Here is a 57671-nt window from a genome sequence, read left to right as displayed (position 1 = left end):
ATGCCATTGGGTAATAACAATGCAAACACGTCAGAATGTAACCGAGCAATTAGCACGTCCTCACCGTAAGAAGATATTAAATGGCTAGAAATACGTTTTAGGATTTTGTTACCAAACTCATATCCTAAACTTTCTATAATATTATGGAAGTAGTCTACATCCAGTAAATATAGACAAATATTGTCCCCATGCAGCTGATGAAAAGCTTTTGCGTGATCAATAAACCCTGCACGACTATATAATCCAGTCACTTCATCTAAGTATGCGGCTTTATTTAAATAGTTAAAAAATTTGGCATTTTCTAATCCTACTGCGACATTCATGCAAAAAACTTGCAGTAATTCTTGGTCGACATCTTTTAGTTTTTCAGCTTTTTCTGCCACAATCACACCTTCCCAAAGTGAAGGCGTTGATAAATAGAGGCAACTGAATTCATCGTTAAATAAATGGGATTTTTGTTCAAGTACCTGATAAACCGATTGAATAGCACGGTCTGTTTTATCAAGCTTAGTTAGCCCTTTACCAAACAAAGGTTGATATTTATGGCTGGCTGCAACCACAATATAATCATCGCTTTGACTGCTGATAATGGCTGATGGACCATTTTGTGGTCGCTGAGAGACGCAAAAAATACTTTCGGCCTCAATGTCGAACAGTGCACCAATTTGATTCAACACTCCGCTAGAAAAATCGAAAACAGAACGTTCTTGCAGTAAATTTGAAGAGGCATCAATAACCGCACGCAAGCCTTGTCGACTTTTTTCTAATGCGGTGATTTGTCGATAACTGCGAATACCTGCCGCTAATACAGTAAATAGCTTTGCTCTAGTGAGTTCACTTTTAGTCTTATAAGCGTTTATTTCATAGTCAATAATGACTTTTTCTTCGGGGCAAAACCCCGGCTGCCCAGTGCGAAGAATGATTTGCAAGAACTTATTTTTAAGTTCTTGCCGAATACGCTTTACTAATTTTAAACCTGCGTCTTCGGTTTCCATCACTACATCGAGTAATACTAGCGCCATGTTAGGATGGTTTCTGATAAGTTCGTAACCTTCATCAGCACTAAAAGCGCTCACAAAAGTCAGCGGGCGACCGAGTATTTCTACCCGAGATAACGCTAATTTAGTGACTTCATGCATTGATGGTTCATCATCAATAATACCAATAATCCAAGGCTCAACATTTGCAGCTGAGGTGTTGGTTTTTTCCATGCCATTGGAGGGCGAATCACTGGATTTTAAAGATTTATCATTGATGATTTTCAAGAAAAAATCAGACATCACTTACTCTCCTTGTGTGGTAATTCCTTCGGCGCAACAATAGGTATCGTAATTGTAAACGTCGTTCCATTTCGACTATGCACACTAATATCACCGCCTAAAATAGTATTAACGATGTTATAAACAATGTTCATTCCAAGTCCTGACCCTCCCTGGCCTAATTTTGTGGTGAAGAAGGGATCAAATATTTTATCAATGTTAGCGATTGGAATACCGACACCGTTATCACTAAATTTAATTTTTACCTTATTGTTTTCTTCATGGGTCACTTTAACGTTAATCTCACCGGTATCGGCACCATTAAATCCATGCAAAATAGCATTATTAAATAAGTTAGTGATAACTTGCCCAAAAGGTCCTGGAAAACTATTCAACAGTATATCTGGCGGGCAATCAATACGGATATTGTACGGCGAACGTTTTATTTGATGCTTTAAAGTATTAAACACTTCATCTAGCATTTCATCGAGTAAAAATTCACGCCGTTTTTCACTTGATTGATCTATGGCCACCTGCTTAAAGCTATGAATTAATTCTGCAGCCCTATCCAATGCTCGTTGCATAATACTTAGGCCTTCTAGGCTTTCCTGCTCAAAGACCTCTAAATCAGACAGGTTAAGTAGCCCAGTTTTTGCTTGATTAACAAATTCCCTTACACGTGAATCAAAGGTAGAACTGATGGTGACGGCTATACCTATTGGAGTATTTATCTCATGGGCTATCCCGGCGACAAGTGCACCAAGCGAAGCCATTTTTTCACTATTAATCAGTTTTTTTTGCGCTTGCGTCAAGTGTTCAATAGCTTGCTGAAGTTTGTCTCTTTCAAGCTCTAACTGTCGCTTATAAGCAGTTTTATTCTGTTGTAGTACATCAAGCTGGCGTAAATCATGTTGGAATTTGGCCACATTGGTAAACACATCTCCCAGTTCATCATCATTATGTTTAAATTGAATATTCCGCTCACCAAGACGTAATGCATCAACAGATTGAGCTAAATTAGCAATCGGCAAGTAGATAGTTTTTTTTGCATAAAAGCTTAATGAAATGAGCAGTATGATGGTTATGGCAGCGAAAATAGCCAATAGAATAATACTATTCATATTAGTATTTTTTAAGTCTTCTAACTGGCGAATAACCTGGTTTGAAGTCGTTTTTATTAATACAGCCATTTGCTGTTCAATTTCTACGATTTGGTTACTTTTCATATTATGAAAAGCATCTGTAGCAGAAGCTAAAACCTGAGGGTTATAGAGTTGGAATAAACGATGCCCGTCATTGACTAGCTGTTGGAATAACTGTTTGATGTAAATAATGTCTTTTAATTCATCTTCATCTTGTTCTAATGGCTCCAATAATTGCAGCCATTGTAAAAAATTAGCTGCTTTATCATCAAACTCTTGTTTAGCATATTGATCATTTAATAGATATCTTGCAAATGCGCTCTGCATATCACCCGCTTCATCGACCATTTGCAAATAATATTGAATAGCGGGAATGTCATCATAGCGTAACTCATCTTCATCAGAGTTTTCTTGAGAACCTTTGATTTCATCATTGGCCCGCATGCGGATAATCTTCTCAAGTGGGGTCGCGGTATTAATCAATAAATTAGTCGCGATACTCTTTGCGTTATTTTCATCCGCGGGTAGGTAGGCATTAAATATCAGCGTTAAATATTGCTGGTTTAACGTATTGCTAAGGTGGTATATGCGATTAAATGTAGCGATTTGTTCTGTGGAGCTAAGTAAATTTTTTTCAGTAATTTGCTGTTGAATGTTTTGTAGTGCGTTAAAGTTTTGCTGATACTGTATTTTTTGATCTTCATACCCTAACAAATACAGTGCAGCATTGGTCTGCATTGCTTTTAGCGTAGTATTCATTGACTCAACAGCTAATTCTAACGGCAAGTCAGCGTCCAAAATAGCGTCACTGGTGATATGCATTTTTTGACTGGTGTAAGCAAAAATACTGGCAATAAGAATGACCAGTATTGTTATTGAGGCAAACACTTTATTCAGCCGGGTTAAAATAGATTTGCGAGCCATAATCACATTTCTTGTAGATTTAATGACTTAAGTGTAGCAAAAGATAATTAAATGCGAATAAAAAAACAATCAAAAAAAGGGTATAAGCAGCATTGCTGTTATACCCAAAGTGGAGCATGGAAGTGGGTGCTAAATAATGAGCTTATTCAACTAAACTGGCTGCCATTAAAATAAGTTCAGGCGCTGCACGGACTTTATAATTAGGGTTTGCATACATAAATTGAATCAAACCTGTTTTATCGCTTAGATAGATGGCAGGCACTGGTAACACTAAACGCGCTTCACCCGCAGGAGTTTTATGAAGTGTGTTCGATACGCCCAGTTTTGCTTGGTACAACTTGGTGACTTTATCGCTGGTGTAAAACGCTAAGCCAAACGCCTGTGCAGCTGCCATTTTTTCATCTGACAGTAATAAGTAATTAAGTTTGTTTTTTGTCATTGAAGCTTGCAGTTTTTCAGGCGAGTCGGGTGATATTCCTACTAGCTGAATACCCATTTCAATTAACTTAGGCTCAATAGCTTGTAGCTGCCCCATTTGTACATTACAAAATGGACACCATCCACCGCGGTAGAAAAAGAACATGGTATTTTTTTGACTAACCAGTTCTTTTAAATTAATGGCTTTGCCTTCAACAGTTGTTAATGTGACATCAGGTATTTCATGGCCATTAAGCAGTGGGCTAATATTGTTTTCATCTAGCGCGATTGGTTTTGCTACAGCGGTTAAACTGGCAATTGCCAATGTCGCAGCGAGTGCGAGTTTATTGATCATAAAGGTTCCTAAGTAGGTAAAATAGCATTCAGTTGACCAACTAGACCCGAGTATCTGCTAGTTTATTTCAGTAGATGTAAAATAAATATTAGGAGTAGTTAATGCGGCACACATTAAGAGAAATCATTGCGGCTGTTTGCCTTAAAAAAATTGACCAAAAAGGCACTAATGTCGGGTTATCTTTTTATGCATTCTTTGCCAATAAAAATGATAATCCTGAATTATTAATGGAAGCGGCGACCTGGTGGATCCAAACCCATCAACTAGATCATTTTGAAAAGGCGGTAAAGATTTTGGCTATGGTTCAGGCGGGTGAATAATTTAGCTGTGTTAAAAACTTTTTATCAGAGGTAGCTATGCAACAATCATTTACAGGTCAGAGTGTTACCGAACAAGAATTGATCACTATTGCGCTCATTGACCAGCAACTGCAAGCGTATAACGCCAGAGATATTGCCGCATTTGCTGCAACCTATCATGATGATATCGAAATATTTACTTTGTCGGGCGGACGACAATACCAAGGTAAAGCAAAGTTAATTGAACAATACGGTGCTAAATTTGCCAGTTTAAAATACCTTTGTGCCACCTCTATAAAACGCATTGTCCAAGGACAGTATTTAGTTGATCACGAGTTGGCAGAGTCGGCTAGTGAAGATGTCAATTGCATTGATAGAAGTGTGAAAGTGATTGCGGCTTATGAAGTTGAAGCCGGACTGATTAGACGTGTGACATTTATGGGCTAATGATTTAACTTGTTAATTATGAATGCCTTTATTAATTCATTTATTGCGGTCACAAAAAAGCGCAGGTTAATTACCTACGCTTTGTGATATTAGGTGATTTCTCAGCCAATGGTTGAATGGTTACTTAATCTTTTTATACTTTACAGCATCTTTAGATTGACCAACGGATACACGGCGGCCTTGCATGCTTTTTTCGGCAATCATTTGCGCGCTTGCACCATCATCACGTTGTTTACTTTTACCAAAACTGCGACGCTTTTGAATTTGTTTAAGTAGCAGTTCACGATTACTGACTTCATAGCCAGGTACTGTAATACGGCGAATTTTTTGGCCAATTAACTTTTCAATATCATTAAGTGTACGTTCTTCTTCGCGGCTAACAAACGAGATAGCTACCCCGGACTTACCCGCACGACCAGTACGACCAATACGATGCACATAATCTTCAGGCAAGAAAGGCAGGTCATAATTGACCACATACTGTAAGTCAGGAATGTCTAAACCACGCGCGGCGACTTCTGTCGACACTAATACACGTATTTTACCTTCCATAAACTCACGTAAAGCACGACGACGTGTACCTTGAGATTTCTCACCATGAACCACAGCGGTCGGAATACCATCAAGGTTTAACTCTTTCACTAATTGCTCGGTATCTGCGCGCGTCGCACTAAATACTAATACTTTATGCCAGTTTTTCGTGCCAATTAATTCAGACAATAATTCGCGTTTACGGCGCTGTTCAACCGGATAAACCACTTGGCTAATGGTATCCGCAGTACTATTTTGATCGTTAGCAGAAATAATGACAGGCTTGTTTAGCATGTCATTTGCTAGTTTTTTTACTGCGTTAGAGAAGGTTGCAGAAAACAGTAAATTCTGGCGATTCTTATTTACCGCTTGCAAGATTTTTTCAATATCAGCACTAAAGCCCATATCTAGCATACGGTCAGCTTCATCTAACACTAAAAAATCCACGTGAGATAAGCTTAAGTTACACGACAAAATGTGCTCGAGTAATCGACCTGGCGTGGCGACGATAACATCGGTGCCGCGCTTCAGTTTTGCAGCTTGGCTTTCCATCTTGACGCCACCATAAATGGTTAATACATTTATGTTCATGTGTTTACCGTAAGCGGCAACATTGTCGGCAACCTGTGCTGCTAATTCGCGTGTTGGGGTTAATATCAGCACGCGAGTATTAGAGGCTATCGCAGCTCTAGGCTTTTCCATCATTTTTTGCAAAATAGGTAAGGCGAATGCAGCTGTTTTACCTGTACCCGTTTGGGCACTGGCTAAGACGTCTGAACCACGGCGAATAGCGGGAATGGCTTGGCGCTGAACAGGTGTCATTGTCTGATAACCGCATTCAGCGATCGCGCGTAAAATTTCAGGTGCGAAGCTAAAAGATTCAAATTTCATGGTTTCAGTTCCTAATTAAGCATCAAGCCGACAGTTTATTCGGCGGAGTTTTACAATATTTGTATATTACAGCGTATGTTTTTGGATAAGTTACGCACAATTAATGCCTGATATTATCAGTAATGTTAGGCATGTTGGCGTATCAAACGTACGTGTTTTGACGGGCGCGGATTATAACAAACTTTTCGACAGAGTTTGTATAGTTCTTACACTTTATCCAATATAAACGGCGATCTGTTGATGATCGCCGTTTATAGATTGTAGCAATAAGCGCTTAAATAGCCTCGGTAACTTTATTTAACCAAATTAAATCATCACCTTGCATAAGAGGTGTCAGTGTTTTACGTACTTTGGCGTGATATTGATTAAACCAATTAATTTCACTTGTTGAGAGTAGTGATTTATCAATCAAACGTGCATCCATAGGAATAAGCGTGATGGCATCAAATTCATACATTTCACGCTCACTGCCTTTTAGTGCTTCACAGTGTTGCACTACCACTAAGTTTTCTATACGAATACCAAAGCCGTTTGTACGGTAATAGCCCGGTTCATTGGATAACACCATTCCCGGTAATAACGCCACGCCGTTGACGTTTTTGCCAATGCGTTGTGGGCCCTCATGAACACTTAAAAAGTGACCCACACCATGGCCTGTACCGTGATCATAATCAAAACCATGTTGCCATAAATACTGGCGTGCAAATGCATCGAGTTGCACACCTGAAGTGCCTTTAGGAAAACGTGCCGTGTCTAAGGCGATATGGCCTTTTAATACTAAAGTGACCATTTTTCGCTGTTCATCGGTTACATTACCAATGGCTATTGTACGGGTGACATCTGTGGTGCCGTCTAAGTATTGTGCGCCAGAATCCACTAAGTAAATACTATTCATTGCCATGGTGCTTGGCGTGCCATTATTGTGGTTGTAGTGGCACATAGCCGCGTTAGCACCCGTTGCCGAAATGGTATCGAAACTAGGCTCGCGATATTGTGGGTCTTGTAATCGATAGCTTTCTAATTGCTCAGCAAGAGCCGCTTCATCATGCATAATACCTTGTTCAACTTGACTGTCTAACCAGGCTAGAAAGCGCGATACGGCAACCCCATCACGAATATGGCAGGCTTTTATACCAGCAAGTTCTGCGGAATTTTTTTGTGCTTTAGGCAGAGCTACAGGATCAAGTCCGGCAATTAATTTTGCGCCAGCCGCTTGAGCTTGAAGCTGTGAAAATGCGTTAGCTGAGTTAGGATCAGCTAATAATTTAACCCCAGTTAACGCAGCTAATGCTTTAGCTAATTCAGCTTCATCTTTCACGGTAACACCTGTGCCCACATGCTCTGCAAAACCAGCAGGCACTTTAGCTAAGTCAGTGAACAAGGTCATGTCACCATTGGTCGCTAATAGGGCGCAGCCTAAAATAACCGGCAAGCGTGGCACATCGTTACCTCGAATATTCAGCAACCAACAAAATGAATCTAGTGCGGCGATTAATGCGACATCCGCACCTTGTTTTTTCACTAACGCGCCTATTTGTTGGCGTTTGTCTAAGCTATTGCGACCTGCACCTTCATGGCTGAACAAGGTAAAAGGTGACGTTGGCAGCTGAGGGCGATTATGCCAATGCACATCAATCGGATTTTGCTGCACATCGATTAATTCAATATCGGCTTTATTAAATTCAGACTTAGCATTTTGGTACCAGGCTAAGGTATGCAAACGGCTATCGATGCCGACTTTGCTGCCTGCACCAAGCGTGTCGATTAACCAGTCAATTTGTGGATCGTCAGTTAAACTTAAATACTGAAACAGTGCGCCATCCACTTGCTGAGGCACTTGCACTGTATAACGGCCATCAGTAAAAATGGCTGCGGTGTCTTTTAGCACTATGGCCATGCCGGCAGATCCGGTAAAGCCTGTCGCCCAATGTAGTCGCTCATTTCTGGCTGGAACGTATTCACCTAAATATTCATCTGCGCGAGGAATAATAAAAGCATCAATATTTTCGATAATAAGCTGCTGACGAATGGCGCTAACACGCTCTGCAATAACAGATGATTGAGACATAAAAAGGCGACTCCAAAAAAAGGGTTGGCGAGTGAGGAACTTGGCCTGATTATCTCAAGCTCGGATGATAAGTTGCAAGTGAACTGTACTTTAACTTGACCTAGTCAATTGTAACTTTATATTGTATACAATTTCAACGCGCGTTATCGGCTATTCTTTTTGCTGAAGCAATCAAGCATAACCCACTAATTTGGAGTTTTACATGACAATCGGTATCGGTGGCGTTAGTCCACAGCAAGCCCTTGAAGGCTTAAAAAATATGACTCAGGATGTTGAGCCAATAGCCTTAGCTGAATTTGAAGCGCGTATCACCAAAGCGCAGCAATTGATGCAGCAACAAGGCATCGATGCGGTTTATCTTAATGCTGGTACCAACCTTTATTACTTTACCGGTATGCGCTGGTTTGCCAGTGAGCGAATGGTGGGCGCTATTTTACCCGCTAAAGGTGAGGTGCAGTATATTGCTCCTGCGTTTGAACTTGATACCATCAAAGGCTATATGCTGGTTGACGGGACTGTGAATACTTGGCACGAAGATGAAAGTCCATATGTGTTGCTCGTTGGCACTCTAGTAGCAATGGGAATAGAGGCCAGTCATGCCAAACTCGCTATTGATGAGTCGACTTCCTATTTTATCAGTAATGGTATTGCGAAAGCCGCACCACAGTTAACTTTAGTTGATGCTAAATCAGTTACTGCAGGGTGTCGTATGATTAAGTCTCCGGCCGAATTAGCGCTTATTCAACAAGCCATGAACATGACGATTGAAGTACATAAAGCCGCCGCGAGTATGTTATATGAAGGTATCACCACAGACGAAGTGAGCGCCTTTATTGATAGCGCGCATCGTAAAGTGGGAGCCAAGCGCGGGTCATATTTTTGTATTGTGTTATTTGGTGAAGATACCGCTTACCCGCACGGGGTTAAGTCGCCTAAATCGCTAGACAAAAATGATACTGTGCTGATTGATACCGGTTGCCAATTAGAAGGTTATAACTCAGATATCACCCGCACTTATGTGTATGGTGAGCCAAGCACGCGCCAACGTGAATTATGGCAATTGGAACAACAAGCGCAGTTAGCGGCGTTTAATATCGCTAAAATTGATTTACCCTGTGGTGATGTGGATACTGCAGCGAGACAAATATTAGAGCAAGCAGGTTTTGGACCGGGTTATGCCGTTCCAGGTCTACCGCATCGCACTGGTCATGGGATTGGTTTAGATATTCATGAATGGCCATATTTAGTTAAAAGCGATCGCACACCATTAGTTGAAGGTATGTGTTTTAGTAACGAGCCTATGCTATGTGTGCCGGGTGAGTTTGGCGTGCGTCATGAAGACCATTTTTATATGACAACAGCAGGGGCAAAGTGGTTTACCCTGCCAGCAAAATCAATAGATGATCCTTTTTATCTTGGTAAAGATTAGCTTAAACATGTTTTTTGAGTTCATTAGCTTTGTAAGCATCATCGAATAACCTTAACAGCGCTTGCGTATAGCTTGTATGTAGGTATACGCAAGCGCTATTGAGTTAACGGATTAATTACGTCTGATAAAAGACTCAATATAAGCCGGTGTGCGGGCGTTTAAAATAGGATCGTTCGAAGGCGCAATACCTTTTGGCAGTAATAGCGGGTTAAAAATCCCTTTAGCACAATCCAAGGTAGCGTTAGCACTGTCATTACTGCCATTGATAATCACTTGGCCGACCAGCAGTCGTTGACGTGATTGTGGCCATACAATGGTTGGGTCATTAATTTTATCGTTTGCTTCTGCAAGTTGAATAAATAAGTCCCATTTTGCCGGTTTATTTTCAACGCGATTTTTTAACTCGTCCTGTAAAAAATCATCACTCAGCTTAGCCAGCTGTGTTGTTGATGCGCCAATTACCCCTTCAACTGGTTCGAAAATCCAACGACCTGGAATTGATTGGCCATCTTTTGATGTAAATAGAAAACTATTAACCCCAAAATAGCGATTATTAGCATAGCTTGCGGTTGGGGTAAGTTGCTTTACATAATCAAAAAAAGCTTTAGCGTGAGGTTTATTATCAATAAGCCATTGCTTACCTTCTGGTCCCTGTTTGACTTTGGTTTGGAAGGTAAAAAAATCATCTAGATTACTGGCGAAAAACACTTCAGCATTAGAGGTGACAAAGTTTAAGCTTTCTTTATCACCATCAATTTTAAGTGACATAAAGCGCCCCGCAGTTTTATCTGTAGCATGGGCGTTAGTGCCACCTAAGGAGAAGCGTGCAATGATGTCTATTTCAGCTTGATTTAAAAATGGAATAGTTAAAGTGTCATTGATTGCTGGGTTGGGCTCAAATACACCTGAGGTACAAAATCCCTTTGCATGGTTACGCAACTTCACTTTTTTACCCGCATCACGACTTACCGTATCAGGCGTACCATTTACAGCATCTACCAGTTCAGCAATGGTTTTTTCTGAGGCTGTTGCTGGTGAGGTAATTAATGGAAGAGAAATAATTAAGCTGGCTTTAATCAGTAGGGGGATTTTATTCAGTAACATTGAGGACCTCGATAAGTTTGTGTTGCTCATGACAATAAATAAGTGCTTTAAACCTAAGCGGAAAAAGCGAGTTTTGTGAACCTAAGGTGCAGATAAATACTAAAGACAGGATAAAGGAGCGATTTCTTTCACCTATTGGGTGAAATATTATTTTAGATAACCACTATAGCTGTATTTACAATGTTAATGCTCAAATGCAGTGTCACAGTGAGGTGAAACAGCTTAATTATTTGGGTTCAGTTTATCAGAACAAAAACGCCTCAAAAAATGAGGCGTTTAGGTAAAGTAACAAAGTGAACTAAATTAATTTATTTCAAATAACTCAACATCAAAAATCAACACTGACCCGCCAACAATTTTGCCGCTAGTACGATTGCCATAAGCCAATTGACTTGGAATATAGAAGCGGAATTTATCACCAATAGTCATTAGCTGAACGCCTTCGGTCCAACCTTTAATGACCTGATTCAGTGGGAAGGCAATTGTTTGTCCGCGCTCAACTGAGCTGTCGAAAACCGTACCATCAATCAAGGTGCCATGGTAATGCACTGTTACATTGCTTTTGGCGGTTGGGTGTTCGGTGTTGTCACTTTTAGTGATCACTTCATACTGTAAGCCTGATAAAGTTTGTATTACGCCCTCACGCTTGGCATTTTCAGCTAAAAAGGTACTGCCTTTAGCAATGTTTTCTTTAGCAGCTTTTTGGTTAGTCATTTGGTTAAAAAAGTAAAAAATAACTAAAGCGATTACGGCTACGGCAATGATCATGCGCATGAAAAATTCTCTTTATTATCAATAATGGAATGTATTGTTATAGTGTAACCTAGTTTATATTGAGGTCACAATGAAGGCTTTTTGCGCCAAGTTAAATAAACCCAATGACATTAAATAATGTATAGCATGTACAAGTAACTGATGCCGATAGTGAGCAAAATATTGGCAATAATCGACAACCAAAATCGATATTTGAAAGCATTCTTTTGAGTTTTATGACGAAAGTGCTGTTGGGCTATTATTGCCGCAGGCCAGCCACCGAGTAGGGCATAAATGTATAAGGTTTTTTCACTTATTCGACTGCGTTGATTTAATGAAGAGGATTGCTGTTGATTATGTGTGGCAATACGTTTGTCGTACCAGGTGATAATAAAACTCAGTAGATTTAAGCCCATAAACGCGCCAATAACCCATGGCGATAGGGCATAAAAACTATATCCCACAGCCAATAACGCTGTCCATATTCCTAGCATGATAACGGCAAATATCATCATTTTAAAAACTCCGCATAAATTTCTAATTGAATTTCATCGCCCACAATGGGGATGTAACTGCTCATGCCAAAGTCAGAGCGCTTAATTGTGCCTATCGCACTAAAACCTAGGGTGTATTTTCCTGTCATCCAGTTATCGGCGCCACCATGAAAAGTAGCGTTAAATGTAACCGGTTTAGTCACACCGTGTAGGGTTAACAGGCCATGGAACTCAAACTGATTGTTGATGTTAGGATCGGTATTTATTACATCAATAGGGGTGACTTTTTGGCTTTTAAAATAAGCTTGTGGAAACTGTTCACTATCAAACCAGCTGCTATTTTGCAGTGTTTTTTCAAGTTTCTGATTATTAATATCTAATGAATCAATTTGCACTGTAGCTTCTAATTGTGCAGCTGGCATGTTGTTAGGATCAAAACTCAGTCGGGCATCAAATTGATTAAAACGTCCCACATAGGTAGACAGGCCTAAGTGCTGAATTTTAAACAGTAGCGCAGCATGATTGGGGTCTAAAGTGTATTCACCCGCTTGTAACTCAGTTAACTGAGGTGTTACCGCTGGGGTGACCCAGCTAATACATCCTGAAAGCCCTATTAGGCTTACGCTAATCAATATCATACGAATATACTGAAAATAATGGGTTAAATGCTTCAAAATTACTCCTAAGTCTTTTGCTTATCTGGGGGGCATTACGCGATGTGTTGAAGCGACATTATTGACCGCGCCGAGTTAACTTCGTCATTAAATACTCTAGCGGCCCCTGGGAGAAAAAACGTAAATACACAGCGGCTAAAAATAGTTGTAATAGACCTAATACTATTGCTAGAAGCATGTAGTCGATACGATCAAACTCCATTTGCCATTGTGGCATCCAATGTCGTAATAGCAATACGCCTAAAAGAGATTGTAGAATATAAAAACTTAACGACAGTCGGCCAATATTTTGTAATAGGGTTAATTTTAACGGATTGTTTTGACAAACTTTTACAATGATATGCCAGTAAATTAGTGCTGTTGGAATGGCGCCAAGCATCATAAATATACCAGAAACCTCTTTTAGCACAGCAGAGTCTGATAGGCTTAATAGACTGTCAATGCTAGCAAAAGCGATGCCTATACAGGCAAATAGCCCAAGTTGCTTATGACTGAATCCGCGCTCAAAATAACCTTGCTTCATTAAGGTCATCCCTATTAGCATTAAACTTGCGCCGTACCAGAGAATCGAAATGGGAATAATCAGTAACATATAACCGATCATGTAAGCTTGCATCACGACTTGGTCCGCATAGCTGCCAGTCCATAGCGCGAGTTGTTCAATAAAATAGTCTGAACCACGATAGAATTGTTCATCTTCAAGGGTAATCGAAATAAGTGCGATGACCGCCATGGCAATCAACATGAATTTCGCCGACTTGGCTAATAATTGTTTTGGCCCAAGGGTGAAGTATCGACAGACCACTAAGCCACATAAACCATAGCTTAGTAAAATATCACCGGAAAATAAAAATACCCCGTGAATAGCCCCGAGTCCGATTAATAAGTAAAGTCGGCGTGTTATGCGATTTTTACCGTGCTCACTTTCACTTTCGCTATCACTTTTACTATCAAGGCTAGTCGTTTTTTGATATTGCAACCACAGGCCTGCGCCAAACAACATCGAAAACAAGCTGATAAAGCGGCCTTCTAATAGAAAATTACTGACAATCTCTATCGTTAAGTCGGATGCTATTTCTGGTAGATGTGGGGCATAACCGTAAAAGTTATTCGCCATAAAATAGATGTTGAGGAACAAAATACCTAGTAAGGCAAAACCCCTTATGGCATCTAAATTGGCGATCCGCCCATGTGTTAGAAGAGTTTGGTGTCGGGAAAAGCCATTATCATTTGAAGGTGCTAAAGATTGGTCGATTTTACGGTTTATAAGCATGTATCATCCATAATTGATGATAAAACCATTATTAAAGTGTAATGGTTTTATCATTCTAAAGATTTAGTCCATTGGTGAACTTAGCTTATACTTTCTGCGGCTTTTCTGAAATCCATAATTTAATATGGCCTTGAACAACCACCACACCATTAGTGTCGTAAGCTTTTACATCTACTAACATATCGCCAACTTGCCATTGCTCTGGTTGAACTTCTGCCACACATAAAATGTCAGTGCCAGCTTTGGCGGTATACTCTACCGACATACCTTTAGGGATCCAGCGTAAGTGGTTAGGGATAGAGGCTTCAGCCATAGTGCCCATCGCCATTTCCATACCGTTACAAATCGCGATAACGTGAACCGTACCAATATGGTTTTGGACACTTTTACGCTTTTTGATCAAACACTCACATCTATGCTCTTTTAAGGATGTAATGTATGGATGGATGGTGCCGAAATACGGTGCCATACGGGACACCATTTTAGAAAATAGAGCGTGACCAAAAGGGTAGCTGGTTACCTTTTGATATAATGCCATGACTTTGTTAGGTTTGTTGTTATTCATAATCCATTTCGTGTGATTATTTGTCTGGTCCGATGAGGTTAGCATTAATGTTCATACTCTGCTAGTAGTTTGCCTCATCGCAAGTGGGTATAATCGCCAGCAATATTATTCAGTTTAGATCATGGGTTAGGGTTAATTTTGAAGTTATTTATAACGTATTTAAAAGGCATGGCAATGGGCGCTGCTGATGTCGTTCCTGGTGTTTCAGGCGGAACCATAGCCTTTATCACAGGTATTTTAGACCCTTTGCTTGATGGCATTAGGAAAATTAACCCTACATTATTTGGAATTGTGCGCCAACAGGGGCTTAAAGCAGCCTTTTTACATATCAATGGCCCATTTTTGGCGTGTGTGTTTGGTGGTATTTTGACCAGCATTTTTGCCTTTGCAAAGTTAATCTCATGGTTAATTGTGGCTCATCCTATTCCGGTTTGGTCATTCTTTTTTGGGCTGATATTGTTTTCTGTTTTTCATATGCTTAAACAAGTTAGTCAGTTTAATCTACAGCGGATAGCGTTATTTGCGCTGGGTGTGTTGTTTGCCTGGGGGATTACAGTATTAAATCCTGTTGCGATAGAAGCTAGCTATATCAGCTTCTTTTTTGCTGGCGCTATTGCGATTTGTGCAATGATTTTACCGGGCATCTCAGGTAGTTTTATTTTGCTTCTTATCGGCATCTATCCTGCGGTATTAGCCGCAGTAAAAGGGTTTGATATTGCTTATTTAGCCTGTTTTGCCATGGGATGTGTGCTAGGTCTGTTAAGCTTCAGTCATGTGCTTTCTGCTTTACTGCGCAAGTTTCATGATGCCACTTTGATGTTTCTTATCGGACTCATGTTAGGTACATTAGGTAAAATTTGGCCTTGGAAAGAGGTGGTTACTTGGCGAGAAAATTCTAGCGGACAACAAGTACCGTTACTTGAGCAAAACCTCACTCCATTTGATTTCCAAGCTATTACAGGCGATGCTCATCAGTTAGGCCTAGCGATTGTCGCTGCTTTATTTGGCATTGGATTAGTATGGTCGCTAGAGTTTTTTGGCGCCAAACATACTAAAGATTAACGCTATAAAATGCTATGTATGCAGTAAATGTAGCGCTAGTATTGATATAAACTTAATTAAACAGGACCTTAGTTCTGTTTTTTTTTGTTAAAAATGAACTACTTTTAACTAAGATTCGTAAAAGCTGCTAAATTACACAGCACTACTTTTATTTTAACCGCCACAGGAGTGCGTTCTCATGGATAAATCAGAGACATTTATGCCAGAAAAAATTCAAATTGGTATCAGCAGTTGTTTGCTCGGTAATGAAGTTCGATTCGACGGTGGCCATAAAAATTCTTATTACTGCGCAAAAGAAATTGAACCCTTTTTTGAATACACCAGCATTTGCCCTGAAATGGCGATTGGTATGGGTGCACCAAGAAAAAGTATTCGCCAAGTACTTGATGGCGATCTTCTGTATATTCAAAGTGCAGACGGTAGCCTTGATGTCACTGCTAAATTAACTGAGTTTAGTCAAAATAAAGTGGCTGAGTTAGGTTACTTAGGTGGATATGTCTTATGTGCTAAGTCACCGACTTGCGGTATGGAGCGTGTTTTAGAGTATAAAATTGGCACCAATAACAGCACTAAAAGTGGCGTAGGGGTGTTTGCTAAAGCATTAATGGATAAATACCCATTGTTGCCTGTTGAAGAAGAAGGCCGTTTAAATGACATGATCATTCGCGAAAACTTCTTTACCCGGGTATATGCCTATGATGATTGGCGTAAAATGTTAGCCTCGGGCTTAACAAAGCATAAGTTAATTCAGTTTCATTCCCGTTACAAATACCTGCTTATGGCTCACAGCCCTAAATGGTACCGTGAGTTAGGCCCTGTCTTAGCCGATATTAAAGATTTAGAACAAACCGCTGATACCTATTTTACTGGTTTTATGACCGCTTTAAAGGTCAAGGCTACCCGTAAAAATCACACCAGCACCTTGCAACATATTCAGGGTTATTTTAAAAAGCATTTAAATGCGCGCCAAAAAGAAGAGTTAACTGAATCTATAATGAAATATCGTGAGGGTTTATTGCCTTTACTGGTACCTATTACGTTAATTAATCACTATTTGAAAGAGTTTGAAGTGCCTTACATTGCGGAGCAAATATATCTAAATCCGCATCCTGAAACGTTAAAGCTACGTTATGCCTATTAAGACATTCACTTTTAACGAGATGACAAACAAGTAAGGTAGCCAATGCCATTAGCAGTAAACAGTCTTGTGTGGTTTAGACAAGATTTACGTATTCATGATCATCCTGCACTGAGTCAAGCGTGTGAGTTTGCCCTACAGCAAAATTCACACGTTAAGGCTGTGTACTTTGTCACACCTGTCCAGTGGGCTGAACATGATGTCGCAGCCATTCAAATAGACTTTATTGAACGACATGTTAACTTGCTTAGGCAAAGTTTAGCCAGTATTGGTATTGCTTTAGATGTTGTTCATTTGAGCTGTTTTGACGATATATTGCCATGGTTACAACAATATTGTGCCGAGCATCAAATTGGTAAAATATTTGCTGCTAATGAACCTGAATATAATGAACGTCAGCGCGATATAAAATTAATCGCAGCGGGTATTCCTTTAGCATTAATTGAGCAGGATTGTTTGCTTACAGCCGGAACCGTAACGACTCTGTCTGGCACCATGTATAAGGTTTTTACCCCATTTTCAAAAGCGTGGAAAAAAATAGCCGCGGGTAAGTTAATTAAACCTCTGCCAGCAGCAATTTTTAATGCGCCTATTGGCACATCAGATGCCATCAAGTTCAATATTCAATCGCAGTACCCCAATCCTGTTAGTAGTCAGCAGTGGGCCGCAGGAGAAGATAGTGCAAGAGAGTTGTTGCAGCAGTTTATTGCGCAAAATATTAGCGATTACCAACAACAGCGCGACTTTCCTGCCATAGAGGGAACCAGTCGTTTATCGCCTTATTTAGCCATTGGCGTGATTAGCGCTCGGCAATGTATTACGGCGATTTTGTTTCATTATCCTGATGCACTGATAAATGATGCAAGCCCTGCAAAAACCTGGCTTAACGAACTTATTTGGCGTGAGTTTTATCGCCATTTGCTGGTGGCATTTCCTAAATTATCTCGCGGCCAAAACTTCAACGATTTAGGTAAACACATACAATGGCGTAACGATAAGACCGAGTTTGATGCTTGGTGCAAAGGACAAACAGGTTATCCCATTGTTGATGCAGCAATGCGTCAGTTAAATCAAACTGGTTGGATGCATAATCGATTACGCATGGTCGTTGCCAGCTTTCTAACTAAGCATTTATTAATTGATTGGCGCTGGGGTGAGCAGTATTTCAGACAGCAATTAATAGACGGTGATTTAGCCGCTAACAATGGTGGTTGGCAATGGTCTGCTGGTACAGGTTGTGATGCACAACCCTATTTTAGGGTGTTTAATCCTATGACCCAAAGCAGTAAATTTGACCCCGATGCTAGCTTTATAAAACAGTTTGTGCCCGAAATAGCTGGTTGGAGTTTGAAACACATACACGAGCCACACCTTAAAGCACAGCAGGCCAATTTGATGGCAGATTTGTTCTCTGATCGCGCAAAGCAAGATAAGGTTTATCCTATGCCAATTGTTGAACATAGCTCTGCCAGAAAACGGGCAATTGAAGTGTTAGCAGCACTAAAGCGAGGATAGTTGATACGAGGATAGTTGGGCTCGGGGATAATTGAAGCGCAGATAAATGCAAATGTATGGCATCACGCTTACCTTAAATTAAACGTCGGCATAGTTTAGGCTATGCCGATTTTTTTATCTAAAAATAAGCTTGTCACATCTAACTACTCAGTTCAGTCCCATTAAAGTCATACTTGAGCTTAAGCTTAAATATCCCAAAGATTATTAGGAGATTAGCGATGCAAGTTTTCTTGTGATGGCAGCGTATGTGTGATGATTCGTCTGATACTAAAGAAAACATTTTACTGAAGCTAAATTATCGTATCTAACTGGGCTAAATCAGTAATCGTTTGGGTGGGCGATATTCCCCAGGGATCAAATATCATTTGTGGTGAACGTTTCACCCAAGCGGTTTTAAAGCCTGATGCCGCCGCGCCAAGAATATCAAAAGAGTTACTGGATATAAGCCAAACTTCATTCTGCATTGAGTTTGTGGTTTGAATGAAATATTCATACACCGCAGGATTAGGCTTAAAGGTCATAATTGCTTCACAGCTCACAATACCTTCAAAATACGCTAAAATATTTGCGTTTTTCAATAGAGACTCGACCGCAGAGTATTCACCATTAGAGAACGCAAACAGGCTAATGCCTTTTTCTTTTAGGGTTTGTAAAACTGGCGCGACGTCATCAAAAGCTGGCAAAGTCAGATAGCTTTCTAACAGTTGGCATTTTTGACTGTTAGTGAGCGGGATCGTATGAAACTGGCAAGTGTATTCCAGTGCATCTCGAGTGCAAATCGAGAACTCTTTATATTGCTGCATTAAACCGCGTCTAAAAGAATACTCAAGTTGCTTATCTCGCCATGTTTGGCTAAATGCATAAGCTTGTTTAATTACCGACTCAGTTTCGCGCTCTAATGTTTTTTGTTTGAACATTTTGATCAATAAAGCCACTACACCATGAGTGTCGATCAAAGTCCCATAGACATCAAATGCGAGTGTTTTTGTCATTTTGAATATCCCTGGTTCAATGTTTGTCACCCACAACTTCTATGTGAGTGGTCTTTATTTTTAAGTATATTTTCACAACGTTAATTAAACTGTTGTTGAAGCGTGGTGTACTAACACTGGTTCAGTGAGCATTTCTGGACGGCTATGCACTAGAATTGATTGAGCGCGTTAACTAAATAAAGTTCATATTAACATTATCTGCGTTATCGGGTACACAGTCGTCATAGCAATCTATCTAATTATTCATTTGTTATTCATCGCTAATTTTACCGTATTGAATGAGTGGTTAAATCACTTATCTAAATAACAGGCTTATCTATTCAGATCACCAACCAGATCACACTTTTAAAGGCTTTATGGTAATGAGTCACTATTGTTATTGAACAAACACGTTAATGAGCATAAAATTCATTTAAAGATTTATATTTTATACATGTTATGTTTTGCACACACCTTAAGGCGACAATAAATGTTAAATATTGATGACCCAGCAGACACTGATAACACTCCTGCAATTTGGCGTTTAGGTTTTAGGCCATTTTTTTTAGGTGGTGCTGTGGTCGCTGCCTTATATATTCCAATCTGGCTGATGGGTTGGTTTACACCGCAGTACAGCTTATTTAATGGTGAGTTTTGGGCCAATGTTGTGCCTTTATGGTGGCATCCACATGAGATGTTATTTGGCTTTGCTATGGCAATTGTGTGTGGTTTTTTATTAACCGCAGCACAAGCCTGGACCAACCAACCTACGATGAAAGGAGGTGTGCTGGCACTCACATTTGGTTGTTGGTTGGCAGCAAGATTACTCTTCTTATTGCCATTCAATATTCCGCTTTGGCTGCCAGCATTGTTTGACAGCTTGTTTTTAGGGATCAGCGCAGCAACTTTATGGCGTTGTATTTATACTGCTAAACAATGGCGTAATATCGGCTTCCCTCTTATGTTGGTTGTAGCATTAGTGGTTAATCTGGTTACCTATTATGCTTTATACGAGCGTAACTTTTCTCTATCGACTCAACTTTGGCAGGCAATGATTTGGTGGCTTGCGATGGTAATAACTATTGTTGGCGGTCGAGTTATTCCTTTTTTTACCGCAATGAAATTACAACATTCAAAGCCAGATCCCATTCAAGCACTTGAGATAACGTTATTACTCGTGATGGGATTGTTATTCGTTCAATCTGTGTTCCATTTATTCCCCCGTGAAATTGAACAGGGCATTTTACTCAGTGCAGGCATATTGCAATTGGTAAGAGTGTCTCGCTGGAAAGGACATAAAACATTTCAAGAGCCTATGTTGTGGTCTTTACATGTTTCATATTGGGCATTGCCGGCAACTTTGTTGGCTATGGCATGGCAAATTAATAATGAGTTTGCGTATCGCACTTTATTGCATCTATTTGCGGTTGGCGGTATTGCATCATTATGTTTGTCGATGATATCTCGAGTGTCACTAGGGCACACTAGTCGCAATATTTATCAAGGTCCAAATATGGTGCTTGCCTTTATTGGCATTCCTTTAGCAGCAATTTTTCGTGCGGTAATGCCATTGTGGCTCCCTCAATATAGTTCGACTTGGTTATGGTTGGCGGGAGCATGTTGGTTTATTAGTTTTGGGATGTTTGTTTGGCATTATGCCCCGATTCTTACCAAGCCTAGATTAGACGGACGTCCAGGTTAATCTCACAAATGAAAGAGTGAATTATGTCATTTAAGATTATTAATAAAAAAGGTACCAAAATCGCGATAACTACTTTAATAACGGTTTTATTTAGCTTAACAGCCTTGGCTGATATCAGTGTTGACGAGCAGAATAAAACTCGATTTCCTAGTCAATATCAAACTTGGTTAGCCACATCTGAGCAAACAGAAAAACAAGATATGTTGGCTACTTATCCGGCCAATATTATTCTTTGGGCCGGTTCATCTTTTGCTAAAGAATATAATAGCCCCCGTGGGCACCAGTTTGCGGTAGCGGATGTAGCGCATATATTACGCACTGGTGTGTCAGTAGAAGAAGGCCAGAAAGGGCTTTCAGCCAGTTGCTGGACTTGTAAAACACCCGACGCCCCCAGATTAATGGAAGAGATGGGTATTGAAGGTTTTTCTGGCGCTAATTTTACTGATTTAGGTACTGAGATAAAGTCAGTCGTTTATTGCAGTGACTGTCATGAGGATGGAAGCGCTAAGTTGGCATTGCCAAGGCCACACGCGCAGGATGCGATGGCTAAAATTAAACTGCCTTTTGATAAGCAAAATACCAGTATGAAAGGTGCTCAGGTGTGTGGCCAATGTCATGTCACTTACTACTTTCAGCCTGAGCGTAGTAATAAGGTTAATATTCCGTGGATTTTCGGTAGCACCGCCGATGACATTGAAAAATATTATGACACACGTCGCTTCTATGAATGGATCCACCCCATTTCAAAAACGCCTATGCTCAAAGCACGCCATCCTGAGTTTGAACATTGGAGCCGAAGTAAACATGCTGAAGCAGGGGTGACATGTATAACCTGCCATATGCCACCGACAATCGATGATAAAGGCAATGACTTTACCGATCATAAAGTAGGTAATGCCCTGAATAATTTTGATCGTACCTGTAAAACTTGTCACAGTAGCCAGAAAGCCATCACACAAACCCTGTTAAAAAATAAACAACTGATTAATGCCAAGGCACGTGAAGTTGAAGGCTTGCTAGTGAAAGCCCATTTTGAGGCAAAAGCTGCGTGGGATGCGGGAGCTACGTGGGATCTAATGAATGATCCTATAATGAATATTCGTCATGGCCAGTGGCGCTGGGACTTTGCCATGGCATCCCATGGTTTGTATGCTCACAACCCTGAAGAGGGGAATGCATTGCTTGATAAGGCGATTGAACAAGTCACTTTATCCCGCACGTTATTAGCAGTAGTGTTACAAAAATTTGGCATTAATAAAGTGGATTACCCTGATATTAGCACCAAAGAAAAAGCCCATGCCGCTATCGGATTTAATAAAGATGAGGCGCAAAAAGCCAAAGATAGTTTTATCAAACAACAAGTGGATAAACATTGGCAACCGGTCGCTCTTCATGGATATGAGTAGTTACTTCGCTAATTCTATATATACTGAGTTTGACTATAAAAGCGCTTAAGGAGACTTAAGTGCTTTTTTACTGATCTATTATCCGCTCCCAAACGTAACATTCACTGTCTAAATCATCTTTTTACTGCAACTTTTTTTACAGTAAATCCCCGCTAACTGATTGTCACTAAAGTCATTGTGCTTTTATTCAGTAGGCTTTATGGTAAGTATGTTAGTTATACAAACGGAGTGTTATATGTCAGAAGCGTCCACAGTGAATGAATTGCCAGTGTCGGCTACTCAGTCACCTGCGATTATTAAGCACTTTATTGAGCTTTATCAGGTGTTGAATAAAAATAATTTGCAACGCTTATCTGAAATTTATGCAGCCGAAATACAATTTCAAGACCCTTTGCATCAAGTTAATGGATTAAAGCAACTCACCAAGTACTTTGCCAATTTATACGAAAATGTAAGCCATATACATTTTGACATAACCCACATAATAGTCAGTGATTGCCAGCAGCAAGCATCTTTGTTTTGGACTATGAGCTATGCTCACCCTAAATTGAATAAAGGGCAAACCATTAAAGTGGATGGTATGAGTCTATTAAAATTTAACGACACTATTTTTTATCATAGAGATTACTTTGATGCTGGTCAGATGCTCTATCAGCATGTGCCAATGCTTGGCGGTGTTATTCGCATATTAAACAATAGAATGGGGTAATAATATGAGCCATCATCAATCCTCATCATCAGCGGTTCTGATAACTGGAGCAACATCGGGCATTGGTTTAGCAAGTGCTAAGTTTTACGCAGCTAAAGGTTTCCATGTCATCGCATGTGGTAGAAATGAAACCGTATTAGCGGGCTTAAATGTGGGTCATTTTTTAACATTTGATATTACACAACCTGAACAAGTTAATCAGGCAGGTATTGCGCTGAAACAGTACCTGGCAGATAAGCAGCTTCAGCTTACCCAAGTTATCTTAAATGCTGGAACCTGTGAGTATATTGACGATGTTATTGAGTTTGATGCCATGCTTTTTAGTCGAGTCATAACTACCAATCTGATTGCGGTTGGACATTGTATTAGCGCATTTTTACCTCAGCTCACAAAAGGCGGCCAATTAGGATTAATGAGCTCCAGTGCAACTTATTTACCTTTTCCAAGGGCAGAGGCATACGGTGCTTCTAAAGCCGCAATAAGTTATTTAGGCCGCAGTTTAAGGTTAGATTTGGCCGCTAAACCCAGTGTTGATATTGGAGTAAGTGTAATTTGTCCTGGTTTTGTTGACACACCGCTTACCGCCAAAAATGATTTTGCTATGCCGATGCAAATCAGTAGCGAGCAAGCAGCAGAACGGATTTTTAAGGGGATGGCACAGCGCAAGTTCGAAATCCATTTTCCTAAGCGGTTTACCTTTATACTCAAGTGTTTATCTTTGCTTCCTGAGAAAGCACTTATCAAGTTACTTGCAGATAAAGCCGTTAAATAAAAGTCACTTTTGAATACATACCCAAATTAACAGTAAAGCGTCAAGTTTGTACATATAGGAATAAGAATGAAAAAAATTGCGGTGATAGGAACCGGCATATCGGGTTTAACCTGTGCACATTTACTCAGCAGTAAGCACAAGGTAACTGTTTTTGAAGCCAATGATTATATTGGCGGACACACAGCTACGGTTGATGTCGAGGTAGACAAAAAGAGCTACGCTATTGACACTGGTTTTATTGTTTTTAATGATCGCACCTACCCAAGATTTGAAAAGTTAATGGCAAAGCTTGGGGTTGAGTCATTACCGACACAGATGAGCTTTAGTGTACACAATGCTTTCACTGGGCTTGAATACAATGGTCATACCCTATGGAGTATGTTTGCCCAAAGACGTAACATTTTCAAAGCTGATTTTTATCGTTTTCTAGCTGAAATAGTACGTTTTAATAACGATTGCAAAGCCATTTATGAGTCAGATACCTATCCTGTAATGAGTTTAGGTGAATATCTCGATAAACATAATTTTAGCCCATTTTTCTGTGAACATTATATTCTACCAATGGGTGCAGCCATTTGGTCTGCCAGTATTAATGATATGCGCGCCTTTGCGTTACGATTTTTTATTCGTTTCTTCCAGCACCATGGCTTGCTTAATATCAGTGACCGTCCGCAATGGTCGGTATTGAAAGGTGGTTCGCGTAGCTATATTCCTAAGCTTATTGAACCTTTTAAGAATAATATTCTGTTAAATAGCCCAGTAACGGCTGTTTGTCGAAATGATGAAGGCGTAAAAGTTCAAGTATTGAATGGCGAGTGGCTGCAATTTGATGACGTTATATTGGCGTGTCACAGCGACCAGGCATTAGCTATGCTCAGTGATGCAAGCAAAGATGAGCATGAAGTGTTGTCTGCCATGGAATACCAAAATAATGAAGTGGTGCTACATACTGATATTACTTTGCTACCCAAACGTAAAGCGGCTTGGGCAAGTTGGAACTATCGTTTAGACGGTGATGATAAAGTGCCTATGGGCGACAGACCCGCCAGTGTTACCTACAATATGAATATTTTACAATGCTTGCCCAAGGGAGCACCGACTTTTTGTGTGACCTTGAATCAAACTGGCTTGATTGATGAAAGTAAAATATTGCGTAAATTTAATTACGCTCACCCAGTTTTCAATGAAGCCAGTATGCAAGCGCAATCAAAGCGTGAGCTTATATCAGGTAAACGACATACTTACTTTGCGGGTGCCTATTGGTATAACGGTTTCCATGAGGATGGCGTGAGAAGTGCAGTTGATGTGTGCAATCAATTTGAGATCAGTTTATGACCGCAATGATAACTGACGATATGGCGTTAAACAGTGGCATTTACTATGGCAATATCAGCCATAGACGCCATGTGCCTAAACGCCATAGCTTTGGTTATAACATAGCTATGATGGCATTAGATTTAGACGAGTTACCAACATTGGTGAACACCAGTAAGTTGTTTGCTGAAAAAAATGCATTACTCACCTTTAAAGCCGATGACTATCTTAAAAGCCTTGGTCAACAATTTGGTGAGGACTTTATCTCAGGTTTAAACATTGATAAGCTCAGTGCAATAGGGGCATTAAAGCAGCGTACATTGGTCACAATACAAAAGCTAGGTGCTCAACAAAGCTGTAACCGAGTGGTGTTTTGTGGCCAAATTCGTCATTTTGGCTTTTACTTCAGTCCAGTTAATTTTTTCTTTTGTTATCAAGATGAGACTCCACTATATATGCTGGCTGAAGTCAGCAACACCCCGTGGAATGAGCGTCATTGCTATCTAATTGATTTAGTGAACACCACTCACACTGATAAAGTTTTCCATGTGTCACCTTTTATGACCTTAGATATGCACTATTTATGGCGTATTTTACCGCCGCAGAAACGCCTTAAAGTGACCATCGAGAATCGTAATAGTGCTAATGAAAAGCTATTTGATGCCACAATAGCCTTAAAAAGAATGTCATTTACTGCGCCAAATATTAAGCGCTTTATGTTGGGGTACCCAGCCATGACAGCTAAAATTGTCTTGGGTATTTATTGGCAAGCTTTAAAACTATTTATTAAACGGATTCCTTTTGTGGGCAAGCAAACCAAACAAGTGCCCACATAAAAACAATCAGCAGTTCAAGTAAACCAAATGTGTAGTCAGTACGTATTAGCCCTTAATATTATAAATTTGAAGCTAATTTTTTAATTAGAATGGAGTGCCAGCATGGATAATGCCGCAACCGGTACAAGTATTGCTCAAGCGAGTTTATCAGACAGTTTGGCTAAAAAGATTTTATTACGAGCACTGGCTCATCTAGCTGAAGGGCAATTAACGATTGTTGATGCGTCACAATCGCATGTATTTGGTCATCCAGAAAGCGACATTCACGCTACCATGCAAGTGTTACACCCAGGTTTTTATCGTCAGGTAGTATTTGGTGGCTCAATTGGTGCAGGTGAAGCTTATATTCAAGGTCATTGGTCTAGCCCTGATTTAACGAAAGTAGTGCAAATTTTTGCCAGAAATTTAGCCTTGCTTGATAATATTGAACGTTACTTCTCTTGGTTAAGTAATGGCCTAAACCGGGTTAAGCATATATTTAATCGAAATTCGCAAGCCGGTTCAAAACGCAATATCTTAGCCCATTATGATTTGGGTAATGATATGTATCAGCAGTTTTTAGACCCAGAAATGATGTATTCCAGCGCAATTTATCCAGCAAATGATGCCAGTCTAGCTGAGGCGCAATTGCACAAGCTAGATACCATATGTCAGCGTTTAGATTTAAAACCAGGGCAAACCTTATTAGAGGTAGGCACTGGATGGGGCGCACTGGCAATTTACGCAGCTAAGCATTATGGCGTGTTAGTGACCACAACAACGATTTCAGATGCGCAATATGATTACGCTTTATCTCGGGTAAAAAGTGAAGGCTTATTAGACAAGGTCACCTTGTTAAAACAGGACTATCGTGAACTCACCGGGGTGTATGATCGCGTGGTGTCAATTGAAATGATTGAGGCTGTGGGGCATGAGTATTTACCGGGCTTTTTTGAAAAGCTACAGCATATGCTTAAACCTGAAGGGCGTTTATTAATTCAAGCCATTACCATTGCCGACCAGCGCTACAATAGCTATCGCAAAAGTGTTGATTTTATCCAGCGTTATATTTTCCCTGGTGGCTGTTTACCCTCGATCAGTGAAATGTCACGTCATATAGCCAATAAAACCGACATGGTTATTTGGTCACTAGATGACATCGGCCTTGATTATGCGCGTACCCTAAAACATTGGCATGATAATTTTGATATGGCCAAAAGTACTATTACCAAACTTGGATACGGTGATGATTTTATTAGAATGTGGAAGTTTTACTTAAGCTACTGTGAAGGTGGTTTCTTAGAGCGCGCCACCAGTACAGTACATTTAACCGCGGTAAGACCTGGCTATCGAAAAAGCTAATATTTTTGTTGTTAGCTAACTTGTTCAGATTACGTATTATATAAATGAGGGTGTCATGAAAAAATCTGTTTCATCCTCTTCACGGCTCAGTTTAGCTGACCCCGTTGTAGCTAATAAAACAACGGCTTTTAAAAAAATACTGCGGAACGCAGTTAGCTTTCAAGCGATATGGTGGCTGGGAGTCTTATATCAAAACCAGTTCATCTTAGTATCATTAATGCTGATTGGATTACATTTTCTATTATCAGATCAAAAACGCGCCGATGTACTTATCCTACTAGTTATTACAGCACTTGGCGCAGCTGTCGATGTTGGGTTAACTTATTTTGGTGTATTTGTTTTTGCATCAACGCCATGGTGGTTATTACTGCTTTGGGGATATTTTTCACTGACATTAAATGTAAGCTTAGGTTTTGCACATAAATTCAACCTGCCTGTTCAAGTTATTATTGGTGGTGTCTCTGGCTGTTTAAGTTACCTTGCTGGGGCAAAGTTTGATGCCGTAATATTGCCTTTGGGGATGACTCATTCAGCTATTATTCTTGCGGTGATCTGGTCAGTACTATTTCCCGTATCACTTCATATAGCGGCGCGGTTATCACGATAACTGTGCTATGTACGCGTACAGGGTAGGTAAATATGTCAAGTATAAGTAAGCTTGCAAATTATGTATTGATACTGAGCGCAGCGAATATGGTTCATGCTGAAGATGTCAATAATGTTACAGATTTGGCAGTTAAGGCATTAGGCGACGCTAACATTAGTCAGGCTAGTTTAAGTCACACGGCGGCATCAGATTTAATTCAAACCACTCAATTGCTTAAATCACAATCTGCTGACAAACATTTTATTTTGCCGCCTCTTGTCCAAGTTGGCGAGGCTGATTTAGATGTTTTGTGGTTTGATGTTTACTTAGCCAAACTATACTCAGTTGATGGCACTTATCAGCCCCAGCAATTTCCAATTAAATTAGCCATTCAATATCACCGCGATATAAGTGCAGCAGAACTCATTGAGGCAACTACTGAGCAGTGGCAAGCTAATGGGTTAACAGCGTCTGAGATTAACCGTATAAAAAAGCATTTAACCCTTTCCTGGCCTGATGTTAAAAAGAACGACACCCTTAGCTTTATTGTCCACAATGATAAACAAGCCGAGTTTCTGTTTAATGATAAATCTTTCTATCAGCTAGAGGATGCTGAGTTTAGTGCCGCTTTTATTGGTATTTGGTTGTCTGAAACCACAACTGAGCCTGAATTACGTCAACAATTAATTGGAGCAACTCAATGATTAACCTTTCATTTTTGAATACGTTTTGGGGTAAAGCTCAATCATCTGTTAAAGCCTTAACCGTTATTACTGTTTGTTTTAGTTTGTTTTCTTGTTCGTCCGCTTCAATTGAAGATTATGAAGGTACAACACCTGAGTTAAATTTGGTTGATTTTTTTGACGGTGAATTAACCGCTTCAGGCATAGTGCAAGATTTTTCCGGTAAAGTGACACGAAAGTTCACCGTGACAATGGAAGGCAGCTGGCAAGATAGTCCACAAGGCAAGCAAGGCGAACTTAAAGAATGGTTTATTTATGATGACGGTGAAAAGCAAACACGGATTTGGTATTTAACCGATTTAGGTAATGGTCAGTTCGAAGGCCGTGCAGATGATATTTTAGGTGTGGCTACAGGCGAGGCTAATGGCAGCGCACTTAGATGGCGCTATGATATGAAGCTCATGGTGGATGGTAGTGAATATCAAGTTGAATTTGATGATTGGATGTTCTTAGTGGATAAAAATACCATTATTAACAAAAGCGATATCATTAAATTTGGTATTACAGTCGGCACAGTCACATTAGTGATTCAAAAGCAGTAATTGGGATTATTCAAGCTATGGTTCTGTTACAACACTGACACTGAGTGTCACTTTTCTAAACTCAGTATCACTTTCCTAAAATAGTGAATTTTAATCATTTAGACAACAATGTTTGCTTATTCACTATTCTAGGTTGTGTCATCTGCTTAGCCTTTTAACTTACTGTTATCAACCTGTTTGCGGTCATAGTATTCAAAGGGAAAGACATTGCGAATTTGCTGGGTGAGATCATCACCTATGTTGGCAGAGACATGCAGCCTTACTTGATTATCTCTTTCTGCTCTTATTGTACAGGTCAGCTTATGCTCTTTGGCAAAGGAGCGACATTCTCGCTCAAATTTTTCTGGGATTTTACCTTTATGTCGATTTAATCGACCTTGCTTAAAGTGCATTTCAAATAGTGTTAACCCTTTCTTGCTTGAAAAAATCAGCTTGTAGGCAATGAAAAAAAACACGCCAATAAATAAAATCTTTAATAACGTTTCTACCATATCGTGCGTCCTTTAATCTTTGTTATTTATATATTAAAGATACGCCCGATTTGTTTCGGTGCAATCTTTTTTTATCAAAACGTGAGTCGTAGCAAAATTATTCCATGGGGTGAGTCGTATGGTTGAAAAAAACTCATGTTACAGTTTGGTTACGGTTGATGTATTTTTAGTCTACACTCTGTAATGCAACTTATTAGTGGCAGATGTAAGTTGAATTCAAACTAGCTAAATGGATTGTTATTTTATTAAGGATAATGTCATGTCGATATCAAATGCTAAGCGTTGGAACGAGTTATGTGAATTGCAAATTACTATAATGGGTAATCTTGCTAATCGGTTCCCTGAACGTCGTGAAAACCTCGAGTCAGTAGCGAGTGGCTGGAAAAGTATTCAACAACAGTTACAACAAAATAAAACCCCTGTGTTATGAGTTGTACTGTGTGGGTATTGCATTAAGTCGATGCTTACATCGACTTTTTTATTGATTTTAATGGTCAACCACCTCAAGAGGTAATCATGAAATACTTGCCTGACTGAGCTCCTGGTAAGTGATATATAGCCAAATACCTAAAAAGCACAGCATCATCAGTAGTGCGACGATACGAATTGCTTGGGCGTATTCGGTAACATAAGTGAAGTAACGTTGCTGAATCGCATTTGTCAAAAAAGTCCCCACTAAAGAAAACACACACAAATACATGGCAGCATATTGAGTTGAGCTTGAGCCATTAATTTTTTCATAGAGCAATAGTAGTGCAACTGAAGTCAATACTATTATGCGAAAACGACGCTCCGCTTTATTTGATAAATTCCATCTAGGCAGTCCCATTGCCATCGCTCCTTGTATTAAAGTCCATTTACATCAGTACACAACCCATCAAGTTATTAAGTCGCTAACGCTAAGTTAGCCTTACTGATATATAGTTATAGTAATATTTGGTCATTTTTTCAACTACAAGGTTTGTCTAGAATATAACGACTGGAAACGCCAAGTTGTGGGGTGGAAAGTGAGAAACAAACAAATGCAGTTGAAAGATGCGCCGTCACAGCCAAATCCTAATATTTCATTCTAAAGGTTTACTGAAAAGCACAGCAGTAAGCGTTTTTGTTTATTGTTTAGATTGTTTCTCTGATTTTTACTGTTTTCTATTTCATTACAGTTGGTATATCTATTCGAGCATTGTGTGTTTTATTGAGTATTAGTGGATATTGTTGTCATTAATATTAGCAAAGCGGCATAAATTTTTTCACTTCCCCTTGTAAATGAAATTTGCGCCCCTATATAAAGTGTTAAGAAAGATTTGGGCGATATATAAGTCAAGGCTATTAAGTTAATAGATACTTGAAAACCGTTTGGCTTACCCCCATATCCATACCAGACAACAAATTTACTGACGAATAACGTCAATTTCCGGAGGACCTCATGGGCAAAATTATTGGTATCGACTTAGGCACAACAAATTCATGTGTGGCAGTCCTTGATGGCGGCAAAGCACGCGTACTTGAAAACGCAGAAGGCGATCGTACAACACCTTCTATCGTTGCTTATACCGATGATGAAACAATTGTAGGCTCGCCTGCAAAACGCCAAGCAGTGACTAACCCTGCTAATACTTTCTTTGCTATTAAGCGTTTAATCGGCCGTCGTTTTAAAGATGACGAAGTTCAACGCGATGTTGACATCATGCCTTTCAAGATTATCGCAGCAGATAATGGCGATGCATGGGTTGAGCAACGTGGTAAAAAAATGGCTCCACCACAGGTTTCTGCAGAAATCTTGAAAAAGATGAAAAAGACAGCAGAAGACTTTTTAGGTGAAGAAGTGACTGAAGCGGTTATTACTGTTCCTGCTTACTTTAACGATTCACAACGTCAAGCGACTAAAGATGCTGGCCGTATAGCGGGTCTTGATGTTAAACGTATTATCAACGAGCCAACAGCGGCTGCATTAGCTTACGGTATTGATAAGAAGCAAGGCGACAACGTTGTTGCAGTATACGATTTAGGTGGTGGTACTTTTGATATCTCTATCATTGAAATCGACAGCAACGATGGCGATCAAACTTTCGAAGTACTTGCTACCAATGGTGACACTCACTTAGGTGGTGAAGACTTTGACAACCGTTTAATTAATTACCTAGCGGATGAGTTTAAGAAAGATCAGGGCTTAGATCTTCGTAAAGATCCATTAGCAATGCAACGTCTTAAAGAAGCTGCTGAAAAAGCGAAAATCGAATTATCTAGCACTAATACAACAGAAGTTAACTTACCTTACATCACAGCTGATGCAACAGGTCCTAAGCATTTAGTGGTTAAAATCACTCGTGCTAAGTTAGAGTCATTAGTTGAAGACTTAATTCAACGTACTTTAGAGCCATTAAAAGTTGCTTTAGCTGATGCTGATTTATCAATATCAGACATCAACGAAGTTATCTTAGTGGGTGGTCAAACTCGTATGCCTAAAGTGCAAGAAGCGGTTACAAACTTCTTCGGCAAAGAGCCACGTAAAGACGTTAACCCAGATGAAGCTGTTGCCGTAGGTGCTGCAATTCAAGCAGGTGTTCTTTCTGGTGAAGTGAAAGACGTACTACTACTTGACGTAACCCCGTTATCATTTGGTATTGAAACCATGGGTAGCGTAATGACTAAGCTTATCGAGAAGAACACCACTATCCCGACTAAAGCGAGCCAAACGTTCTCAACCGCTGATGACAACCAAAGTGCAGTGACGATTCACGTACTTCAAGGTGAGCGTAAGCAAGCTAGCTACAACAAGTCTTTAGGTCAATTTAACCTAGACGGTATTGGCGCTGCACCACGTGGTCAACCACAAATTGAAGTAGCGTTTGATATTGATGCTGACGGTATCTTAAAAGTATCTGCTACTGACAAGAAAACCGGTAAAGCACAAAACATCACCATTAAAGCTAACTCTGGTCTAACCGATGAAGAAGTTGAGCAAATGGTTCGTGATGCAGAAGCTCACGCTGATGAAGATGCCAAGTTTGAAGAATTAGTGCAAGCACGTAACCAAGCTGATGGTTTAGTGCATTCAACTAAGAAACAAGTGACTGAAGCGGGTGATGATTTACCAGCGGAAGATAAAGAGAAAATCGAAGCAGCAATTGCTGATGTTGATGCAGCAGTGAAAAGCAACGATAAAGAAGCCATTGATAAATCAACTCAAGCGCTTATCGAAGCTTCAGCTAAGTTAATGGAAATTGCACAAGCTAAGGCGCAAGCGCAAGGCGGAGCAGACCAAGCAACTGACGCTGGCAAACAAGACCCTGCTGATGATGTTGTTGACGCTGAGTTTGAAGAAGTGAAAGACGACAAAAAATAATTAGTTACTTTTGATAGCAAAAGCAACTAGTTAATATAAAGCGGGCGTTGAGGCTTACCTCTAACGCCCGTTTGCACAATCATACTTAATCAATTTTAAGCAAACCTTCGAGAAGCAAAACACTATGTCAAAGCGTGATTTTTACGAGGTTCTTGGTGTCAGTCGTGATGTCAGTGAACGTGAAATTAAAAAAGCCTACAAGCGTTTAGCGATGAAATTTCACCCTGATCGCAATCCAGGCGATAAAGCGGCAGAAGCAAGCTTTAAAGAAGTTAAAGAAGCCTACGAAATTTTAACCGATAGCGACAAAAAAGCCGCTTATGATCAATTTGGTCATGCTGGTGTTGACCCTAATCGCGGCGGCGGTCATGGTGGACAAGGTGACTTTGGCGATATTTTCGGTGATGTATTTGGCGATATCTTTGGCGGAGGTCGTCGTGGTGGCGGTCAGCGCCAAGCGGCGCGCGGTAGTGACTTACGTTACAACTTAGAATTATCACTTGAAGAAGCGGTACGTGGTTTAACCAAAGAACTGCGCATTCCAACATTAGCCGCTTGTGACTTATGTGATGGCAGCGGAGCAAAAGCTGGTACTAAGGCAACCACATGTGGCACTTGTAATGGTCAAGGCCAGGTGCAAATGCGCCAAGGCTTCTTTGCCGTTCAACAGGCCTGTCCAACGTGTCAAGGTCGCGGTAAAATCATCAAAGACCCTTGTAGCAAGTGTCATGGTGAAGGCCGTGTTGAAAAGAGCAAAACATTGTCGGTTAAGATCCCTGCAGGTGTTGATACTGGTGACAGAATTCGCTTAACCGGTGAGGGTGAAGCGGGCGAGTTTGGTGCTCCTCCGGGTGATTTATATGTTCAGGTCAGTGTACGTGAACACAATATTTTCACTCGAGATGCAAATAACCTCTACTGTGAAGTGCCTATTTCATTCAGCAAAGCTGCCTTAGGCGGTGAGATTGAAGTGCCAACACTTGACGGTAAAGTCAGCCTTAAAATTCCTACCGAAACCCAAACTGGCCGCATGTTCCGTTTACGCGGTAAAGGGGTTAAGTCGGTACGTAGCCATGCAGTAGGTGATTTACTGTGTAAAGTGGTGATGGAAACACCGGTTAACTTAAACGATAAGCAAAAAGAGTTATTGCGTGAGTTTGAGGCAACCTTAACAGGCGAGTCAAAAAAACATAGCCCTAAAGCTGAAGGTTTTTTTGATGGTGTGAAAAAGTTCTTCCAAGACTTGAACAGCTAATCGTTATTATGGATCCCTATTAAGGTAGGTTAGATAAATAGGGTTCTAAGTTAAAGGCTGTTTACTTTGGGTAAACAGCCTTTTTTATTGAAACTCAATATGCGTATTGAGTTTATTATTAGCGCGTTATCATTATGACGAATGTTAACTTTAGCCACAGAAAATTAGGCGATACCGCATGGGTTTTTCATTATTTACGCTCAATCCTAAACTCGTTAAATCATTACCTTCCTTGGTGATTGAACCTAGTGCAATACAAAAACAGGCTATTCCCGCTATTTTGAGCGGTAAAGATGTACTGGCATTGGCGCAAACTGGCAGTGGTAAAACCTATGCTTTTGGTTTACCCATATTGCATCGTATTGCAGCATTACAAAGTGGCACATCAAAGTTAGGTCAGCAAACACCCAATATATTAGCCGTAATTATTGCACCGACTAGAGAGTTAGCGGCGCAAGTTTGTCAAAATTTAACCCCATTAGCGCAAGCCGTCGACTTACGAGTGGATGCCTTATGTGGTGGTGAAGATATAACCCAACAAGTTGAGCGACTAACATCCCCTGCAGAATTGATTGTTGCTACACCGGGGCGATTATTAGCGCTAGCACAGCAAGGTGTTATTCAATTTGAACAGCTACAATGTGTCGTGTTTGATGAAGCTGACAGATTATTAGATATGGGCTTTATTGCCGATATTAATGCGCTACTGGCACTTATGCCTAAAAGGCAAACACTAATGTTTTCGGCAACTATGCCTGCAACGTTAGATGAGTTGGTGAAGACTGTGTTGTCATCATCAACAATACGCTTAGAGGCTAATGCCTTAAATAGCGCGGTAGAAGATATTAGCCAAACGATTTATCACGTCAATAAAGGCAGTAAAGCAAAAATACTGATCGAACAGATTAAGTTGCACCATTGGTCGCAGGTTTTGGTATTTGTTAATGCTAAAGATGATGCCGATGCTTTGTGTCGAAAATTACTTAAAGCGGGTATTAACGCAGCAGCACTGCACGGTGATAAAGATCAAGCGTTACGCAGCCAAACATTGAACGATTTTAAAACCCAGCAACTGAGTGTGTTAGTGGCTACAGATGTAATGGCGCGTGGTATTCATATCGATGCTTTGCCCGTAGTAATCAATTTTGATTTACCAAACCAAGCAGAGGTGTATGTTCATCGTATTGGCCGCACCGCAAGGGCAGGGCTAAGTGGTGTGGCCTTGTCTTTGGTGAGTCACTTAGAATTAGTCAGTTTAGAGGCTATTCGGCAATTAACGGGTCACGTTTTACCATTGACTACGTTGGCAGACTTTCCGGTGACAGACCTAGTCACAAATTCGACCAGCAAGCGTGCTCCTCGAGATAAAAAAGCGAATCGGCGCACCGCAAGTAAACGAGGGGCTGGCGATTTTTCTAAAAGAAAATCAGTACAATAAGCGATATTTTTTGAGGCCCAAAACTCAACCACATGCCACGCGGCTATTTGTAAGTCACAATGGGCTGCAAGGACAATTATTTAACGTCATGGTCGTTTATGCAATGCTGGTTTAACATCACCAGAGCGAAAACAGACCCTAGCTATTATTAGTTTAATTTAAAGGATGAAAATATGAAGCAACTCATACTTGCAGCGGCGATTTCAACTTTATTGGTTGGATGTGTTAGTACAAAATCACCCACAGGCAGAAGCCAAACCTTGCTGTTTTCAGATGCTCAAATGCAGCAAATGGGGGCACAGTCTTTTGAAACCATGAAGCAAGACCAAAAAATAAGTAAAGATAAAAACAAAACCGCTTACGTGAATTGCATCGCTAAACGCATTACCGCAGTACTACCGGATCAAAGCCAACAATGGGAAGTGGTATTGTTTGACTCTGATCAAGTGAATGCTTTTGCATTGCCGGGTGGCCATATTGGTGTGTACACCGGTTTATTAAATGTTGCTGCTAATCAAGATCAGCTAGCAACAGTGATGGGGCACGAAGTGGCACATGTATTAGCGCAACATGGTAATGAGCAAGTGTCCCGTGCCCAGCTTACCGGTTTAGGAATGCAGGCTGCTGATGCAGCAATCGGTGCATCGGGTATTGCCAATAAAGATTTATATATGGCAGGGCTTGGCTTAGGCGCCAAAGTAGGCATTATATTACCCTTTGGCCGTAGCCAAGAATCAGAGGCTGATATCGTTGGCCTTGAGCTAATGGCTAAAGCAGGCTTCAACCCAGCACAAAGTATCACCTTGTGGCAAAACATGGCCAAAGCCGGAGGCGCGCAAGGGCCTGAGCTATTGTCAACGCATCCTTCACACAGCACGCGTATTGAAGACTTACAAACGGCACAAACTCAAGTGATGCCGCTTTATACTCAAGCTAGAAAACAGTCTTTGGCTGAGTGTAAAATCAATGGCTCAAAATAGCCCAATTGTGAGGCTTTTTCACAGCATGGACGAATTAAATGTGATAGACTCCGTGCAAATTTTTATTTGATCAATGAGAGAAAGAAATTATGTCAGATGTGTTCAGCACAATGGAGCAGCATGCAAGTTATGGTGTAGGTCGTCAAATGGGTGAGCAACTCGCTGCCAATCCTTTTGAAGGAATTGATATCCCTGCTGTTCAAGCTGGTTTAGCTGATGCGTTTTCAGGAAAAGAAAGCCAAGTGTCTATGGAAGACTTGCAAACTGCTTTTACTGAAATTAGCCGTCGTTTACAAGCTGCACAAGAAGCTGCTGCTGAAAATGCAACTGCAGAAGCTGATGCATTTTTAGCTGATAATGCTAAACGTGATGGCGTAACAGTAACTGAATCTGGTCTTCAATATGAAGTACTAGTTCAAGGCGAAGGCGAAAAGCCAACGTTTGACTCAACAGTTCGCACTCACTACCACGGTACTTTCATCAATGGTGAAGTATTCGACAGTTCAGTGACTCGTGGTCAACCTGCTGAATTCCCTGTATCTGGCGTTATTGCTGGCTGGACTGAAGCATTACAACTTATGCCTGTAGGCACTAAGCTTAAGCTTTTTGTCCCACATCACTTAGCTTATGGCGAGCGTGGTGCAGGTGCATCTATTCCTCCATACACTGCATTAGTGTTTGAAGTTGAATTGTTAGACATTCTCTAATAATCATAAAAACGCCTAAGATGACTTAGGCGTTTTTGTATATAGCCAATTTTTTGTATTAAGCCTCAATATCAAATGTGAGATGCTGAGTAAGCTTTCACTGGGAGAACATATGACTGCAAAAGTAAGAGTCGCCGTTGTGGGTGCCAGTGGCCGTATGGGTCGCACATTAATTGAGTCAGCTAAACATCAAGAAGTTATCCATCTTGGCGCGGCAATAGAACGTTCAGGCTCAACCTTAATTGGTGTTGATGCCGGTGAACTGGCTGGTGTAGGTTCAATGGATGTTGCCATTACTGATTCACTTGACAGTGTGGCTGATAACTTTGATGTGCTAATCGATTTTACCTCACCTGAAGCCTCAATTGTTCACCTTGACTGGTGTGCTCGTAATCGCAAAGCCATTGTATTAGGTACAACTGGATTCAACCATGCTCAAAAAGAGCTTATTGGTGCATATGCAGAGCAAACCCCAGTGGTATTTGCGCCTAATATGTCAGTTGGCGTTAACTTGATGTGGAAGTTGTTAGAGCTTGCTGCAGAAGTGATGGGTGATTATACCGATATTGAGATCATTGAAGGTCATCACCGTTTTAAGAAAGATGCGCCATCTGGCACTGCACTTAAAATGGGTGAAGTGATCGCCAATACCCTTGGACGCGATCTTGAGAAGTGTGCCGTTTATGGCCGCGAAGGTATTACTGGTGAACGTTCACGTGACACCATTGGTTTCTCAACGATTCGTGCAGGTGATCTAGTCGGTGAACATACCGCAATGTTTGCTGATATTGGTGAGCGTTTAGAAATAACTCATAAAGCATCAAGCCGAATGACATTCGCCAATGGCGCAATGCGTGCGGCTTACTGGCTATATGATCAAAATCCGGGTCTGTATGATATGCAGCAGGTCCTTGGACTAAATGATTAAATTAAAAACCACCATTCGATATGGTGGTTTTTTTTGAAAAACCTTTTTTCATATGTGGACGAAATTACAGAACTCCTGTAAAATCGGCGAAATTTGTCAAAATTTCGTAAAACAGCGGAAATTGGTATCTTAGTGCAAAATAAAACAAAATAATTTCAATAGCTTGGCTCTTTTCTGGAGGTCGCGTTGACACAGTCTGCCTTACTCGTACTCGAAGACGGAACCGTATTTTCTGGCACTGCAATTGGTGCTACAGGTATTACAGTTGGTGAAGTAGTTTTTAACACTTCAATGACCGGATACCAAGAAATATTAACGGATCCATCATATTCACGCCAAATAGTCACTTTAACGTATCCGCATATCGGTAATACCGGTACTAATGATGAAGACACAGAATCAAGTGCGGTTCATGCTTGTGGTCTTATCATTCGCGATTTACCGTTAATGGCTAGTAACTTCCGTAATCAACAATCTTTAGGTGATTACCTAAAAGCTAACAATGTTGTTGGTATTGCGGATATCGATACCCGAAAATTAACCCGTATCCTGCGTGAAAAAGGTGCCCAAGCCGGTTGTATTATGGTGGGTGACCTAGACGAAGCAAAAGCGCTTGCACAAGCAAAAGCATTTCCTGGCTTAAAAGGCATGGATTTAGCCAAAGAAGTCACTACTGATAAAGCCTATCAATGGCGAAACGGTAGCTGGAAATTAGAGGGTGGTTTACCTTCTGATACCCCAGAGAAAGAATTGAAATATAAAGTTGTTGCCTATGATTACGGTGTAAAACGTAACATTTTACGCATGCTAGTTGACCGTGGTTGTGATGTCACCGTGGTGCCAGCGCAAACCTCCGCTGCCGATGTCTTAGCCATGAATCCTGATGGAGTCTTTCTATCAAATGGTCCAGGCGATCCAGAACCATGTGACTATGCAATTGACGCTATTCAACAAATCTTAAAAACAGAAATTCCTATATTTGGTATTTGTTTAGGCCATCAATTATTAGCATTAGCCTCAGGCGCGAAAACCTTAAAGATGAAATTTGGTCACCACGGTGCAAACCACCCTGTGAGCAATATCGAAAAAGGTAACGTGATGATCACCAGTCAAAACCATGGTTTTGCTGCGGATGAAACCACTTTGCCGGCCAATATCAAAGTGACCCATAAGTCATTATTTGATGGTTCTTTACAAGGTATCCATTTAACCGACAAGCCTGCGTTTAGCTTCCAGGGTCACCCTGAAGCAAGCCCTGGCCCAACCGATGCCGCGCCTTTGTTCGATCATTTCATCGAACTTATTGAGCAATATCGTCAGCACGCTAAATAGTTATCTAGGAGAAGAGAAAAGCAATGCCAAAACGTACCGATATAAAAAGTATTCTTATCCTAGGTGCCGGACCAATTGTAATTGGTCAGGCGTGTGAGTTCGATTATTCAGGTGCTCAAGCCTGTAAAGCTCTTCGTGAAGAAGGCTACCGCGTTATTCTGGTTAACTCTAACCCAGCAACCATTATGACCGACCCAGATATGGCCGATGCAACTTATATCGAGCCAATTCATTGGGAAGTAGTACGCAATATTATTGCCAAAGAGCGTCCAGATGCCATTCTACCGACTATGGGTGGACAAACGGCTCTGAACTGCGCACTTCAGCTTGAAGCTAAAGGCGTACTAAAAGAATTTAACGTTGAAATGATTGGCGCAACAGCAGACGCAATTGATAAAGCTGAAGACCGTAGCCGTTTTGACAAAGCGATGAAATCCATTGGTTTAGACTGCCCGCGTGCAGGTATTGCCCATAATATGGATGAAGCGTATGGCGTATTAGATATGGTGGGCTTCCCCTGTATCATTCGTCCGTCTTTCACCATGGGTGGCAGCGGCGGTGGTATTGCCTACAATAAAGAAGAGTTTGAAGAGATTTGTTCTCAAGGCTTGGACTTGTCGCCAACTAACGAATTATTGATTGATGAATCATTAATCGGTTGGAAAGAATATGAAATGGAAGTGGTTCGTGACCGCAACGATAACTGTATTATCGTCTGTACTATCGAAAACTTCGATGCGATGGGTGTTCATACTGGTGATTCAATTACCGTAGCACCGGCACAAACGCTAACCGACAAAGAATATCAATTAATGCGTAACGCTTCGATAGCGGTATTGCGTGAAATTGGTGTTGAAACCGGTGGGTCAAACGTACAATTTGGTATTTGTCCTAACACTGGCCGTATGGTCATTATTGAGATGAACCCTCGAGTATCCCGTTCATCTGCATTAGCCTCTAAAGCAACCGGTTTCCCGATCGCTAAAATCGCGGCTAAATTAGCCGTTGGTTTTACGCTTGATGAGCTAAGCAACGATATTACTGGTGGTAAAACACCAGCATCGTTTGAACCTGCTATCGACTATGTTGTAACCAAAATTCCACGCTTTAATTTTGAAAAGTTTGCCGGTGCAAATGACCGCCTAACTACTCAAATGAAATCTGTTGGTGAAGTAATGGCTATTGGCCGCACTTTCCAAGAGTCTTTGCAAAAAGCATTACGTGGTCTTGAAGTGGGTCGTAACGGTTTTGACCCGATTGTAGATTTACAATCATCAGAAGCGATGCAACGTATACGTCATGAATTAAAAGAGCCTGGTTGTGATCGTATTTGGTATATAGCCGATGCATTCCGTGCCGGTTTAAGCCGTAATGATATCTTCACTCTGACTAACGTTGATCACTGGTTCCTCGCTCAAATCGAAGATTTGATTGCCCAAGAAGCCAAAGTGGCTGAACTTGGTATGTCAGGTTTAGAGCAAAACTACTTACGCCAATTAAAGCGTAAAGGTTTCTCTGATTTACGTTTAGCGGATGTACTTGGTGTGAGTGAAGGCGAAATTCGTAAATTACGTCATCGCCATGACATTCATCCGGTATACAAGCGTGTAGATACTTGTGCCGCTGAATTCTCAACCGACACTGCTTACATGTACTCAACGTATGAAGAAGAGTGTGAAGCCAATCCATCAAATCGTGACAAAATCATGATTTTGGGTGGCGGTCCAAACCGCATTGGTCAAGGTATTGAGTTTGACTACTGTTGTGTACACGCAGCATTAGCATTACGTGAAGACGGTTATGAAACCATTATGGTTAACTGTAACCCTGAAACCGTATCAACCGATTACGATACATCTGATCGCTTATACTTTGAACCTGTTACCTTAGAAGACGTGTTAGAAATCGTCCGTATCGAGAAGCCAAAAGGCGTCATCGTACAATACGGTGGTCAAACTCCGCTTAAATTAGCCCGTGAATTAGAAGCCGCTGGGGTGCCGATCATTGGTACTAGCCCAGATGCGATTGACCGTGCTGAAGACCGCGAGCGTTTCCAACAAGCAATTCAACGTTTAAACATGAAGCAGCCACAAAACGCGACAGTCACGACTGTTGAAAGTGCTGTGATTGAAGCGGAAATTATTGGTTATCCGCTGGTTGTCCGTCCATCTTATGTATTGGGCGGTCGTGCGATGGAAATCGTTTACGACAAGCAAGATTTACTACGCTACTTCAATGAAGCAGTTAAAGTGTCTAACGCATCACCAGTATTACTTGATCACTTCTTAGATGATGCGATTGAAGTGGATATTGATGCGGTATGTGACGGCGAAACCGTGGTTGTTGGCGCGATTATGGAGCATATTGAACAGGCTGGCGTTCACTCTGGTGACTCTGGTTGTTCATTACCGCCATATAGCTTAAGTGCAGAAATTCAAGCGCAAATGCGTGAGCAGGTATCAAAGCTTGCATTTGAATTAGGTGTAATAGGCTTAATGAACGTGCAGTTTGCCGTGAAAGATAACGAAATCTACATGATTGAAGTTAACCCACGTGCAGCGCGTACCGTACCTTTTGTGTCAAAAGCAACCGGTGTGCCATTAGCTAAGATTGCAGCGCGTGTGATGGCTGGTCAAAGCTTAAAGTCACAAAACTTTACTAAAGAAGTTATTCCACCATTCTTCTCTGTGAAAGAAGTGGTACTCCCCTTCAATAAATTCCCTGGCGTTGACCCTTTATTAGGGCCTGAAATGCGTTCCACAGGTGAAGTGATGGGTGTGGGTGAAACCTTCGCAGAAGCATATGCTAAAGCGCAATTAGGTGCGACATCTGAAGTACCTAAATCTGGACGTGCTTTATTATCAGTACGTAACAGTGATAAAAAGCGTGTAGCAGCGTTAGCAGCTAAGTTAATTGAGCTGGGTTATGAGATTGACGCAACACACGGCACTGCAGTGGTATTGGGTGAAGCTGGCATTAACCCTCGTTTAGTGAACAAGGTGCATGAAGGTCGTCCACACATTCTTGACCGTATTAAGAATGATGAGTACACCTACATTATCAACACGACTGAAGGTCGCCAGGCGATTGAAGACTCACGTCAGATCCGTCGTGGAGCACTGCGTTATAAAGTGAATTACACCACAACACTGAATGCTGCATTTGCTACATGTCTAGCGCATGCTGCAGATGACCGCACTAATGTGAACTCGATTCAAGAGTTACATAAGCGCATTACTGGCTAAAATTTAGCTAGCCTACATTGTAAAGAGCCTTCATTTTGAAGGCTTTTTTTATGGCTGCGATTTGTATCTGGTTTACAAACCTTAGTTATAATGATAATAGTTATCAATACTATGTGTATGAATTTAAAGGATAATTTGCAATACCATGCTAGGTGTACTATCCTAGCCTAAATTGATCCAGATCAAGTTAAGCTATCAAGGACATCATTATGAAAGGTCATCCAAAAGTCATTAGTCAGTTAAACCGCGTATTAACTTTCGAACTGACCGCCATTAACCAATACTTTTTACATGCGCGAATGTTCAAACATTGGGGTTTAGAGAAGCTCAACGAAAAAGAATACAAGAAATCAATTCAAGACATGAAACACGCAGACAAGCTTATTGAGCGGGTATTATTTCTTGAGGGATTACCGAATTTACAGCAACTAGACAAGCTGCGTATTGGTGAAGATGCCGAAGAAATGTTGGGCTGTGATAAAGAAGCGGTAACCGAGCAAATTGCTGCATTACGTGATGTGATCAAATTGTGTGAAACAGAACAAGATTACGTTACCCGCGATTTACTTGAAGACCTGCTTGAAGATGAAGAAGAGCATTTAGATTGGATTGAATCTCAGCAAGAACAGATAGTACAAATCGGTATTCAAAACTATCTTCAATCTCAAATTAAAGATTAACAGGACAATATTATGAAAGGCAATTCAGAAGTTATTGACGCATTAAACAGCTTGTTAACCGGTGAGTTATCAGCAATGGACCAATATTTTGTGCATGCTCATATGTATGAAGATTGGGGATTTGACGAATTATATACCCGTATATTACATGAATCTGATGACGAGAAAGCCCATGCAGCTAAACTAGTGCAACGCATTCTATTTTTAGAAGGCAGGCCAGATGTAGCCAGCCGCGAAGCATTAAACATCGGTAAAGATGTGCAAGAAATGCTAAATAACGACCTACAGTATGAATACAAAGTGGCGGATGATTTACGTAAAGTGATTAAGCTATGTGAAGAGAAAGGCGATTATCAAACCCGTGAGATTTTAGAAGTCTTATTGGATGATACTGAATCTGATCACATGTATTGGTTAGAAAAACAATTACGCTTAATTGAGCGTGTTGGTTTACAGAATTACCTGCAAACTAAGATGTAATTAATCGACTAAGAATGCGTTAATTAACATTGTTAATTGAGGCGTTTGTTGATTTTAAAGCCCAGTCCCGAAAGGGGTTGGGCTTTTTTATGTTAAATGGTATCAGCAACTTTGCTACACTGGCTAACTTATTCCACCTTCCTGCTGTTATTTGAATTTTGGGTCACTGTGATATATGCGTAAAACCGATAAAAAAATAGACAATCAAATTCGACAAGTGTTAACCCAGGTGTGTGAAATCGCCCTAAATGAATATAGCGGTTTCGAATGGTTGACCCATATTGTTAATTACAGCGACTTTCCTAAAAGCTTACAGGTTATATGTGTCTTCGATACGCCTTATAACCTCAACCGTTTTATGGCATCACCTGAAAATGATGCTCTCAGTAAACTTATCCAAAAAAAGCTGTTAAGCATTAAGGTGACCATTGATATTCGCCAAGTGTCATATGACAGTGAAGATAACCATAATAAAAAACTGCATTAGTAATGAGTCTTCACAAACGTTAGATTAGGTTAAATATACCATTAAGCATGCTATTTGGCGTGGCTACAGGCTTTAGTGGCGACAGCTTTTAGTTTGACGAGCAATTTTTATAGCACAAGGTGATGGCGATTATGTATCAGGGAAAGTGTTTGTGTGGTGAGGTTAGCATAACCATAAAGGGCGAAATAAGTGATATTATTCATTGTCACTGCTCTTTATGCAGGAAAAATAGTGGCACTGCATTCGCCACAAATGGTTTCATTAATGCGGCTGATTTTGAGATTGTATCGGGCAAAAATAGCTTAAGTATATTTTCATTTAAGCCCGGTAGAAATCGACATTTTTGCAGTTATTGTGGCTCACCTGTGTACAGTTCAAACGAGCAAGATCCACAGCGCTACAGGATCCGACTCGGTATACTTGATACTGACATAATTGAAAGGCCTATTTCGCACAACTTTGTTTCATCCAAAGCAAACTGGGAAGATTTAGATGCTCAGTTACCCAGATACGATGCCTTTGAGCCTGGTCGTTAAGTTAAGCATCTAAATCATACGGTTTAGGTTAAAGCCGCTAGGAAAAGTGCTTACTTTTAACCTAGCGCAATATTGTTATCGACCATGTACTTCAACAGCTGTTGCTCATCTATGCCGGTAGACTTTGACAAGCCTGCAACCACTCCGAGTTGATCAAGTGAACTTCTATGTTGGCCAAGTTTTTGTTTACCTTGTAGCTCAGTAATCACAATTTTAAACCCGACAATCCCTTTAGCTAACTTATCTTGAAATTGCTTTGGGATAAAACCTTCAGGGCTTTCAGGGGTGGGTGTTAATAAACTCGGTTCATATTTCTGTATTGTTGTTTCTAATATCGCCATTGTGGTTTTATCGTCGGTGAGCTCAACCGTGCCTTTAGCGTGTACCACGCTGTAATTCCAGGTGGGTACAGCAGGGGAGGCATGATACCAGGTAGGTGAAATATAGGCATGAGGGCCATTAAAAATACACAATACTGAACTGTCTATAATATCCTGCCAATGTGGATTGCTACGTGCTAAATGGCCATAAAGTACCCCATGCTCACCCTCGTCTGCTTTTAATATCAGCGGAATATGCGAGGCTTCTAAGTTTGGTGATATGACAGACGCAAAACCATGTTGTGCAATAAACTGATGTATGGCACTTAAGTTGTCCATTTGCCATTTTTCGGGTACATGCATGTGTTAACTTATCCGTGTAAATAACCTATAACCAATTGATTTATCATAATAGATACTTAGTCGGAACACACAACTTATTTCCTATTCCATTTCATCTAAATGCTGTGCTTTATTTATCTGGCGGATACATTGAATACTGTTTTTACATACAGTATTATAGGTTACCTTTTTAATCTTAATGGCATCAGCAATGCGCAAAATTATTCATATCGACATGGACTGTTATTTTGCCGCTGTTGAGATGCGTGATTTTCCTGAATTACGCGATAAAGCCATTGCTGTAGGTGGACGTAGTGATCGCCGTGGTGTTATCAGTACCTGTAACTACGCGGCACGAAAGTTTGGTGTGCGCTCAGCTATGTCGAGCTATCAAGCGTTAAAGCTGTGCCCTCATTTAGTCTTGGTGCCTGGGCGGATGCAGGTGTATAAAGATGTTTCACAACAAATAAGACAGATATTTAACCGCTACAGTGATGTGATTGAACCACTGTCATTAGATGAGGCTTTCCTCGATGTCAGTGACTGTCAGCAATACCACGGCAGCGCGACCTTAATTGCCCAGGCCATTCGCCGAGATATCGAGTTAGAAACCGGATTAACAGCATCAGCGGGCGTCGCGCCGATTAAGTTTTTAGCCAAAATTGCCTCAGATTTAAATAAACCTAATGGTCAATATGTGATTACCCCCGATGAAATTCCTGAATTTGTACGCACGCTACCGTTAAAGAAAATTCCGGGCGTTGGCAAAGTCACAGCGCAAAAATTGTCGGTATTAGGGTTAGAAACCTGTGCCGATGTGCAGCTGTATCCTAAGGCAAAGTTACTGGAAAGTTTTGGTAAGTTTGGCGCAGTGTTAATTGAACGATCAAATGGCATCGATCCAAGGCCTATCAGCAATAACCGAGTGCGTAAATCTGTGGGTGTTGAAACAACATTAGCCCAGGATATTTTTACCTTAGCCCAATGCCATCAAGTATTACCGCAACTTATTCAAGAGCTTGATAGTCGGGTGAGCCGCAGCGCAAAAGATCGATTAATCAACAAGCAAGTGGTGAAGATCAAATTCAACGATTTTAAACAAACCACCATCGAGCAGCGCAGTGATGAAATATCGGTAAACTTGTTTTATCAATTGTTACAACAAGCACTGACCAGAAGTAATGACCGTGGTATTAGGTTAATTGGGGTCAGTGTTGGGTTGGCAGAAGCAGGTGAAAAAAAACTGCAAACTGAGTCGGTTGCCCAACTCGATTTACAGTTTTAAGTTTCTATGCTGAATGGCTTAAAGCCTTGCCTTACATCGCATTAAGCCTAGCCTTACATTAAGCTTTAGCTGGAATGCGTTCTAATACGGCTAATAATAACTGCCAGTATTGGCCTACGGTTTCAATGTTAACCATTTCATCCGGGCTATGCGGGTAACGAATAGTGGGGCCAATCGATACCATGTCCATAGTTGGGTAAGGCTCTTTAAATAAGCCACATTCAAGACCAGCATGGATAACCATAATGGTTGGGTCTTTTTTGTAAATGTCATTGTAGGTATCACGCACAATGGCCATAACCGGTGAGCTGTTATCCGGCTTCCAACCAGGGTAAGCGCCGCTAAACTCAATACTGGCACCCGCAAGATTGGTCAGTGCATTTAACATGCCTTGCACTTCATCACGGCCTGAGTCGATAAGCGAGCGAATTAAACATAAAATTTCAACGCTTTCTTGTTCAGTGCTAATGACACCCACATTTAATGAGGTTTCAGTTACACCAGCTACTTCATCACTCATACGTATTACCCCATTAGGGCAGGCATGTAGTAAGTCAATTAAGCTGTTTTGCGCATCTTCGCCCATCACTTTGCTTGGTGCATCAATGGCTTCTAAGGTTAACAACATGCTTGGGTCGGCAATCGCTAACTCTTCACGTACCACAGCCTGAAATGCGCTAATAGCCGTTTTTAACCCATCAACATTTTCAGCCGGTAACATAAAGCTGATATTCGCTTCACGTGGAATAGCATTACGTAATGAACCACCGGTAAAATCAACAAGTTCTAACGCTAATTCATCACTGTATTTAAACAGAAAACGTGCCAGTAGTTTATTGGCATTACCACGTCCAAGGTGAATATTTACCCCAGAGTGGCCACCTTTAATGCCTGACAAGGTCAGCTTAAACGATTGATTGCTCAGCTCAGGTGCTTGCCATGAAAGTGGCACAGATATCTGGGCGTCAACACCGCCAGCACAACCCATGTAAATCTCACCTTCTTGTTCAGAGTCGGTGTTGATCAAAATCTCAGCGTCTAAATAACCGGCTTCTAACCCAAACGCGCCGGTCATGCCGGCTTCTTCATCAATGGTCAATAAGACTTCTAGTGGACCATGTTTAATGTCATCGCTGCCTAGCACGGCTAAAGCCGAAGCCATGCCAATGCCATTATCTGAACCTAATGTTGTACCTTTTGCTTTAACCCATTCACCATCAACATAGGCTTCGATAGGATCTTTTTCAAAGTCATGCACTTTGTCGGCATTTTTTTGTGGCACCATATCGATATGAGCTTGTAAGACAACAATTTTGCGATCTTCCATACCGGGTGTGGCAGGTTTACGAATAATGAGGTTGCCCACTTTATCTTCAACCACGCTAAGGCCTTTGCCTTTTGCCCATTGTTGAATATGGCTTGATAGCGCTTGTTCATGCTTAGAAGGGTGGGGAATAGCACAAATTTGTTCGAACCATTGCCAAAGAGGTTGTGGATATAATTGATTTAATGCAGTCACGAAACGTCCTCAATCAAGATAAAATATGCCATTATTCTAACATAGGCTGTTCAATTGCCATTGTGACTGCGTGGTTTTTCTTTGCAGTAGACACGTTATTGTGTAAATAAAAATTCACTCTAGAATGACCGTTAACGCTAACACTAAAAATCAATCAGACCGTTCATACACCAAGAATAATCGACAATAAAGCATAAGGAAAAATCATGTTTCAAGTGCCAATAGTAGATGTAAATAACGATCAGGCCATTTTTGAAGGCGAAGGTTTTGATGCCGTCATCGTCGTCACTGCTGATTTAACTCAGCTTGCTCAGCAAGAGATTAGCTTATTGGCTGAACATGCTAAGCAGATTGACCACCGCGTAGGCAAGCAAGCCACATTACTGTTTGCCCCTGGTTTAGCTGGTGGCAGACTGATTATTGCCCCGGTAACGGGTGATGATGACTATGCCGATGTGCGCATTTTTGCCAAAGCCGCAAAAGAAGGGATCAGTATTGCCAAAGATGCAGGCGCCACTAAACCTTTATTAATTGTGGCATCGTCTCAAGACCCTCGTTTTAGCTTTGCCACTGAAGTGGCTGCACTGGCTTGCGGCCAAGCATTGTGGCAACCACTCGAAACCCGCGAAGCAAACTCACTTACGCCAGCATTAACCGCTATTGGCTTAATGGCCAGCTCACCTAAAAGTGAACTGTTAAATGCATTAGAAGCGGGCAGAGTATTAGCGCGTGATTTATGCGGTACTGAGCCTGAGCGCATGAGTGCGATTCACTTTGCTGATTACTGTGTGGCGTCTTTTAAAGACAGCGGCCTTGATGTTGCCGTAGTAGAAGATAAAGCGACCTTAATAAAAGATTACCCCTTGTTAAGCGCAGTGGGGCGCAGCTCATTTGATGTTGCGCGCCATCATCCACGGGTGGTGAAAGTGGCTTACACCGGTGAAGGTGAAATTAAGCGAACATTGCTATTTGCCGGTAAAGGTGTGGTATATGACACTGGCGGAGCTGACATTAAAATTGCTGGTGGCATGGCGGGTATGAGCCGTGATAAAGGCGGCGCAGCAGCTGTTGCTGGGTTAATGAAAACCCTATCAATATTAAAGCCTAAGGGCGTTAAGGTTATCGCCGAGCTGGGTTTAGTGCGTAACAGTATCGGCAGTGAAGCGTTTGTTACCGATGAGATTATTACTAGCCATGCAGGTGTTCGAGTCCGTATTGGTAATACTGATGCCGAAGGGCGCTTAGTATTAGCTGATTTGCTGTCGCATTTACGCATTCAAGCAACACAAGCGGTTGCGCCGTCATTATATTCGGTAGCGACCTTAACCGGTCATGTGGTGCGCGCCTATGGTAGTTATACTGCCTTAGTTGAAAATGCGGTGGCTAAGCAGCAAGGCGTGGCAGCAACATTGCAACACATTGGTCAGCAATGGGCTGAACCTTTTGAAGTGTCATACTTACGCCCTGAAGATTTTGATAAGGTTGCAGATAAAAATGGTGCGGCAGATGTGATATCGTCAAATAATGGCCCGTCATCAGTGACCGCGCGAGGACATCAATACCCTGCAGCATTTTTATTGAAAGCCTCAGGCTTAGATAGCCACCATTTAAAAAGCAGCCAACCGTTAAGCTATACCCATATTGATATTGCCGGCAGCGCGACTGAAGGTGATCCCTTATACGGCAAGCCAACAGCACAACCTTTGGTTGCTTTATTACAGTTTGCGATCGGGTAGTGTTTGTTATTTATTTGCAATTTAAATCAATAACTTAAGTCGACGTTAATAATTTGTTTTGCATTTGTTAAAACCTTTATTTGGTAATGTTATTACTAAATAAAGGTTTTTTGTGATTTATATCAAATAAAGCTTGTAATTAAATTACGGTTTTGTATAATTCTCTTCGTCGGCAAGCAAGACACCGTCAATGCTAGTAAATCCAGGATGGATGTTATCTCCAAGGAATCGAGTGAAAGAAAGTTGTCTCAATGGATTGAGAAAGGTTAGTTCCACGGATCAGAACCACTACTAGGTTTATACAACTTTAATTTGGAGAATTTATTATGTCTTATTTAGGCAATGGCAAGATATTTTGGCAAAACACTTGGATTAATCCAGAGGCTTTGCGCGGCGGTTTTTTCGCCATGAAGTTTTAAGATAGTTCAACTTATTTCCGTTTGACTATTCACCACCTTTTTTTCGTCGTTTTGACGTTTTGACTCGGGTAATTGATCAGCTTGATTGATTCCCTTATCACATCCCCAAGTGATACTAGTTTTCCGTTCCCCAACGGGATACTTGAACCATGTCAGCCTACTCAATGAGTAGGCTTTTTTTTGCCTGTCGTTTATGTCATTTCAGCCACGGGCTTCAATCACAAGCCTGCTTAAAATGCCACTTCAGATTAATGGGGGGCACTATAAGTGCCTTTAAGAGTATTTTGCTTAAGCATCATAAAAAGGGCTGGTTTAGTTTCTTTTGTTAAAGCGGAGAAATTCTTAAAGCAGAGCAATTATTAAAGCGGAGCAATATTTATGTCCCGTTATATATTTTACCTAATGATTTTAAGGGTAAACCAGTCATCTGCTAATTACTTCAATTACTTCTACCTTAAATAGTGATCTATTAGATCTCAATTAACGTATTAATTTTGTTAATTTTTTATTAGAGGTCTATTATGTGGTTCAGTTCAACAATTAGTCGGAAAACGCTGGCATTGCAGTTAGTTACCACGCATCAGTCAGCGGCTGTTGTGGTCGATGCTCAGCAAAATATTATTGCCGTTAATGATGCTTTTAACCAATTAAGCCAGCGCTTAAAACAAGCTGGTCATAATCAAACCTTTACCTTATTGCTTCGTCGTTATGACAGTATTAGCAAAACTATTCGCTGTGATGAAAACCTAATATTTAATCAGCAAGTTATCCAACTTACTTATAAAAACTTAGCGTCTTGCTCACTTTATACGTTTGATGCTGTATCAACGCCGTTATTAAATGAAAGTGTGTGGCAAGCGTTATTAGCTTTCAGTGGCAAGGCCTATGTTGTATTTGATAACAATGAAAAGTTAGTAACAGCTAATTTTGAACCCATAAATACAGATTATATCTATTTAAATCAATCTGATAAGAATTTAAGTAAAACGTTACAAAACGGGCTTAACAATAAAGATCAACTACTTTGTTTATCTGAACAAGACAAGGTCTATGTTCATGTGGTGCACCACAAAATTGATTCTGGTAATCAAAAGCTCACAGCCTATGTATTATCCCATCAAGAGCAAAACCAGCATATCAAGCAATTCGAAATGTTATCAAAGGTGGTAAGCAATACTAGCACTAGTGTATTAATCACTGATAAATATGGTTTAGTCGAATATGTAAACCCTGGTTTTGAAAAGCTTTCAGGCTTGACCCTTGCAGAGGTGAAGGGGAAAAAACCCGGTATTCTTTTACAAGGTGAACAAACCGACAAAGAAACGATTAAGCGCATATCTCAAAAGCTCAAAGCAAAACAAGCCTTCTATGAAGAGATATTAAATTTTGATAAAAATGGGGTGCCATATTGGATTGTATTGGCGGTAAATCCGATTTTTAATGACAAGGGTGAGCACACAGGTTTTGTTGGTGTGAGCTCGGATGTGCGTGAAATAAAGCGTATTGTGTTGGAACAGATTAATCAAAGAGATGCAATAAGTAGTCATTCGGCAGTGTTAGAGTTTAACCAAAATGGTCAGTTTATTTCGGCTAATGACTATACTAAAAAGCAGTTAAATTTATACGACGATATACAAATGCAAAATGTAGTGGGAAATTTAAAAGACCATTTAGATCATTCTCGTACGCAGATGATCCTACGAGGCGAACCGACAGCAGTCATGATGAAACTGATTTATCAGGGCACTGAAGTTATTTTAGATTGTATTATTTCTTCCATTACGGATTTGAATGGAAATATTTCTAAGTATATTGTTTTTGGCAGTAATGTTTCTTCTCGTAATAAGTTAGTGACCGAAACGCATCATGCTATGTCTACAGTGTTGAGTAAAATTCAAAATACGGTAACGACCATTAATGCGGTTGCCGATCAAACTAACCTATTAGCCCTCAATGCTGCCATCGAAGCAGCAAGAGCCGGTGAAGCAGGACGAGGATTTGCCGTGGTTGCGGACGAAGTTCGTAATCTTGCAAAAACGTCGAATGACGCCGCGGTTCAAATTGGCCTACTCATCAATGAAACTCAATCTCATGTTGATGAATTAGCTTCGTTTCTAAGTGAGTAAGCCGATCTTAACTTGCGCTAGCAGCCTGTAAGTTGTTCAAACAGCGCACTTAATGAGTGGGCTTGAAATGAGTTGGCTTATGCGGTTGTTGCATGAGCTGATTGCTCTAATGGCCAACAAAGAAGATAAGTGCACTGCAGATTTCACTCGTTGCAATTCATGGCGTTCAGCATTTAGTCCAGCTGAAGTCATTCAAATTTGTTGCCGACGAATTTGTAATAGGGCTGATTGACCTATTCCTGATAGGGCCTGAGAGTTATAGACACTTTTTATGTTATTCACTCTCCGGCACGCTGCATGCTTTCGAAATAAAGCTCAGCTGACCCATCCAAGGGTCGGATGGTCGGCTCGAAAATCACCATAATGAATCTTTCGAGTATTGACTTAATCGGCAAGTTTTAAAGAGTGAGTGGCATAAAGTTATTTAAAAACAATGACTTGATTTGATCCTCCATGTCAGCTTATGTGTATGGCCAGCAGCCACTATGAACATGGCGCTTTGGTTATAGCAAAGCATGTATCGTGAAGTTTATCTATGTAGGTTCAGCATGATATTTACTCACCGACACGCAGCATTCTTTCGAAATAAAAAAGTCCTTGTAGCTCAGCCGACCCATCCCTGGGTCGGATGGTCGGCTCGCAAACTACCATGATGAACCTTTCGAGTATTTGCTTAATCGGCAAGTTTTAAAGAGTGAGTAGCATAAGATTATTTCAAAACACTAACTCACTTTTGCCCAGAAGTTTGTTTGGAAATATGGCCTGCGGCCACTAACGTCGTGGCGCTTCACCCACACCAGACCAAAAGGGTATCAACAGCAATACCCTCTTGGATCACCCTGCCGCCCCAGACGAAAAATGCTGAAAAACGCATAATTTTCGATGGGGATCGATCCAGCTTTAAACTTTATCTGTATCCGGCTTCGGCCATTGTCGAAAAGCCCTAACGCTTCCGATGAGCCGTCCCTGGCCCAACGAAAGCTAGCGTGGCATCCATGCCAAGCTCACGGCCTTTTCTCGATGACCTCAATTCAAAATGGACATCCCGGCTTTTCTTATGGAATTGTTAAAAATGAAGTTAAATCGAAGAAGCGAAAATATCATCTGCATAAGAGCCTGCGGCAGGCAATTGGTTAGATTGAAGTCGAGAATTGACTTAACCTACCCAATATAACTTGTATTAAAACATTGAATTAAAAGTATAAAGTAGATTAAAGTATGAAAACTTAAGGACAAAGTAGGGTAACCTCGAACACTATCATCGAGTGCGCCATTTAGGGAAGAAAAACCATTCAATAACATGTGCCTATTAATTCCCCTAAAATGTTTACCCTGACCCAACTAATTTTCTAGGATAAACTACACACAAGTATTAAAATATGATATTTTTCCTACTCTTAGACTGAAACTCACCCATTAAACAGTTGTTACTAGCCACAAAAGTCAAAAGGAAATGTCTATGAATATATATCAAAGGCTTGACCCAGCTGGCTTTCATTAAATAGGTTTTTGATGAATAAATATCTTGTAGTTATGGTGCATGGTCTTACAGGTGGCGAAAACACTTGGAGAAATAATGATGGTAAACTATTTGCGGAACTTTTAATGGAGGACGATAAAATCAAACAAAAGTTTGATTTTATCGAATTTGATTACTTTACAAAAATAGTAAACTTAAAAAACACAATCTTATCAAAAGCTATAGTTGGGATTATGAATATAATACCTGGCTTGAATTTAGATAAACCAATAATTAAAAAAAATGTTTCCATACTATCAATCGCAGATGAATTAGCTGCTTTTATTGAATGTGAAGCATTAGGGCATTCTAAAATTATTTTTGTATCTCATAGCATGGGTGGATTAATAAGCAAGAAGTTTATTCTTGACCAACTTGATGGTCATCATGAAGATATAACTAGCGATACAATTGGTTACATTTCTTTAGCTACACCACATAGAGGTTCTTTCCCATCGCTAATTCTAGGTCCGTTTAACTTAAACGCTAAAGAGTTAAAGCCACTTGATAAGGATATGACAGAACTTAATGACAAGTGGGTAGAAAATTTCAACATACTTCCAAAGAGTTTTTATTTAGAAGCGGAGTATGATGAATGTGTTGGGAAATTAAGTGCATCTCCCAATACGAATAAAAAATACAAGCCGAAAGTAATGCAAGAAGACCACACGTCAATATGCAAACCTAAAGACATCAATTCACTTACATTGAAAATTGTTAAAAAACAGTTGCTTGAAATAGCACATGACTGTGACCAAATTGAACTAACAAAACACGAATATGACTCAGAAATTCATTGTTATGACAAAGAGATATTTGTTATAAAACTATTACTGGCATCAATTGAAGAAAATTTAATTGAAGACGCAAAAGAGTCATTTTTTCATGCTGAGTTAGTCATGAAGTCTGCCACTAAAGAAGAATATGAGTGTTTCAACGAACTAAAAGTTCGCATAATTAGTATCTATAGAAATTACTCCTCTGCGTCTAAAAGTAAAAATGCTAATGATATTGTTAAGGAAGTACATAGTAAAATTATTGAGTTGGACAAATCATCTTTGGATTGTGTGATTAAGTACTTAACTTTCGTGCATAAAAAAGGAATTTTACATCAAGAGGCGAATAAAAATAATTTAAAAATAAACTGGGATAACGCAATTAAAGTTGAAGATATAAATGATAGGATAAAATGCAATGCATGATTATAGAGACGACAAGTTTTACATTACTTTCCTATTGTATTATTTAGTTACTAACTTACAAAAGAACTCGAAACAAAAAAACATACTAACTAAAACTAAACTGACGAACATATACCACTTAGTTAACAATCCCATACTACTGAAGAACGCATTCAAACTCTTCGATCTTGGAGACTTAAAGTCCTATCAACCTGACCTATATGAACGTTCATTATTACCTAGTGACTTTCAGTCAAACGATAATTTCACTAACGCATTAATTTATCTATTTCATATAAACAGAATAAAAATAAACGATGATAGAACTATTGAAACTGTCAGTGATGATAATGTGCTATTCGATAACATTGACTCTAACTTTCTTAAGGATAACCTAGTTAACCTTAAGAAAATAGTTACTAAAAGTGAAGCGCAACTAACAAAATTAGCAATGGGATAGTTATGGATAACATCTATTTAAATTTTAAAAAGCTTATTATTATTGGTGTCAACAGAAATTACACTTGTGATTTTAAACCAGGTCTAAATTTAATTTGGGGTGATTTAGATTCAGGGAAGTCGAGTATATTAAACTTAATTGATTTTTCTCTTGGCGGTAAATTTGGTGATTTAGATAATGATCAGATAAAAGGCTATGGTAGGACTGTTTGTTTAGAAGTTGAACTAAACAATACTACAATAACTTTACAAAGAATTCTTGGTGACAATCAAAATACTATAAAGCTATATGAATCATCTTTTGAAAATATCAATGAACATTATCCTGCCATTTGCAGTGCATCACCTTCTAAAGAAGAACCTGATGGGTGGATTTCTGATAAATTACTAGATTATTTAAATATACCAAAGGTGCAGATAAAGGAGTCCCGTTATAGAGATAATGCAAGAAACTCTAGATTGAGTTTTAGGGACTTGATAAAGTTAATTCATTTGAAGCAAAAAAGAGTAGCCAGTGAAAACCTTATGGATTTGACTGTTGGGGCAGTGTTTAATCGGAACGTTGAAGTTCAAAAGTTTGTTTATGGCGTTCATGATAACCAGATATCTGAGCTCAATCAGCAGTTAACAACTGAAAGTAGAATGTTAAGTGACATAGAGAAACAAACATCTACAATTAATAATTTCCTTAAAGCCACTAAGTCTTTTGGTTGTAGCCAAGATGAATATGAAAATATTAATAATCATATAGAACAAGCAAACAGTGAAATTGAAATGCTGAAGTCTGATGAGAAGATCGCATCTATTGTCACAAGCAACATAAAAAACGAATTAGAATTAGTTAGAAAAAAGACCTATTTATTACAACGATCAATAAGTAATAATAAATTAAAACTTGGTGATTATCTGAAATTAAAATCATCTTACGAAAAAGATTTAAGCTGCTTAAACAGCTCAATATCAATGCGAAGCACGCTGACAGTCAAAGAGTTAGAACTAAGAAAAGTAAGTTGTCCAACCTGCAACTCCTATATTAACCTTTCATCTAACACATTGAGTGATGAAGATTTAAACAGCGAAGTAAAATCAATTAAAAATAGAATCGCAGGATGTAAATCGGCAATAGAAAAAATTAAAAATACAATAAAAGAGGATGAGGACGAACTTGCTGGGTCAAATGCTGTTTTCAATAATATAAGAGAAAACTTCGATAAAAGTAACATGGAACTATTGTCACCAACTATTGAGGCTATTTCTAAAGCTGAAGCCGCAAAGCAATTACTAGTAGGGAAAATTGCTGAAATAAAGAAAAACAAGATGCTAGGGTCAAAGCTAGATGAAATGTACTCTATGATTGACAATAAAAAAATATCAATTGAAAAAATAAAAAGAGACATCAAAACTGTTGAAGAGCGATTAGGCAATATTGATAAAACTATCGAATCACTATCAAATCACTATCACAGACTAATGAAAGACTCTAAACTGACTAACTTCTATGGTGCAAAGATCGATGATAAATTCATGCCAACATTTAGGGATAGGGCGTATACCAAAATGTCCTCTGGTGGGGTCAGAACTTTAATGTCAGTAAACCTTTA

Annotated in this window: 50 protein-coding genes (2 of these 50 cut by a window edge); 34 read left to right on the top strand and 16 right to left on the bottom strand. The window is 40.2% G+C overall.

The window, feature by feature from the left end; all coding sequences use genetic code 11:
• The 3 genes from ACRWQM_RS13820 to ACRWQM_RS13810 all read right to left on the bottom strand — a co-directional run.
• Positions 1-1280: the 5' portion of a bifunctional diguanylate cyclase/phosphodiesterase gene (locus ACRWQM_RS13820; RefSeq protein WP_434930353.1), read on the bottom strand. Its footprint begins 1030 nt before the window's first position; the window shows 1280 of its 2310 coding nt (coding positions 1-1280); the start codon lies at positions 1278-1280; its stop codon lies off the left edge, out of view.
• Positions 1280-3325 carry a sensor histidine kinase gene (locus ACRWQM_RS13815; RefSeq protein ID WP_434930352.1) on the bottom strand — a complete coding sequence of 682 codons (2046 nt, stop codon included), beginning with the start codon at positions 3323-3325 and terminating at the stop codon, positions 1280-1282. The genes ACRWQM_RS13820 and ACRWQM_RS13815 overlap by 1 nt, the downstream gene beginning before the upstream one ends.
• A gap of 142 nt (positions 3326-3467) precedes the next feature.
• Positions 3468-4097, bottom strand: coding sequence for a peroxiredoxin-like family protein (locus ACRWQM_RS13810; RefSeq protein WP_434930351.1), 630 nt, complete (start codon positions 4095-4097; stop codon positions 3468-3470).
• Positions 4098-4198: 101 nt separating this feature from the next.
• Between ACRWQM_RS13810 and ACRWQM_RS13805 the strand changes: the two genes are divergently transcribed.
• Both ACRWQM_RS13805 and ACRWQM_RS13800 read left to right on the top strand, forming a co-directional pair.
• Complete coding sequence (locus ACRWQM_RS13805) at positions 4199-4417, top strand: DUF6500 family protein (protein ID WP_434930350.1); 219 nt, start codon at positions 4199-4201, stop codon at positions 4415-4417.
• Positions 4418-4453: 36 nt separating this feature from the next.
• Complete coding sequence (locus ACRWQM_RS13800; RefSeq protein ID WP_434930349.1) at positions 4454-4843, top strand: nuclear transport factor 2 family protein; 390 nt, start codon at positions 4454-4456, stop codon at positions 4841-4843.
• A gap of 120 nt (positions 4844-4963) precedes the next feature.
• Here ACRWQM_RS13800 and ACRWQM_RS13795 read toward each other — a convergent pair whose 3' ends face one another.
• Positions 4964-6265 carry a DEAD/DEAH box helicase gene (locus ACRWQM_RS13795; RefSeq protein WP_226410836.1) on the bottom strand — a complete coding sequence of 434 codons (1302 nt, stop codon included), beginning with the start codon at positions 6263-6265 and terminating at the stop codon, positions 4964-4966.
• A gap of 274 nt (positions 6266-6539) precedes the next feature.
• A complete protein-coding gene (locus ACRWQM_RS13790; protein WP_434930348.1) occupies positions 6540-8333 on the bottom strand; it encodes an aminopeptidase P family protein in 1794 nt (597 codons plus the stop codon).
• A gap of 202 nt (positions 8334-8535) precedes the next feature.
• Here ACRWQM_RS13790 and ACRWQM_RS13785 point away from each other — a divergent pair, with 202 nt between their 5' ends.
• Positions 8536-9762 (top strand): M24 family metallopeptidase, encoded by a 1227-nt coding sequence (locus ACRWQM_RS13785; RefSeq protein ID WP_434930347.1) that lies wholly within the window; start codon positions 8536-8538, stop codon positions 9760-9762.
• Between the two features lie 111 nt (positions 9763-9873).
• Here ACRWQM_RS13785 and ACRWQM_RS13780 read toward each other — a convergent pair whose 3' ends face one another.
• The 6 genes from ACRWQM_RS13780 to ACRWQM_RS13755 form a co-directional block, all read right to left on the bottom strand.
• Positions 9874-10866: a catalase family peroxidase gene (locus ACRWQM_RS13780; RefSeq protein ID WP_434930346.1), complete on the bottom strand. Its 993-nt coding sequence runs from the start codon at positions 10864-10866 to the stop codon at positions 9874-9876.
• 303 nt (positions 10867-11169) lie between these two features.
• The gene (locus tag ACRWQM_RS13775; protein ID WP_434930345.1) at positions 11170-11640 is read right to left on the bottom strand and encodes an FKBP-type peptidyl-prolyl cis-trans isomerase; all 471 of its coding nucleotides are present in this window, start codon (positions 11638-11640) and stop codon (positions 11170-11172) included.
• Positions 11641-11750: 110 nt separating this feature from the next.
• Positions 11751-12134, bottom strand: coding sequence for a DUF1294 domain-containing protein (locus tag ACRWQM_RS13770; RefSeq protein ID WP_434930344.1), 384 nt, complete (start codon positions 12132-12134; stop codon positions 11751-11753).
• Positions 12131-12787 (bottom strand): YceI family protein, encoded by a 657-nt coding sequence (locus ACRWQM_RS13765; protein WP_434930343.1) that lies wholly within the window; start codon positions 12785-12787, stop codon positions 12131-12133. The genes ACRWQM_RS13770 and ACRWQM_RS13765 overlap by 4 nt, the downstream gene beginning before the upstream one ends.
• A 58-nt stretch (positions 12788-12845) precedes the next feature.
• The gene (locus tag ACRWQM_RS13760) at positions 12846-14060 is read right to left on the bottom strand and encodes a DUF418 domain-containing protein (RefSeq protein ID WP_434930342.1); all 1215 of its coding nucleotides are present in this window, start codon (positions 14058-14060) and stop codon (positions 12846-12848) included.
• 85 nt (positions 14061-14145) lie between these two features.
• Positions 14146-14625 carry a hotdog fold domain-containing protein gene (locus tag ACRWQM_RS13755; protein ID WP_434930341.1) on the bottom strand — a complete coding sequence of 160 codons (480 nt, stop codon included), beginning with the start codon at positions 14623-14625 and terminating at the stop codon, positions 14146-14148.
• A 138-nt stretch (positions 14626-14763) separates the two neighbouring features.
• Here ACRWQM_RS13755 and ACRWQM_RS13750 point away from each other — a divergent pair, with 138 nt between their 5' ends.
• The 3 genes from ACRWQM_RS13750 (at position 14764) to phrB (ending at position 18340) form a co-directional block, all read left to right on the top strand.
• Positions 14764-15687, top strand: coding sequence for a DUF368 domain-containing protein (locus tag ACRWQM_RS13750; RefSeq protein ID WP_434930340.1), 924 nt, complete (start codon positions 14764-14766; stop codon positions 15685-15687).
• A gap of 178 nt (positions 15688-15865) precedes the next feature.
• Complete coding sequence (locus tag ACRWQM_RS13745) at positions 15866-16828, top strand: YbgA family protein (protein ID WP_434928474.1); 963 nt, start codon at positions 15866-15868, stop codon at positions 16826-16828.
• A gap of 42 nt (positions 16829-16870) precedes the next feature.
• Positions 16871-18340, top strand: a complete 1470-nt coding sequence (gene phrB, locus ACRWQM_RS13740; protein WP_434930339.1) for a deoxyribodipyrimidine photo-lyase — start codon at positions 16871-16873, stop codon at positions 18338-18340.
• A 290-nt stretch (positions 18341-18630) separates the two neighbouring features.
• On the opposite strand, the gene ACRWQM_RS13735 is transcribed toward phrB, so the two are convergent.
• Entirely contained in the window at positions 18631-19332 is a 702-nt protein-coding gene (locus ACRWQM_RS13735) for a haloacid dehalogenase type II (RefSeq protein WP_434930338.1), read from the bottom strand.
• A gap of 469 nt (positions 19333-19801) precedes the next feature.
• On the opposite strand from ACRWQM_RS13735, the gene ACRWQM_RS13730 reads away from it, so the two are divergent.
• From ACRWQM_RS13730 to ACRWQM_RS13685, 10 genes are all read left to right on the top strand, one after another.
• Entirely contained in the window at positions 19802-21013 is a 1212-nt protein-coding gene (locus ACRWQM_RS13730) for an NnrS family protein (protein ID WP_434930337.1), read from the top strand.
• Positions 21014-21036: 23 nt separating this feature from the next.
• Complete coding sequence (locus tag ACRWQM_RS13725) at positions 21037-22419, top strand: ammonia-forming cytochrome c nitrite reductase subunit c552 (protein WP_434930336.1); 1383 nt, start codon at positions 21037-21039, stop codon at positions 22417-22419.
• 235 nt (positions 22420-22654) lie between these two features.
• Positions 22655-23128, top strand: coding sequence for a nuclear transport factor 2 family protein (locus tag ACRWQM_RS13720; protein WP_434930335.1), 474 nt, complete (start codon positions 22655-22657; stop codon positions 23126-23128).
• 4 nt (positions 23129-23132) lie between these two features.
• Positions 23133-23900 (top strand): SDR family NAD(P)-dependent oxidoreductase, encoded by a 768-nt coding sequence (locus ACRWQM_RS13715; protein ID WP_434928479.1) that lies wholly within the window; start codon positions 23133-23135, stop codon positions 23898-23900.
• 66 nt (positions 23901-23966) lie between these two features.
• A complete protein-coding gene (locus tag ACRWQM_RS13710; RefSeq protein ID WP_434928480.1) occupies positions 23967-25235 on the top strand; it encodes an NAD(P)/FAD-dependent oxidoreductase in 1269 nt (422 codons plus the stop codon).
• The gene (locus ACRWQM_RS13705) at positions 25232-26050 is read left to right on the top strand and encodes a DUF1365 domain-containing protein (protein WP_434930334.1); all 819 of its coding nucleotides are present in this window, start codon (positions 25232-25234) and stop codon (positions 26048-26050) included. The genes ACRWQM_RS13710 and ACRWQM_RS13705 overlap by 4 nt, the downstream gene beginning before the upstream one ends.
• A gap of 102 nt (positions 26051-26152) precedes the next feature.
• On the top strand, positions 26153-27391 hold the full coding sequence (locus ACRWQM_RS13700) for a class I SAM-dependent methyltransferase (protein WP_434930333.1): 1239 nt from the start codon (positions 26153-26155) through the stop codon (positions 27389-27391).
• 55 nt (positions 27392-27446) lie between these two features.
• Positions 27447-27998 carry a DUF2878 domain-containing protein gene (locus tag ACRWQM_RS13695; protein WP_434930332.1) on the top strand — a complete coding sequence of 184 codons (552 nt, stop codon included), beginning with the start codon at positions 27447-27449 and terminating at the stop codon, positions 27996-27998.
• A 32-nt stretch (positions 27999-28030) separates the two neighbouring features.
• The gene (locus tag ACRWQM_RS13690) at positions 28031-28681 is read left to right on the top strand and encodes a chalcone isomerase family protein (protein ID WP_434930331.1); all 651 of its coding nucleotides are present in this window, start codon (positions 28031-28033) and stop codon (positions 28679-28681) included.
• Complete coding sequence (locus ACRWQM_RS13685) at positions 28678-29262, top strand: DUF3833 domain-containing protein (RefSeq protein WP_434930330.1); 585 nt, start codon at positions 28678-28680, stop codon at positions 29260-29262. Before ACRWQM_RS13690 ends, ACRWQM_RS13685 begins: the two co-directional genes overlap by 4 nt.
• Positions 29263-29408: 146 nt before the next feature.
• Here the strand turns inward: ACRWQM_RS13685 and ACRWQM_RS13680 are convergent, their stop codons facing one another.
• On the bottom strand, positions 29409-29753 hold the full coding sequence (locus ACRWQM_RS13680) for a DUF3634 family protein (protein WP_434930329.1): 345 nt from the start codon (positions 29751-29753) through the stop codon (positions 29409-29411).
• Between the two features lie 259 nt (positions 29754-30012).
• On the opposite strand from ACRWQM_RS13680, the gene ACRWQM_RS13675 reads away from it, so the two are divergent.
• On the top strand, positions 30013-30183 hold the full coding sequence (locus ACRWQM_RS13675) for a hypothetical protein (RefSeq protein WP_434928486.1): 171 nt from the start codon (positions 30013-30015) through the stop codon (positions 30181-30183).
• An 84-nt stretch (positions 30184-30267) separates the two neighbouring features.
• Here ACRWQM_RS13675 and ACRWQM_RS13670 read toward each other — a convergent pair whose 3' ends face one another.
• Positions 30268-30582: a hypothetical protein gene (locus ACRWQM_RS13670; RefSeq protein WP_434928487.1), complete on the bottom strand. Its 315-nt coding sequence runs from the start codon at positions 30580-30582 to the stop codon at positions 30268-30270.
• Positions 30583-31176: 594 nt separating this feature from the next.
• Between ACRWQM_RS13670 and dnaK the strand changes: the two genes are divergently transcribed.
• The 12 genes from dnaK to ACRWQM_RS13610 all read left to right on the top strand — a co-directional run bounded on the left by dnaK (position 31177) and on the right by ACRWQM_RS13610 (position 45164).
• Complete coding sequence (gene dnaK / locus ACRWQM_RS13665; RefSeq protein ID WP_434928488.1) at positions 31177-33096, top strand: molecular chaperone DnaK; 1920 nt, start codon at positions 31177-31179, stop codon at positions 33094-33096.
• 124 nt (positions 33097-33220) lie between these two features.
• Positions 33221-34351, top strand: coding sequence for a molecular chaperone DnaJ (gene dnaJ, locus ACRWQM_RS13660; RefSeq protein ID WP_434930328.1), 1131 nt, complete (start codon positions 33221-33223; stop codon positions 34349-34351).
• Between the two features lie 178 nt (positions 34352-34529).
• Entirely contained in the window at positions 34530-35789 is a 1260-nt protein-coding gene (locus tag ACRWQM_RS13655) for a DEAD/DEAH box helicase (RefSeq protein WP_434930327.1), read from the top strand.
• A 173-nt stretch (positions 35790-35962) separates the two neighbouring features.
• Positions 35963-36769, top strand: a complete 807-nt coding sequence (locus ACRWQM_RS13650; protein WP_434930326.1) for a M48 family metallopeptidase — start codon at positions 35963-35965, stop codon at positions 36767-36769.
• 89 nt (positions 36770-36858) lie between these two features.
• Positions 36859-37476: an FKBP-type peptidyl-prolyl cis-trans isomerase gene (locus ACRWQM_RS13645; RefSeq protein ID WP_226410806.1), complete on the top strand. Its 618-nt coding sequence runs from the start codon at positions 36859-36861 to the stop codon at positions 37474-37476.
• 112 nt (positions 37477-37588) lie between these two features.
• Positions 37589-38404, top strand: coding sequence for a 4-hydroxy-tetrahydrodipicolinate reductase (gene dapB / locus ACRWQM_RS13640; protein ID WP_434930325.1), 816 nt, complete (start codon positions 37589-37591; stop codon positions 38402-38404).
• Between the two features lie 174 nt (positions 38405-38578).
• Complete coding sequence (gene carA / locus ACRWQM_RS13635; protein ID WP_434928950.1) at positions 38579-39736, top strand: glutamine-hydrolyzing carbamoyl-phosphate synthase small subunit; 1158 nt, start codon at positions 38579-38581, stop codon at positions 39734-39736.
• 23 nt (positions 39737-39759) lie between these two features.
• Positions 39760-42981 (top strand): carbamoyl-phosphate synthase large subunit, encoded by a 3222-nt coding sequence (carB, locus tag ACRWQM_RS13630; protein WP_434930324.1) that lies wholly within the window; start codon positions 39760-39762, stop codon positions 42979-42981.
• 209 nt (positions 42982-43190) lie between these two features.
• Complete coding sequence (gene bfr, locus ACRWQM_RS13625) at positions 43191-43661, top strand: bacterioferritin (RefSeq protein ID WP_434930323.1); 471 nt, start codon at positions 43191-43193, stop codon at positions 43659-43661.
• Between the two features lie 12 nt (positions 43662-43673).
• A complete protein-coding gene (bfr, locus tag ACRWQM_RS13620; RefSeq protein WP_434930322.1) occupies positions 43674-44141 on the top strand; it encodes a bacterioferritin in 468 nt (155 codons plus the stop codon).
• Between the two features lie 175 nt (positions 44142-44316).
• Positions 44317-44628: a Fis family transcriptional regulator gene (locus ACRWQM_RS13615; protein WP_434930321.1), complete on the top strand. Its 312-nt coding sequence runs from the start codon at positions 44317-44319 to the stop codon at positions 44626-44628.
• A gap of 131 nt (positions 44629-44759) precedes the next feature.
• Positions 44760-45164: a GFA family protein gene (locus tag ACRWQM_RS13610; protein ID WP_434930320.1), complete on the top strand. Its 405-nt coding sequence runs from the start codon at positions 44760-44762 to the stop codon at positions 45162-45164.
• 56 nt (positions 45165-45220) lie between these two features.
• Here the strand turns inward: ACRWQM_RS13610 and ACRWQM_RS13605 are convergent, their stop codons facing one another.
• Positions 45221-45847 (bottom strand): FMN-binding negative transcriptional regulator, encoded by a 627-nt coding sequence (locus ACRWQM_RS13605; RefSeq protein ID WP_434930319.1) that lies wholly within the window; start codon positions 45845-45847, stop codon positions 45221-45223.
• 190 nt (positions 45848-46037) lie between these two features.
• Between ACRWQM_RS13605 and dinB the strand changes: the two genes are divergently transcribed.
• Positions 46038-47111: a DNA polymerase IV gene (gene dinB / locus ACRWQM_RS13600; RefSeq protein WP_434930318.1), complete on the top strand. Its 1074-nt coding sequence runs from the start codon at positions 46038-46040 to the stop codon at positions 47109-47111.
• Positions 47112-47169: 58 nt separating this feature from the next.
• Here the strand turns inward: dinB and ACRWQM_RS13595 are convergent, their stop codons facing one another.
• The gene (locus ACRWQM_RS13595) at positions 47170-48630 is read right to left on the bottom strand and encodes an aminoacyl-histidine dipeptidase (RefSeq protein ID WP_434928498.1); all 1461 of its coding nucleotides are present in this window, start codon (positions 48628-48630) and stop codon (positions 47170-47172) included.
• Positions 48631-48836: 206 nt separating this feature from the next.
• Between ACRWQM_RS13595 and ACRWQM_RS13590 the strand changes: the two genes are divergently transcribed.
• The 4 genes from ACRWQM_RS13590 to ACRWQM_RS13575 form a co-directional block, all read left to right on the top strand.
• On the top strand, positions 48837-50366 hold the full coding sequence (locus ACRWQM_RS13590; RefSeq protein ID WP_434930317.1) for a M17 family metallopeptidase: 1530 nt from the start codon (positions 48837-48839) through the stop codon (positions 50364-50366).
• A gap of 940 nt (positions 50367-51306) precedes the next feature.
• Entirely contained in the window at positions 51307-52911 is a 1605-nt protein-coding gene (locus tag ACRWQM_RS13585) for a methyl-accepting chemotaxis protein (RefSeq protein ID WP_434930316.1), read from the top strand.
• A gap of 1512 nt (positions 52912-54423) precedes the next feature.
• A complete protein-coding gene (locus ACRWQM_RS13580; protein WP_434930315.1) occupies positions 54424-55632 on the top strand; it encodes an ABC-three component system protein in 1209 nt (402 codons plus the stop codon).
• 441 nt (positions 55633-56073) lie between these two features.
• Positions 56074-57671: the 5' portion of a hypothetical protein gene (locus ACRWQM_RS13575; RefSeq protein ID WP_434930314.1), read on the top strand. The gene runs 331 nt beyond the window's last position; the window shows 1598 of its 1929 coding nt (coding positions 1-1598); its start codon is at positions 56074-56076; the stop codon falls past the right edge of the window.

Origin of the sequence: Shewanella sp. HL-SH5, assembly GCF_051163755.1 — a bacterium.
GTDB classification, from domain to species: domain Bacteria; phylum Pseudomonadota; class Gammaproteobacteria; order Enterobacterales; family Shewanellaceae; genus Shewanella; species Shewanella glacialimarina.
The sequence above is the reverse complement of the archived record's forward strand: the minus strand, read 5'-3'. Positions and strand labels throughout refer to the sequence as shown.

Excerpts from the sequence above, each read along its gene's own strand:
- ACRWQM_RS13815 (WP_434930352.1), bottom strand. The coding sequence starts at position 3,325 with ATGGCTCGCAAATCTATTTTAACCCGGCTGAATAAAGTGTTTGCCTCA.
- ACRWQM_RS13810 (WP_434930351.1), bottom strand. The coding sequence starts at position 4,097 with ATGATCAATAAACTCGCACTCGCTGCGACATTGGCAATTGCCAGTTTA.
- ACRWQM_RS13805 (WP_434930350.1), top strand. The coding sequence starts at position 4,199 with ATGCGGCACACATTAAGAGAAATCATTGCGGCTGTTTGCCTTAAAAAA.
- ACRWQM_RS13800 (WP_434930349.1), top strand. The coding sequence starts at position 4,454 with ATGCAACAATCATTTACAGGTCAGAGTGTTACCGAACAAGAATTGATC.
- ACRWQM_RS13795 (WP_226410836.1), bottom strand. The coding sequence starts at position 6,265 with ATGAAATTTGAATCTTTTAGCTTCGCACCTGAAATTTTACGCGCGATC.
- ACRWQM_RS13790 (WP_434930348.1), bottom strand. The coding sequence starts at position 8,333 with ATGTCTCAATCATCTGTTATTGCAGAGCGTGTTAGCGCCATTCGTCAG.
- ACRWQM_RS13785 (WP_434930347.1), top strand. The coding sequence starts at position 8,536 with ATGACAATCGGTATCGGTGGCGTTAGTCCACAGCAAGCCCTTGAAGGC.
- ACRWQM_RS13780 (WP_434930346.1), bottom strand. The coding sequence starts at position 10,866 with ATGTTACTGAATAAAATCCCCCTACTGATTAAAGCCAGCTTAATTATT.
- ACRWQM_RS13775 (WP_434930345.1), bottom strand. The coding sequence starts at position 11,640 with ATGCGCATGATCATTGCCGTAGCCGTAATCGCTTTAGTTATTTTTTAC.
- ACRWQM_RS13770 (WP_434930344.1), bottom strand. The coding sequence starts at position 12,134 with ATGATGATATTTGCCGTTATCATGCTAGGAATATGGACAGCGTTATTG.
- ACRWQM_RS13760 (WP_434930342.1), bottom strand. The coding sequence starts at position 14,060 with ATGCTTATAAACCGTAAAATCGACCAATCTTTAGCACCTTCAAATGAT.
- ACRWQM_RS13755 (WP_434930341.1), bottom strand. The coding sequence starts at position 14,625 with ATGAATAACAACAAACCTAACAAAGTCATGGCATTATATCAAAAGGTA.
- ACRWQM_RS13745 (WP_434928474.1), top strand. The coding sequence starts at position 15,866 with ATGGATAAATCAGAGACATTTATGCCAGAAAAAATTCAAATTGGTATC.
- phrB (WP_434930339.1), top strand. The coding sequence starts at position 16,871 with ATGCCATTAGCAGTAAACAGTCTTGTGTGGTTTAGACAAGATTTACGT.
- ACRWQM_RS13735 (WP_434930338.1), bottom strand. The coding sequence starts at position 19,332 with ATGACAAAAACACTCGCATTTGATGTCTATGGGACTTTGATCGACACT.
- ACRWQM_RS13730 (WP_434930337.1), top strand. The coding sequence starts at position 19,802 with ATGTTAAATATTGATGACCCAGCAGACACTGATAACACTCCTGCAATT.
- ACRWQM_RS13725 (WP_434930336.1), top strand. The coding sequence starts at position 21,037 with ATGTCATTTAAGATTATTAATAAAAAAGGTACCAAAATCGCGATAACT.
- ACRWQM_RS13720 (WP_434930335.1), top strand. The coding sequence starts at position 22,655 with ATGTCAGAAGCGTCCACAGTGAATGAATTGCCAGTGTCGGCTACTCAG.
- ACRWQM_RS13715 (WP_434928479.1), top strand. The coding sequence starts at position 23,133 with ATGAGCCATCATCAATCCTCATCATCAGCGGTTCTGATAACTGGAGCA.
- ACRWQM_RS13710 (WP_434928480.1), top strand. The coding sequence starts at position 23,967 with ATGAAAAAAATTGCGGTGATAGGAACCGGCATATCGGGTTTAACCTGT.
- ACRWQM_RS13705 (WP_434930334.1), top strand. The coding sequence starts at position 25,232 with ATGACCGCAATGATAACTGACGATATGGCGTTAAACAGTGGCATTTAC.
- ACRWQM_RS13700 (WP_434930333.1), top strand. The coding sequence starts at position 26,153 with ATGGATAATGCCGCAACCGGTACAAGTATTGCTCAAGCGAGTTTATCA.
- ACRWQM_RS13695 (WP_434930332.1), top strand. The coding sequence starts at position 27,447 with ATGAAAAAATCTGTTTCATCCTCTTCACGGCTCAGTTTAGCTGACCCC.
- ACRWQM_RS13690 (WP_434930331.1), top strand. The coding sequence starts at position 28,031 with ATGTCAAGTATAAGTAAGCTTGCAAATTATGTATTGATACTGAGCGCA.
- ACRWQM_RS13685 (WP_434930330.1), top strand. The coding sequence starts at position 28,678 with ATGATTAACCTTTCATTTTTGAATACGTTTTGGGGTAAAGCTCAATCA.
- ACRWQM_RS13680 (WP_434930329.1), bottom strand. The coding sequence starts at position 29,753 with ATGGTAGAAACGTTATTAAAGATTTTATTTATTGGCGTGTTTTTTTTC.
- ACRWQM_RS13675 (WP_434928486.1), top strand. The coding sequence starts at position 30,013 with ATGTCGATATCAAATGCTAAGCGTTGGAACGAGTTATGTGAATTGCAA.
- ACRWQM_RS13670 (WP_434928487.1), bottom strand. The coding sequence starts at position 30,582 with ATGGGACTGCCTAGATGGAATTTATCAAATAAAGCGGAGCGTCGTTTT.
- dnaK (WP_434928488.1), top strand. The coding sequence starts at position 31,177 with ATGGGCAAAATTATTGGTATCGACTTAGGCACAACAAATTCATGTGTG.
- dnaJ (WP_434930328.1), top strand. The coding sequence starts at position 33,221 with ATGTCAAAGCGTGATTTTTACGAGGTTCTTGGTGTCAGTCGTGATGTC.
- ACRWQM_RS13655 (WP_434930327.1), top strand. The coding sequence starts at position 34,530 with ATGGGTTTTTCATTATTTACGCTCAATCCTAAACTCGTTAAATCATTA.
- ACRWQM_RS13650 (WP_434930326.1), top strand. The coding sequence starts at position 35,963 with ATGAAGCAACTCATACTTGCAGCGGCGATTTCAACTTTATTGGTTGGA.
- ACRWQM_RS13645 (WP_226410806.1), top strand. The coding sequence starts at position 36,859 with ATGTCAGATGTGTTCAGCACAATGGAGCAGCATGCAAGTTATGGTGTA.
- dapB (WP_434930325.1), top strand. The coding sequence starts at position 37,589 with ATGACTGCAAAAGTAAGAGTCGCCGTTGTGGGTGCCAGTGGCCGTATG.
- carB (WP_434930324.1), top strand. The coding sequence starts at position 39,760 with ATGCCAAAACGTACCGATATAAAAAGTATTCTTATCCTAGGTGCCGGA.
- bfr (WP_434930323.1), top strand. The coding sequence starts at position 43,191 with ATGAAAGGTCATCCAAAAGTCATTAGTCAGTTAAACCGCGTATTAACT.
- bfr (WP_434930322.1), top strand. The coding sequence starts at position 43,674 with ATGAAAGGCAATTCAGAAGTTATTGACGCATTAAACAGCTTGTTAACC.
- ACRWQM_RS13615 (WP_434930321.1), top strand. The coding sequence starts at position 44,317 with ATGCGTAAAACCGATAAAAAAATAGACAATCAAATTCGACAAGTGTTA.
- ACRWQM_RS13610 (WP_434930320.1), top strand. The coding sequence starts at position 44,760 with ATGTATCAGGGAAAGTGTTTGTGTGGTGAGGTTAGCATAACCATAAAG.
- ACRWQM_RS13605 (WP_434930319.1), bottom strand. The coding sequence starts at position 45,847 with ATGCATGTACCCGAAAAATGGCAAATGGACAACTTAAGTGCCATACAT.
- dinB (WP_434930318.1), top strand. The coding sequence starts at position 46,038 with ATGCGCAAAATTATTCATATCGACATGGACTGTTATTTTGCCGCTGTT.
- ACRWQM_RS13590 (WP_434930317.1), top strand. The coding sequence starts at position 48,837 with ATGTTTCAAGTGCCAATAGTAGATGTAAATAACGATCAGGCCATTTTT.
- ACRWQM_RS13585 (WP_434930316.1), top strand. The coding sequence starts at position 51,307 with ATGTGGTTCAGTTCAACAATTAGTCGGAAAACGCTGGCATTGCAGTTA.
- ACRWQM_RS13580 (WP_434930315.1), top strand. The coding sequence starts at position 54,424 with ATGAATAAATATCTTGTAGTTATGGTGCATGGTCTTACAGGTGGCGAA.